Below are 57099 nucleotides of genomic sequence, written 5' to 3' on the forward strand. Positions count from 1 at the left end.
ATGAGGAGCCGACGACAGCCTCGAGTTTCCTCGATCTCGACAATATCTCCTTGCTGCCGCACGTGGCCTCGGCTTCCGTGCCCACCCGCAACGCCATGGCCGATCTGGTGGTCGACAATCTGATTGGCTGGTTCAGGAACAAGACCGTGCTGACACCGGTGCCGGAAACGCCGGTCAAGAGCTAAACCGCTCAATGGGCTCTCTTCCGCCGCGCCCGAACCGCGCGGCGTTATCCCGTCGCCAGGTTTCGCGAAGGGCGGGCATGGCCTTTGCCCGCCGCATATTCCCGCACGGCATCACCAAAAGCCTCGAACAACTGCCGTGACGGCTGGTCGGTGGCGGCCCAATATTCCGGATGCCATTGTACACCCACAGCAAAATTTTTGGCGTCGATCACCGAGACGGCCTCGATCGTTCCATCCGCGGCCGTTGCCTCGATCTGCAGACCGGGAGCGGTTCTGGCGATCGCCTGACGATGCAGCGAATTCACCTGCACCTCGCCGGCCACGCCGAGATAATTGGCGATGCACGACCCTTCCTTGACGAAGACCGGCTGGCGGATGGAATAACGCACGTCGCGATCGTCATTCTCCGGTGAGCGGTGATCCCAGATGTTTTCCGCTTCCTGTATCTCGCTGGCCAGCGTGCCGCCAAGCGCGACGTTCAGTTCCTGAATGCCGCGGCAGATGGCGAGAAGCGGAATGCCGCGATCGATGGCGCGGCGGATCAGTTCCAGCGAGGTGGCGTCGCGGGCAAGGTCGAACGGGCCGTCTTTTTCAGTGGCGTCCTGGCCGTAGCGCGAAGGATGGACATTGCTGGCCGCTCCCGAGATCAGTACCCCGTCGACCCGGTCGAGCAGGGAGTCGATGTCGTTGCCGTCCTCGAAGGCGGGCACGATGATCGGCATGGCTTGCGCCACATGTAATGCAGCCTTCGCATATTGATTGGGCGTGGCATGCCAGAAAGCGCCTTCGATTTCCTTGATATCGGCGGGAATGGCGACGATCGGCTTGGGCATGCAAAAGCTCCGAAAGGCTGGTCTGATGAAGCCTTTTGGCGCTGCTCATAAGGGGAAGTCAAGCGGGCGTATGCGCATGGCTCGCTTGCGTCCCCGAGAGCGTACTGAACCATTGTGTGCGAGCAACACGGAGTCACGTGGCGCGGCTTAAGACGAAAGTCTGATGGCCTGCGGTCTCTTGCTGCTTCGAAAATGGAGATCACGTGCTTGCCAGTGTCTGAGCGTCATGGTTGTTTTGATGGTGGCTGCGGAATTGGGAGAGTTTTGCACCAGGGTTCGGTTTCAACGGGAGGTGAGCATGGATCGTCGTACATTTTTCAAAAAGGCGGCTGTGACGGGAACGGGGGCGGCAGCAGCAGGTGTTCTTGCAGCACCGGCCATTGCGCAGGAAAATCCGAGGATCAGCTGGCGCCTGACCTCGTCGTTTCCTAAATCGCTGGATACCATCTATGGTGGTGCCGATGATGTCGTGAAACACGTGGCCGAGGCCACCGATGGCAAGTTCACCATCCAGCCGTTTGCAGCGGGCGAAATCGTGCCGGGCCTGCAGGCACTCGATGCCGTGACCAATGGCACGGTGGAAATGGCGCATACATGCTCATACTATTTCGTCGGCAAGGACCCGACGTTTGCGATCGGCAGTGCCATTCCCTTCGGCCTCAACGCGCGTCTGACCAATGCCTGGTTCTATCAGGGCAACGGCAATACGCTGATGAACGAGTTTTTTGCCAAGCATAATGTTTATGGTCTTCTGGCGGGCAATACCGGTGCCCAGATGGGCGGCTGGTTCCGCAAGGAAATCAACACCGTTGATGATTTCAAGGGCGTGAAGATGCGCATTGCCGGCCTGGCCGGCCGGGTGCTTGAAAAGCTCGGCGCGGTACCGCAGCAGATTGCCGGCGGCGATATCTATCCAGCGCTGGAAAAGGGCACGATCGATGCCGCCGAATGGATCGGTCCCTATGACGATCACAAGCTCGGTTTCTTCAAGGTCGCAAAATATTATTATTACCCCGCCTTCTGGGAGGGCGGTCTGGCGATCCATTCGCTGGTCAATCTGGAAAAGTGGAACAGTCTGCCGAAGGCATATCAGGCGGCGCTGACTGATGCCTGCGCTTTCGCCAACACCAACATGATGGCGAAATACGATCTAAAAAACCCGACCGCGATCAAGCAGATCGCCGCACAGGGAACGGTCTTGCGGCCGTTCAGCCAGGATATTCTGGAAGCGTGTTTTAACGCGTCGCTGGAGGTCTATAAAGAAATCTCAGCGACCAATGCCGACTTCAAGAAGATCTACGAGGATCAGGTCGCTTACAAGAAAGAGGCCTATCTGTGGCTGCAATTGTCGGAATACACGTTTGATACGTTCATGATGATCCAACAGCGCAACGGCAAGCTCTGAGGCCAAAACATTAGTACCCCGAGCCGCGAGGTTCGGGGTATTTTTGTGAGTGAAATTGCGCGCATTGCGTGTATTTGATTGTGCTTGCCGCACTGCCGGCTAAACTCTCTCCGTTGCAGAGCAGAAGCAGAACGCTCCGAGGCCAGCCGGAGTATCGGTGAAGACGGGCTTCACCGACTTAGGCATAAGCCTTGCTCTCGAACCAGAGGTGATGCGATGTGGAAACCACTGAGCATTACGCTTACAGTCAGAAAAAGCCGGACAAGCTGGTCAATAGCTGTCCGGCTCATGTTCTTGGCTAGATAGTAAAGGGAAAGCAGAGCCACCAGCTCTGCTTTCCACTCCGTTAATATACCCCTCACGCCCTTTATCGACAAGAGCAGCCTTTACGGGTTGATCTTCGGTGGTTCGCCCAGGTTCGGCATTCCCGGCAGGCCGCCCGGCTGTGCCGGTGCGCCATCCATCGGTGGCGGGCCGAAATTGGGCATCTGGTTGCTGTCGCTCGGCCCAAGACCGGGGATTTCGATCTTGATCGAGTCGAGATCCACGTCCGGCGTCTTGTCCAGCCAGTAGGTGACGGATTCGGGCCAGAAAATGACGATGGCAACGAGGATCAGCTGCATGCACAGCCATGGTATGGCGCCGAGATAGATATCCTTCGTCTTCACCGAACGTGGCGCGATCGAGCGAAGATAGAACAGCGCAAAACCGAAGGGTGGGTGCATGAAGCTCGTCTGCATGTTGATGCAGATGAGCACGCCGAACCAGATGAGGTCGATGCCGAGCGCATTTGCCACCGGCACGAGCATCGGGATGACGATGAAGGCGATCTCGAAGAAATCGAGGAAAAAGGCCAGGAAGAAGATGAAGATGTTGACGAAAATCAGAAAGCCGATCGCGCCGCCGGGGACGTGAGACAGCAGATGCTCGATCCACAATCCGCCATCCATGCCCTGGAAAACGAGACTGAAACACGTGGCGCCAACGAGGATGAATACCACCATGGACGTGATCTGCATCGTGGTGTGCATGCCCTGTCGTGTCAGGTCCCAGGTCAGGCGACCATGCAGGGCTGCAATGCCCATGGCGCCGACGACGCCGAGCGCTCCGGCTTCTGTCGGGGTGGCAAGGCCCATGAAAATGGTGCCGAGCACGAGAAAGATCAGCACGACCGAGGGGATCATGCCCCACAGCACGCGCATGACCAGCGCCGCATTCATCTCGCCGCGCGCTTCGGGAGGCAAGGCCGGCACATCCTTCGGGCGGAAGATGGAGAGCGCCAGAATGAACAGAAGGAAGATCGTCACCTGCAGGATCGAAGGCCCGATCGCGCCGAGATACATGTCACCGACCGAACGGCCGAGCTGGTCGGCAAGCACGATGAGGACGAGTGACGGCGGAATGACCTGGGTGATTGTGCCTGAGGCAGCAATGACGCCGGTGGCAAGCCGCGGATTGTAGCCGTATTTCAGCATGATCGGCAGAGAGATCACGCCCATGGTGATGACCGAAGCGGCCACCGTGCCGGTGATGGCGCCGAGAATGGCGCCGACGATGATGACCGCATAGGCAAGACCACCCGGGATGGCGCCGAACAGTTTTCCCGTGCCTTCAAGCAGATCTTCCGCGAGGCCACATCGCTCGAGGATGGCGCCCATGAAGGTGAAGAAGGGGATCGCCAGCAGCAGGTCGTTCGAGACGATGCCGAAGATACGGAAGGGCAGGGCCTGCAGGAATACCTGCTCGAAATGGCCGGTGAAGACGCCCAGCACACCGAAGAAAAGCCCGACCGCCGCCAGCGAAAAGGCGACGGGAAAACCGTAGAGCATGAAAATGATCATGCCGAGGAACATCAAAGGCGGCATCACACCGTAAGCGAACATGGTTTGGCTCCCCGGCGATTACTGCAGCGGTTTTTCGTAGGTCGTATCGACGGCGGCAAGGCCCATCAGCGCGGCGATGCGCTTGATCAGCTCCGACAGGCCCTGAAGCACAAGCAGCGCAAAACCGGCGAAGATCACGAGCTTGACCGGCCAGCGGATGAGGCCGCCGGCATTGGAGGAGCCTTCCCCCTGTACCCAGGAGAGCCAGAAGAATGGCCAGCAGATCCAGGCGAGATAGGCGCAGGCGGGCAGAAGAAAGACGAGAAGGCCGATGATGTCGATCCATAACCGCTTGTGTTCCGACACGGCGCCGTAGACGAGATCGACGCGCACATGTTCGTTCAGCCGCAGCGTATGTGCCGCCCCCATCAGCACGATGAAAGCGAACATGTACCACTGGATTTCCAGCCAGCCATTCGAGCTGATGTTGAATGTATAACGGATGAGAGCATTGCCGGCGCTGACAAGGCAGCACAACAGGACGAGATATCCGGAAAATTTTCCTATAATCTCGCTCAGCCCGTCAACCAGGCTGCTGAAACGAAGCAGAAGCGCCATTTATCCCCCCGGATGGTTCCTCTCCCATCCTTTTCCTCTCAGGCGATGTAACAAAACAGTCGTCAAATTGAAAGACTGAGCATATGCAACTTTGGTTGCTGCTGCTGCTAAGACACAGTGGTCTTGACAGGTGTCCGCTTGGCGTTGGACACTTTCATCCGATCAATGACGGATGCAGGCATTCCTGTCATCCGGTGCTTATCTGGGAGGAGCGGGCATGGAGCATCATCACAGCGGGCCGGTCGAGACCGGCGCCGAGATGGATTACCGAGAACACGAAAAAACCTATGACGGTTTTCTGGCCGGCGCCAAATGGGGCACGATGGTCACCGTCGTACTGCTGATCGCCATGGCTGCCGGGTTTTTCTCGGGCGCCGGTTTTCTGGGTGGTCTGATCGTCTTCATCATCCTGAATGTCGCCGGCGTTTTCCTGCTGCGCTGATTTTTACCGCACCGACACAACATCCCTGAAACGACAGCGGCCCCGTATCAACGGGGCCGGGAATGATCTCGTCTGAGATTCAGTGTGAGGCCGATCAGGCGCCGCCGCGGGTGCGGGCGAGACCGTCCTTGGCCGGCCTGTAGTTCGGGTCGAGACGTGCCGCATGCGAATAGGACTTTGCAGCGCGCGCCTTGTCGCCGCGGCGCTCGTAGACCAGCGCCTGGTTGGCCCAGGATTCCGCGATCTTGTCATCCAGTTCGATGGCGTGGTTGAAATCGGCAAATGCGTTTTCGTCGTCGTTCAGCGCGACATAGGAAACGCCGCGGCCGTTATAGGGCTCGGGCGAGGTCGAGGACAACGAGATCGCCTTGGAGAAATCGTCGATCGCCTGCGCATGCTGACCGCGACTCTGCAGGATCAGGCCACGGCCGTGATAGGCACGTCCATCCGTGGTTTCCAGCTGGATGGCACGGGAAAAGTCGTTAAAGGCCTCATTCGTGCGGCCGGCCTGGCGGTAGATATTGCCGCGACCGATATAGGCGGCATCATAGCTCGAGTTGATCTGGATGGCCGCATTGTAATCGTTTGCGGCCTCCACCGGCTTGCCCATGTTGCGATAGACCAGCGCGCGGTTGGCATAGGCCTGATAGAATTGCGGGTTCAGCTGGAGCGCACGGTTGAAATCGTCCAGAGCGCGGCGGAAATCGCCGGCGCGGCCGTAAGCGGAACCGCGAACGTTGTAGCCTTCAGGATCCTGCGGATTGGCGTTGATCACCGAGGTCAGCGAGGAAATGTTCTGCTCGGAGCCCTGGGCACGATCGAGACGGATCGTGTCCATCGAGGTCACGGTCGACTGGCAGGCGGTCAGCGTGCTTGTCGCGAGCAGGATGAGGGCAATGGGCGCGATGCCGCGGCGGCGACGGGCTGTGGAATGCGAAACACCATTCGAAATGGAATCAGCAGCAGTCATGGCAGCCATCAGGCGCTTGTCCTCATATGAGCAGGGACATCACCCAACAAAACGCATGGGGATATCCAGACAGAAATCAAAAAGCGGCGGCGTCCGTCAGGTCGCCGCCGCTCTTAAGCATGAGAAAACGTCGAAAAAACGACAGATTAGCGAGCCGGACGTGCCGGACGCGGGGTCTGCGGCAGCAGGCCTTCGCGCTGCATGCGCTTGCGGGCCAGCTTGCGAACGCGACGAACAGCTTCAGCCTTTTCGCGAGCGCGCTTTTCCGAAGGCTTTTCGTAGCTTTCGCGCATCTTCATTTCGCGGAAAACACCTTCGCGCTGCAGCTTCTTCTTGAGAGCGCGGAGAGCCTGATCAACGTTGTTGTCGCGGACTAGTACCTGCACGTGAAATCCCGTTCCTTTGGTTTGTTTTCGCCCGGTCCTCAGCAGGATTTTCGGCGATAGAGTTTCGTGCGCGCGGCGTTAACCGTGCGATTTTGCAGGCCTCATAACAGGAGATTGGCGGCAAGTCCAGATGGTGTCGGGGCAATTGTGGAAAATGGCGTGTATCGCCGCCCTCTCAACTTCATGGTGTTGCAGGTTTGCCGGGCCTATCCGACCACGGGCATGCCATTCGCGCGTGGCGGCCGGTATGCTGCGGGTTTCCGGGCGAACAGGTGTAGCATGGGTTTTTCGACAAGCCGATGGACAAGGATTGCGGCAAGGCAGGAGACGATGATGCAGCCGATCGTGGTCAGGATCAGCGTGAGATCGCTCTCCGCGCCGATCGTTCGTCTGGCTATCTGTGTAACGGCGCCGATGGCAAACATATGGGACAGATAGAGTGCATAGGATGAGTCGCCGAGTTGCTCGAGGATCGGGACGCGCTTGAGCTTCGGCTCGTATGACAGGGCCACGACCAGCAGGCAGATGGCCCAGGCCACCTGTCCGGCAAAACCCAATTGCGTGATCCATCTGCTGCCGTCGTCCAGCAGCGCCAGCAGAACGCCTGCTGCCGCGACAGCTGCGAAAATGCCGGCGTGACGGGCTTCGAGTGCAATGCCGCCCTTCAGTTTTTTCCAGCCGATCCATGCACCGGCGGCAAAGGCGAGCGGCGAGGCGTTCATGTAAAATTGCAGAACCGGATCCACAGGCGCCATGATGAGGCCAAACAGCCACATGGCCACGAACAGCAGCGTCAGCAGGCGAATACGTGAGGTGGCGCTCAATGCCGCCAGTGCTGCGAAGACGACATAAAAATAAGCCTCGTAATTCAGCGTCCAGCCAAGTGAAAGCATGGGGCTGGTGCCGCCGCGGCCCGGCGCCTCATGAGCGATGAACAACAGCGACTGGACGAAATGCGGCCAGGTGAAAACCGTGGTCTGCAGGAGGGTAGGGGCGGCGACGGCGATCAGCGCGGTAAATCCGGTGAAAAGCCAGTAGAGCGGGACGATGCGAATGATGCGGCGTTTCAGGAATGTCTTTGGCGAAAATGGACCCGCGCCGGAAATATAGACCATGATGAAGCCGCTGATGGCGAAGAAGAGAACGACGCCAAGGCGGCCGGCAAGCACGACAAGCGGATTATCGACGCCGATCTGGTGGGAAAAGGAATGCGCGACGACGACCAGAAGCGCTGCCAGAGCGCGCAGATACTGAATGGAATAGAGCTTTTCCATGATGCGCTTCCCCCTGTTGCCGATCGGCACTCAGCCGCATTTGCGCCGGCCTTGCAAGGTGATCATTCTTGGTTGGTTAATGGGCTCGGTGTGCAATCATCGCGCGTGGCGATATCTGCCGTGTCGAAACAAACCCTTCAAGCGTCGCAAAACAGCCATTGCGGTGCATAATGATTTGCCATGGCTATGACTCTACGCAAGTCGTGAGGTCGAGAGGCCACACGTGGCTGAACATAAAAAGAGGGGCGCGATGCGCAGATATTCGGTTTTCGCCATCGCACGCGAGGCAATGCGTGCCCACAAGGGTTGGGACCAGCAATGGACATCGCCCGAGCCGCGCTCCAGTTACGACGTCATCATCGTCGGCGCCGGTGGCCATGGTCTGGGTGCTGCCTATTACCTCGCCAAGGAGCATGGCATCACCAATATCGCGGTGATCGAGAAGGGCTGGCTCGGCGGCGGCAATACCGGCCGCAACACCACCATCATCCGCTCCAACTATCTCTATGAAGAGAGCATGGATATCTACGAGCATTCCCTCAAACTGTGGGAAGGCCTGAGCCAGGATCTCAACTATAACACCATGTATTCGCCGCGCGGCGTGATGATGTTGTCGCACAACATTCACGACCAGCAGTCGTTCAAGCGCCATATCAATGCCAACCGGCTTTACGGTATCGACAACGAATGGCTGTCGCCGGAGCAGGCCAAGGATTTTGTGCCGGTCCTCGATATCTCGAAAACGGCGCGTTACCCGATCAATGGTGCCGCCCTGCAACGTCGCGGCGGCACGGCCCGTCACGACGCCGTCGCCTGGGGGTACGCCCGCGCTGCCGCCGACCGTGGCGTGCACATCATCCAGAATTGCGAAGTCACCGGTATCCGTCGCGGACCGGCTGGTGAGGTTCAGGGCGTCGAAACGTCGAAGGGCTTTATCGGTGCAAAGAAGATCGGCGTTTCCGCTGCCGGTCACTCGTCCGTGGTGATGGAAATGGCGGGCGTGCGCGTGCCGCTGCATTCCAACCCGCTGCAGGCGCTGGTGTCGGAACCTCTGAAGCCCATCTTCCCTTGCGTGGTCATGTCCAACACCGTGCATGCCTATATCTCGCAGTCCGACAAGGGCGAACTGGTGATCGGCGCCGGTACCGACCAGTACAATTCCTATAGCCAGACCGGTGGTCTGCAGATCATCACCCACACGCTCGATGCCATCTGCGAACTCTTCCCGATCTTCCGCCGTGTAAAGATGATGCGCCAGTGGGGCGGCATTACCGACAACACGCCGGATCGTTCGCCGATCCAGGGTGTGACGCCGGTGCCGGGCCTGTTCGTCAACTGTGGCTGGGGCACGGGCGGTTTCAAGGCGACGCCGGGCTCGGCCAACCTGTTTGCGCATCTGATCGCCAAGGGCGAGCCGCATCGTCTGGCCGCCGGACTTAACCTCGACCGTTTCCGCACGGGCCGCCTGATCGACGAAGCGGCCGCTGCCGCCGTTGCGCATTGATGACGATCGCAACGATAGGCCTTGCGGCGGCACTCGGGGCTCCGGCGATCGGTGAAAAGCCGGTTGCCGCGAGTGACATCTTTCCAGGTGTCGATGATTTTCGCATGCAGGCGATAACCCGGACCAGAAGCGAGGCGGATTGGCCGTTCGTGGCAGACAAGGGGATGCTGCTCTGCGCCAAGATTTTAAACAAGCCGGCGGTCTATTTCGTCGGGGAGGATCGAGATGGTGAGCAGATGCGTCCCTTCGCGATCAGTACCGACATGATGGAAGTTGCCATGGTGAATATCGGCACGAGTGGTGTGCTGCGCCCTTATGACGATTTCGAACAATTGCTGAAACGGCTGGTGCCCTATGTCTCCATGGGGCGGCGCCTGTGTGATCAACCTCCCGGAACGAACCTTCCGGATAGTGCTCTTTAGGTGGACGAACGATGCTCCTGATCCATTGCCCCTACTGCGAGGAAGAGCGTTCCGAGCTGGAATTCCGCTGGGCCGGCGAGGCGCATATCGCCCGGCCGGAAAATATCGCGGCGATTTCGGACGAGGAATTCGCCGAATATTTTTTCCTGCGCAACAACGAAAAGGGCCTCACCTACGAACGGTGGCGGCATATCCATGGCTGCGGCCGCTTCTTCAATGCGGCGCGCGATACGGTGAGCGACAAGTTCCTGATGACATACAAGGCAGGCCTTCCGAAACAGCCTATCCCCGCTGCGACAAAAGCCGAGGCGATTGCCGAGGAGAAGACCGTCGAGACGTGGGAACAGACGGAAGGAGACGCCCGATGAGCGCATCCTCCAATTCCGGCGCATTCCGCATCAAGGGTGCTGGTCGCCTGACACCGGCGCGCACCGCCCGTTTCACCTTCGACGGCAAGACCTATACGGCACTCGAGGGCGATACAGTCGCCTCCGCGCTTCTGGCGCATGGCGTGCATCTGCTGGGCCGTTCGTTCAAATATCACCGTCCGCGCGGCATTCTGTCGGCCGGGCCGGAAGAGCCGAATGCGTTGCTCGACGTGTCGCGTGATGCCTCGCGCCGCCAGCCGAACGTGCGCGCCACCGTGCAGGAGGTTTTTGACGGCGCTAAGATCGCCTCGCAGAACCGCTGGCCGTCGCTGAAACACGATATCGGCGCTTTCAACGATCTGCTGTCGCCCTTTTTTGCTGCCGGCTTCTACTACAAGACTTTCATGTGGCCGAAGGAAGCCTGGCACAAGCTCTACGAGCCGATCATCCGCCGCGCCGCCGGTCTCGGCGAAGCGCCGAAGGAAGGTGATAGCGACCATTACGCCAGCCGTTACGAACATTGTGACGTGCTGATCGCCGGTGCCGGTGTGGCTGGTCTGACGGCGGCGCTCTCCGCTGCCGCGACCGGTGCCAAGGTCATCCTTGTCGATGAACAGCCGGAAGTGGGCGGTGCGCTGCATTTCGACTCATCGACCGAGATCGACGGCAAGAACGGTTTCGACTGGGCGCAAGGCGTCGCTGCAAAACTGAAGGCGATGCCGAATGTGACGGTGCTCAACCGCACCACCGTGTTCGGTTATTACAATCACGGCTTTCTCGGGCTCGTGGAGCGTGTCACGGATCATCTGCCGCTGCCGGGGAAAGATCTGCCGCGCGAACGGCTGTGGCAGGTGCGGGCGAAAAAGGTGGTTCTCGCCACCGGTTCGATCGAGCGCCACATGGTGTTCGCCAACAATGACCGTCCCGGCATCATGCTGGCGTCTGCGGCGCGCACGTTCCTCAACCATCACGGTGTTGCGGTTGGTCGCGCGGTTGCCGTCTATACGGCGCATGACAGTGCTTATGAGGCGGCGTTCGACCTGAAACGTGCCGGCATTGATGTGGTCGCCATCGTCGACAACCGCAAATTGCCCGGTGAGGCCGTGCTGGCGGAAGCGCGGACGCTGGGCATCGAGGTGCTTCTCGGCCATTCCGTGCTCGATACGAGCGGTCGTCACCGTGTCTCGTCCGTCACCGTTGCGCGCAACGGCGAAAAGGCCGGCCGCAAGCTCAAGGTGGATGCGCTACTGGTCTCGGCCGGCTGGACGCCTTCGGTGCATCTGTTCTCGCAGTCACGCGGAAAACTGCGGTTTGAAGCCGAAAATGACCGGTTCCTGCCGGATATCTATGCGCAGGACTGCATCTCCATCGGCGCCTGCAACGGCACCGACGATCTTTCGACGCTGATCGGTGAGGCGCTTGCCGCCGGTGCCGAAATGGCCGGAAGCAAAGGGGCGGCCAGCATTGATGCAATCGCCTTTGCCGGTTCGAACCTTTACGAATGGACCGGCGGCATGATCGGTGCGGCGGAAGGCGCGGGTCGCGATACGACGGTAAAAGCTTTTGTCGATTTCCAGCATGACGTGACCGCCAAGGATATCCGCCTTGCCGTGCGCGAAGGCATGCATTCGATCGAGCATATCAAGCGCTTCACCACCAACGGCATGGCGTCCGATCAGGGCAAGCTGTCCAACATGCATGGTCTGGCCATTGCATCGGAAATGCTTGGTCGGCCGATCCCACAGGTGGGCCTCACGACGTTTCGCGCGCCCTATACGCCGGTCACCTACGGCACTCTCGTCGGCCATTCACGCGGACCGCTGTTCGATCCGGCCCGCAAGACGCCGATGCATGATCTTGAAGCGGCGGAAGGAGCCGAGTTCGAGGATGTCGGAAACTGGAAGCGCGCCTGGTATTTCCCAAGGCGCGGCGAGGATATGCATGCCGCCGTCAACCGCGAATGCAAGACGGTGCGTGATGTCGGCGGCGTGTTCGATGCCTCGACACTCGGAAAAATCGAGGTGGTTGGCCCGGATGCGGCGCAATTCCTCAACCTGCTCTACACCAATGCCTGGGACACGCTGAAACCGGGCAAGAGCCGTTACGGCATCATGACCCGCGAAGACGGTTTTATCTATGACGACGGTGTCGTCGGGCGTCTGGCCGAGGATCGTTTCCATGTAACCACGACGACCGGCGGTGCGCCGCGCGTGCTGCAGCATATGGAAGACTATCTGCAGACCGAATTCCCGCATCTGAAGGTCTGGCTGACCTCGACCACCGAACAATGGGCGGTGATTGCCATTCAGGGTCCGAAGGCGCGCGATATCATCGCTCCGTTCGTCGAAGGGCTCGACATTTCCAACGAAGCCTTCCCGCATATGAGCGTGGCCGAGTGCACGGTCATGGGCGTGCCCGCACGTCTGTTCCGTGTGTCGTTTACCGGTGAAGTCGGTTTCGAAGTCAACGTTCCGGCCGATTTCGGTCCGGCCGTGTGGAGCGCGATCTGGGAGCGGGCGCAATCACTTGATGCCTGCCTTTACGGCACCGAGACCATGCACGTTCTGCGCGCCGAAAAGGGTTATCTCATCGTCGGTCAGGATACCGATGGCACGGTCACGCCGGACGATGCCGGTTACGGCTGGGCTGTTTCCAAGAAGAAGACCGATTTTGTCGGTATCCGTGGTTTGAAACGCCCGGATCTCGTGCGCACCGGACGCAAGCAGCTGGTCGGGCTGCTGACGAGGGATCCGAACGAGGTGCTGGAGGAGGGCGGCCAGATCGTCGCCGATCCGAGCCAGCCGAAACCGATGACCATGCTGGGGCATGTCACCTCGTCCTACTGGTCGGAGAACCTCGGACGTTCGATTGCGATCGCTCTGGTGGCCGGTGGCCGCGAAAAAATGGGGCAGACGCTTTACGTGCCGATGAAGGACAAGGTGATTGAGGTCGAAGTGACCGACATGGTGTTTGTCGACAAGGAAGGAGGCCGCATCAATGGTTGAGGTCGCAGCAAGAACCCTTCCGCTTTCCGGTTTGCACGGCGGTTCCGCCACCGTGCGGCTGGAGCCGGCGGTACCGGCCGAACGCATCAACCTGCGCGTCCGTGCCGAAGATGTGGCGGCGCTGTCGGCGGCACTCGGTGTCTATTTGCCGTTGAAGCCGAAAACCTCGGCGTCGGCCAATGGCCGCACCGCGCTCTGGATCGGGCCGGATGAATGGCTGGTGATTGCCGAGAGCGGTGGTGAGGTTGGCAGCGCGCTGGTCGAAGCTGCCGCAAGGTCCGGTGCGCTGCATTCGGCCACCGACGTATCCCACCGCAACACGGCGATCCTCGTGTCCGGCCCCGGTGCGGCTGGCGCGATCAATGTCGGCTGCCCTCAGGATCTGTCGCTGAAAGCGTTTCCGGTCGGCGCCTGCTCGCGCACCATCTTTGGCAAGGTGGAAATCGTGTTGCTGCGCACGGCGGGGGATGCGTTTCGCGTCGAAGTCTGGCGATCGTTTTCGGATTATGCGTTTGGCCTGTTGGCCGAAGGCGCGAGGGATGCGGCGCTCTGAGGGCGCCGCTGGCCGTTATTCGCCGGGATGGCGGTGCTTGCGTCTTTGCCTGCGATCCAGATCCCACTCGTGCAGTTGGGCTGCAACAAACGCCAATACGACAATTCCCGCAGGTAGAACGATCGAATAGAAAAACCAGAAGTCCATCATGCAAGTCTCCTGAGTATTCGCCTCGCACGATAATGTAATGCTATCGCTCCCAAAAACCAAGCTGCGAGGGTTATCGTCGTTCGCGATGTTGATAGCGTGCTGAAGACTGCCAGACTGTAAGCGTAGCCCGCAAGTGGTGTCGCTATTCCCACCGTAAAACATGCTGTCGAGGCGCGATCCAGGGCATTCGCCAGCAGCTTTGTCCGCTCGATTTCCGCCGCATCAAGTCTGCACATGATTACCATCCCGACAGCTCAGGATGCAATCATAGAGTGTGTTGAAGCGCTGTCAAATCTTGCCTCGCATATGGATAGCGCCGCCTATCCCCACCCTTTCCATTTCACCCAGCGGCCGTGAAAATCTACGCGTCCCAGTTCGCGTTTTTCTCCACCCGGCCAGATCTGCAGGCTGATCGTCGCACCATCCGGCTTGTCGTCGGCTTCCATCTGCAGGCGGGCGAGCGGTGTGCTTTTTGTGGCGCGGTTGCCGGCTTCGGTAATCGTCGCTTCGCCGCGAGCGCGCAGGACTGCCGGCAGATATTGCCAGGCGATGGAATGATAGACGACGCGCACCGCTCCGGTCGGCGGTTTTACCAGTTCGCGGGGCAGCCACTCCAACGCATCGGCACGCTCCACCGGCGGCGGATCGTTGACGGCAAGGTCAAGCGCGGCGGAGAGGCGTTGCAAGCGGTCCGGCTGGTCTGCCCAGACATAGGACATGAGGCGCAGCCGGTCTTCTGCGGATGTCACGTCGAGCGGGTTGAGATCACAGCCGAGGCGGCTGGCGATGGTGATCTCCGCATTCGGTGGCGGCGGCCCCTGCCAGTCGGGTTGCAGCAGGACAGGCGAGGCGGGATCGCCCAATTCAAAACCGCCGAGATCGTAGCGATACCGGTCCCATTGCAGGTTAAGCCCGGCGCTTGCGCCGACTTCCAGAAGGTCCAGCGGCTTTTCGAAAATCTCGGCAATGGTGAGGAAACCCGGCAGAAGCGCATTGCAGCGGCGGATTTCGTTGGTTTGTGGCGGTGATTGCAGTCGCGCGATGATGAAGTCGCCATGGGTTTCGAAGGCATGTTCGATGGCCTGCCAGAGCGTTTCGTCATCGGTGTCCTGCGGCGGATAGAGGGCTTTCAGCGCCGGATCCTGACCCGACAGAACAAATGCGTGCAGTGAACCCGCAAACCGTGCCGGCACGAGGTCGTTGTTGATGGAGGCATCGCCGGCCCAATCCAGCAGCGCGCGGCCGACCGCCGTATCACGGGTCAGCCGTTCGGCGGCAAGGCGGGAGAGGCGGGCGACGAAGGGCGAACCAAGCTCGGTCGCCGCCTTGATCTGGTTGCGAAAGGCATCGCGCACGGCATCTTCCCGGTTCATTTCAAGGTTTGCCTCAAGCACCATGTGTTCCTCCTGCATATTTTTAAATGGATAGGTCGAGCCGTTTTTCCCGCTCGATATAGTCGCGCTGTTTATCCGTAATGTAGTCGCGCACGATTGGGGCGGCATCGCGTTTTCTGGACAATTGCATGTGAAAGACCATCTGGCTGCCGGTGCGAAACATCATCTCGGCGCTGATCAGATAAAATTCCCACATGCGGGCAAACCGCTCGTCATAAAGCGCGATCACCTTGTCGCGGTTGGCCTGAAAGCGGTTGTTCCAGTGGGCGAGCGTGGTGGCGTAATGCACCCGCAAAAATTCCAGATCGGTGACCCAGAGGCTGTTTTGCTCGACGACCTCGAGCACTTCAGACAAGGCCGGGGAATAGGCGCCGGGAAAGATGTATTTTCGAAGCCACGGGCTTGCCATGCCGGGCGGGCTCATATGGCCGATCGAATGCAGAACCATGACGCCGTCATCCGGCATCAGCGCGTTGATTTTCTGGAAAAACTCGTCGTAGTGATGCACGCCGACATGTTCGAACATGCCGACAGAGACGATGCGATCGAATTTTTCGGTGACGTCGCGATAGTCGCGCAGTTCGAATTTGACGCGGTCGGCCAAACCGGCTTTTTGCGCACGTTCAGTCGCAAGCGCCTGCTGTTCCTTCGACAGCGTCACGCCCAGAACCTGCACGTCTTCGAGGGTGGCGAGATAGAGCGCCAGATCACCCCAGCCGCAGCCGATATCGAGTACTTTCATGCCCGGTTTCAGGCCGAGTTTTGCCGCCAGAAGCCGTAGCTTGTTGCGCTGTGCCTGTTCCAGCGTTTCGCCTTCCTCGCGAAAATAGGCGCAGGAATAAAGCATGTTGTCGTCGAGGAAAAGTTTGTAGAATTCGTTGCCGAGATCGTAGTGGTGGGCAACGTTCTGTTGCGCCTGGCCCTTGCGGTTGGATTGCTGGCGCTTGCGAAACCGCATTTTTATCGCCCGCAACGCCTTTTGCAGCGGGTAGGAGCCGAGCGACAGGCGATTCACTGAAAACAGCGTCAGGAAATCCTGCAGCGTCGAGCCTTCCTCGAACCGCATCGTGCCGTCCATATAGGCTTCACCGGCGGCCAGTTCCGGATTGAAGACGAGGCTTTTGTACAGTTTCGGGTCGGTCAGCCGCATGGTCACTTCGAGACCCGGCGTGCCGGAAAATAAGTGGCGCTTGCCGTCGGCATCGATGACCGTGAGGCGACCCTTGCGGATAAAGGATTTCATCATATGCGAGAGAGGAAACATGCAACCTCCAGGCGGGTGGGATGAATATCCCGAGCCTAGCATTGCAAATGCTCAGCACGCATCAGAAAATTGCAGGTTTCACGCTCATACGTCCTCGGGGCGATCCTTTGGATCGAACTGGACAATCGTCGTCCAGCTGCCGGTGAGCGCCGGCTTTTTTTCGTTTTCGATCTCGATCGAGATGTCATAGGTGGTCATCAGCATGGCGCCACCGCGAAAACGGGCTTCCTTCAGCACGAAATGACCACGAATACGGCTTCCGGTCTTGACCGGCGAGCCGAAACGGATGTGGTCGAAACCGTAATTGAGACCCATCGTCTGTTCGCGGATGACCGGCAGGCTTTCGTAATTCATGGCGGAGAGCAGCGAGAGCGTCAGAAAGCCATGGGCGATGGTGCCGCCGAACGGGCTCTCGGTCGCGGCGCGCTCGGGGTCCACATGGATGAACTGGTGGTCGTTGGTGGCATCCGCAAAGGTGTCGATCATCGTCTGGTCGACGGTCATCCAGCTGGAAACACCGATCTCCGTGCCGACGAGATCCTTCACGTCCTTCAATGAAATTTCATGACGCATGTTCTGTCCTCGGCTGAATGGCACGATGATATTCGGCCAGTATTCTAGAGCTTTGTAAAAATTGCATTATTCAAGAATGATTGCGTGTGGGCGACGTCAGGTCTCGATGCAGAAGCTGACCGAGCGCGGCGGCAGCATCATTCTATCGATTGCGCCGCCACATGCCAGCGCCTGCCAGTTGTTGCCAGGCAATCGTGCCTCGATGTTGTCATGGCCCCGATTGAAGAGGACAGCGATGCGCACATGGTGTCTGGTTGTTCGATCGGGCGTGGACAGCACCATGGTCAGCGTGGAGGCATCGCCGCGTTCCCAGTCTTCCACCGTCATGATCTCGCCGCTGGCGGAAAACCATTCGACATCGCCCCTGCCGGTCAAGAACGCGGTATCGGCAAGTGCCGGGAAACGTTTTCGCAGGCCAGAGAGAAACGCGGTGTGGGCGATTATCGCGGGATCGAGTTTTGCCCAGTCGACCCAGGTGATGGCATTGTCCTGGCAATAGGCATTGTTGTTGCCGCCCTGCGAACGCCCGCCTTCGTCGCCGGCCGTCAACATCACCGTGCCACGAGAGACGAACAGCGTAGAGAGCAGGGCGATGACATCCCGGCGGCGATTTTCGAGGATGGTTTCGTTGTCGGTTGCGCCCTCGAAACCGTTGTTCCAGGAAAAGTTTTCGCCATGGCCGTCGCGGTTGTTCTCGCCATTTGCTTCGTTGTGCTTGTGCTGGTTGGACACGAGATCCATCAGCGTGAAACCGTCATGGGCGGCGAGGAAATTGACGCTGCGGGTGGCGGTCAGGCCGTGGCGGGAAAAGATTTCCGATGAGCCGGCAAGGGCGCTGGCAAGCGTTCCGGTCAGGCTCTGGTCACCGCGCCAGTAACGGCGAAGATCGTCGCGGGCGCGGTCGTTCCATTCGAGGAAGGGTGGCGGAAAATTGCCGAGCTGGTAACCGCCGGGACCGATATCCCAGGGTTCGGCGATCATGATGCGGTCGGCCAGAACGTCGTCGGCGAGAATGGCCGAAAGTGTGCCACCATCGCGGACAAACCCGTTGGCCGTGCGGCCGAGCACTGGCGCGAGGTCGAAGCGGAAACCGTCGATGCCGGCTTCAGACACAAAATGGCGCAGCGTGTCGATGATCAGGCGCTGTACCACCGGGTGGTCGCAGGCGACTGTGTTGCCGGTGCCGGTATCGTTGACCAGCACGTCGGGCGCATCCGGCATGTGTCGGTAATAGGAAAGATTGTCGAGGCCGCGCATGGAGAGTGTCGCGCCGTAACGGTCGCTTTCGCCCGTGTGGTTGAAGACGAGATCGAGGACGGTGCCGATACCTTCGGCGTGGAGTTTTGCGACGGTATCGCGCAGTTCGTTCATGCCGCCGGGGCAGAGGCTCGGATCGAGTGCCATGAAGGCGACCGGATTGTAACCCCAGCCATTGGTGAGGCCGAGCGGCGGCAGGTGGCGTTCGTCGATCCATGCGGTGATCGGCATCAGCTCGATGGCATTGACGCCGATGGTTTTGAGATGCGCGATGATGGCCGGGTGGGCGAGTGCTGCGATGGTGCCGCGCTGATGTTCCGGCACATCCGGGTGCAGCATGGTGAAGGGGCGTACGGCCACTTCGTAGACAAAACCGCCGGGTTGGAATTTTGGTGACGTAACCTTGGTTTTTGTCTGAGCTGTAACGATGGCTTTTGGCACGATATCGGCCGTGTCCTCGCCAAAGCGCATCAGCCGAACATCGTGGCGAAAGGGGCGGTCGAGTTCGCGGGCGTAAGGATCGACCAGAAGTTTGGCAGCATCGAACCAGAGGCCGTGATCCGGATCGTAAGGCCCGTGGGCGCGAAAACCGTAACGCTGTCCGGCGGTGATGCCGGGGAGGGGGATGTGGTGGATGCCGTTTTCGCCGCGCGCGAGTGTGTGGCGGGCGGTTTCACCGGTGTCGTCGAAAAGGCAGAGCTCGATCTTTTCGGCGGTCGAGGACCAGATGGCGAAATCCGCGCCATTGGCGGTGAGCGTTGCGCCGAGGGGTGAGAGAGATGAATTCGCCATCGTCGAGGCTCCTTCTGCCCCTCATCCGCCTGCCGGCACCTTCTCCCCGCCACAACGGGGAGAAGGGATATGCCGCGACGTCCTGCCCCGATCAAGGGCTTTGGTGTGCCACGTCCCCTCTCCCCGTATTACGGGGAGAGGGCTAGGGTGAGGGGCAGTTTCCAGCTTTATGGCTGGATGAGGATGAGCCAGAGATTTTCTATAAGATCAGGTGATCACCGTCGGGGCATCCCGACCCGAACGCTTTTTCAGCTCGGAAATCTCGTCCGCCACGGCGATCAGGTCGGCCAGAGCCTCCTGCGTTTCGATGGCGTGACGCGATGCGTCCGGCTCATAACGTTCGACATAAAGGCGAATTGTGGCGCCCGAAGTGCCGGTGCCGGAGAGGCGGAAAACCACGCGGCTGCCGCCTTCGAACAGAACGCGTACGCCCTGGTTTTTCGAGACCGAGCCATCGACCGGGTCGTTATAGGCAAAGTCGTCTGCTGCCTCGACCTTGAGTGCGCCAAATGTCTGGCCCGGCATGGTCGAGAGTTTTTCGCGCAGCGCCGTCACCATGCCGTTGGCGGCGTCGCTGTCGACCTCTTCATAGTCGTGGCGCGAATAGTAGTTGCGGCCATATTCGGCCCAATGCTTGGTGACGATGTCGTAGGCGCTTTCCTTGCGCACGGCCAGAATGTTCAGCCAGAACAGCACGGCCCACAAACCATCCTTTTCGCGGACGTGATCCGATCCGGTGCCAAAGCTCTCCTCACCGCAGATCGTTGCCTTGCCGGCGTCCAGCAGGTTGCCGAAAAATTTCCAGCCGGTCGGGGTCTCGTACATGCCGATGCCGAGTTTTTCCGCCACGCGGTCGGCGGCAGCGCTTGTCGGCATGGAGCGGGCGATGCCGGCGATGCCCTTGGCGTAACCGGGCGCCAGCGTCGCGTTGGCGGCGATGATGGCAAGGCTGTCGGAAGGGGTGACGAACATGTTCTTGCCGACCACCATGTTGCGGTCGCCATCGCCATCGGAAGCGGCACCGAAATCCGGGCCGGTCGGGCTCATGACGTCGTCATAAAGCTCCTTGGCGTGAACGAGGTTCGGGTCCGGGTGATGGCCGCCAAAGTCCGGCAGCGGCGTGGAATTGCGCACGGAACCGGCAGGCGCGCCAAGGCGCTTTTCGAGGATTTCCACGGCGTAGGGGCCGGTGACGGCACCCATCGAGTCGATGACCACCTTGAATCCGCCAGAGATCAGCGCCTTGATGGCAGGGAAGTCGAACAGTTCTTCCATCAGCGTGACATAGTCGGTGACCGGATCGACCACTTCGACAGTCATGCCGGCGAGATCGAAGGAGCCTACCGCGTCGAGATCGATATCGGCGACATCGGCGATCTTGTAGGTGTCGATGACCTGGGTGCGGGCAAAGATGGCGTCGGTGATCTTTTCAGGCGCCGGGCCGCCATTGCCGATATTGTACTTGATGCCAAAATCTTCGGTCGGGCCGCCGGGATTATGGCTGGCCGAAAGCACGATACCGCCAAAAGCCTTGTATTTGCGGATGAGGTTGGAAGCGGCGGGCGTCGAGAGAATGCCGCCCTGGCCGACCATGACCTTACCGAAGCCGCTCGCGGCCGCCATTTTCAGTGCCTTCTGGATGACTTCGCGGTTGTAATACCGGCCGTCACCGCCGATCACCAGCGTCTTGCCTTCAAAGCCCTCGAGGCTGTCAAAAATCGCCTGAATGAAGTTTTCGGCGTAGTTTTCCTGCTGGAAAACCGGAACCTTTTTACGCAGGCCGGAGGTGCCTGGCTTCTGGTCCTTGTAGGGCGTGGTGGAGACGGTCTTGAACATGATCATCCTTTATTTGCAATAAGGCGGGCGTAGAGGTCGGCGTAAAGGCCGGCGCTCTTGTCCCAGGAGACATCCGATTTCATGCCCTGCTTCTGCATGGCCGACCAGATCTTGGGGCTCTGGTAGAGGCCGACAGCGCGCCTGATGGCGCGGCGCAGGTTATCGGTGGTGACGGCGTTGAAGGAAACGCCGGTGGCTGCTCCGGCCGATATTGCGGCCGGGTTGGCATCGATGACGGTATCGTTGAGACCGCCGGTGCGGCTGACCACCGGCACGCAGCCGTAGCGCAGGCCGTAAAGCTGGGTCAGTCCGCAGGGTTCGAAACGGGACGGAATAAGAATGGCGTCGGAACCGGCCTGCATCAGGTGCGACAGCGGCTCGTCATAACCACGGTTGATGCCGATGCGGCCCGGATGGCGGATGGCGGCGGAGAGCAGTTCGGATTCGAGCCACGCATCGCCGGAGCCGAGGATGGCGAGGCGTGCGCCCATGGCGACGATATCGTCGGCCAGTTCCGCCAGCACGTCCATGCCCTTCTGCATGGTCAGCCGCGAGACGACGCAGAACAGCGGGCCGTCATCCTCGTCGAGATCGAAACGGGCTTCGACGCCGCGTTTGTTGACGCTGCGGGTTTTTAATGTTGCGGCGCTGTAATGGGTGGCGAGCGCCGCATCGACACGCGGATCCCAGACATCGGTATCGATGCCGTTGACGATGCCCGACAGGTGTTCGGCGCGGGTGGCGAGCAGGCCTTCAAGGCCCATGCCGAATTCCGGTGTGAGGATTTCCTCTGCGTAAGTCGGGCTGACGGTGTTGATCGCCCAGCTCGTCTGCAGCCCGGCTTTCAGGTAACCGACGCCACCGTAAAACTCGACGCCATCGATATCATAGGCATGCGCCGGCAGGCCGATCTGCGGCAGCACGCTGGCATCGAAACGGCCCTGAAAGGCGATGTTGTGGATGGTGATCAGGCTCGGCAGTTCGGGCTGCTCGCCGTATCGCATATAGGCGGGCACCAGACCGGCCTGCCAGTCATGCACATGCACCAGATCCGGCTGCCAGCCGTCCATCTCGCCTGCCGCGATCCGTGCTGCGGCCAATGAAAGGGCGGCAAACCGGCGCCAGTTGTCGGCATGGTCGGCACCCGTCGCATCGGCGTAAGGGCCGCCGGGGCGGTTGAACAGTTCCGGCGCGTCGAGGATCAGAAGGTCGAGGCCGTCGATATGGGTTTCGATGATATCGGCGGAGACGCCCAGCAGGTTTTCGAAATGCAGTCGCTGCGTGGTATCGCCGCGCAGTTTTGCCATCACCGCCGGATAACCGGGGATCAGCGTCTTTGTGGCGACGCGGTAATGTTTCAACGCAAGCGGCAGCGCACCGGCGACATCGGCAAGCCCGCCGGTTTTCACCAGCGGGTAGAGTTCGGATGCGACGGCCAGAACCTGCATTTTCGTCTTCAAAACCCCGTTTCGTCTCAGATGTCGAGCTTGTCGATCATCTTCTGGGTGATCAGGCAGATCCCGCCTTCGCTGCGCCGGAAACGCTTTGCGTCGATTTCGGGATCCTCACCGACCACCAGTCCTTCCGGAATGGTTACACCGGCATCGATGACGACATTGCGAAGCTGAGCATGTCTTCCGATACGCACATTCGGCAGGATTACGGCACCGTCGAGGCGCGAATAGGAATTGGCGCGCACGCCTGTGAACAACAGGCTGCGGTTCAGCGACGAGCCGGAAATGATGCAATCGCCCGATACGACGGAGGAAATCGCCGAGCCGCGGCGGTCCTCGTCGTCATGCACGAATTTCGCCGGCGGCGTGACTTCCTGGTAGGTCCAGATCGGCCAGGACTTGTCGTAGATGTCGAGTGTCGGCACGATGGCCGTCAGGTCGACATTCGCCTGCCAATAGGCATCGATCGTGCCGACATCGCGCCAATAGGGCTCGCGCTCGAAATCGGACCGCACGCAGCTATCGGCAAAACGGTGGGCGACGGCTTTGCCGTTGGCGACGATGTGAGGAATGATGTCCTTGCCGAAATCGCGGCTGGAATTCGGATCGGCGGCGTCGCGTTTCAGCGCCTCGATCAGGAATTTCGTGTGGAAGACATAGATGCCCATCGAGGCCAGCGCATGCTCCGGGTCACCGGGAATGCTCGGCGGATCGGCGGGTTTTTCGACGAAATCGATGATCTCGTCCTTGGCATTGACATGCATGACCCCGAAAGCCACGGCTTCCATGCGCGGCACTTCCAGGCAGCCGACGGTCACGTCAGCGCCGGAATCGACGTGCTGCTGCAGCATCAGCTCGTAGTCCATCTTGTAGACATGGTCGCCGGCAAGGATGACCATGTATTCGACGCCATGGTCCTGGATGATGTCGATATTCTGGTAAACGGCGTCGGCCGTGCCTTCGTACCACTGCGTTTCCGAAACGCGCTGCGAGGCCGGCAGGATGTCGAAGCTTTCGTTACGCTCGGGGCGGAAAAAGTCCCAGCCGCGCTGCATGTGGCGGATCAGCGAATGCGCCTTGTACTGGGTGGCGACGCCGATGCGGCGGATGCCGGAATTGAGCGCATTCGACAGCGCGAAATCGATGATACGGGTCTTGCCACCAAAATAGACAGCGGGTTTTGCGCGCCGGTCGGTCAGTTCCTTCAGGCGGCTTCCCCGGCCGCCGGCCAGAACATAGGCCATGGCATCACGTGCGAGTGGTTGAACGCGTTTCGTGGTCATTTCATCCTCCCCAAATTCGACTTCTTGTCCGCTCAACGTCTTTGTTCCGTCGCTGTCGCAAAACCGCTCCACACGGCCGCGCGACAGGCGCCGTTATTCCAGTTCCAGCATGATCGTCGCCAAGGGCGGCAGCGTCAGTTCGGCAGAGATCGTGCCTCCCGCATCGACCGCCTGCACGCGTCCGCCATTGCCCTTGCCGCTGCCGCCATAGATCTCGGCATCGGTATTGAGTATTTCGCGCCAGCGACCGGCATTCGGCAAGGGAATTCGGTAGTTTTCGCGGTAGGCGGGCGTAAAATTGCAGATCACCGCCACCGGCTTTTCCCCCGGCGACATTCTGAGCCACGCATAAACGGAATTGTCGTCGTCATCGACGATCAGCCAGCGGAACCCTTCGCCCTCGCAATCGCGCGCATGCAGCGCCGGTTTCGAACGGTAGCAGAAGTTCAGATCGCGGATCAGGCGGCGCATGCCCTCGTGCATGTGATATTGCAAGAGGTTCCAGTCGAGCGCGCGCTCCTCGCTCCATTCGCTCCACTGGGCAAATTCCTGGCCCATGAACAGTAGCTTCTTGCCGGGATACCCCCACATCAGGCCGTAATAAGCTCTGAGGTTGGCGAACTTCTGCCAGTCGTCGCCGGCCATCTTGGCGATCATCGAGCCCTTGCCGTGCACCACTTCGTCATGGCTGATCGGCAGAACGAAATTTTCGGAAAAGGCGTAGACGAGGCCAAATGTCAGTTCGCTGTGGTGGAACTTTCGATGCACCGGATCGCGGCTCATATAGGAGAGCGTGTCGTGCATGAAACCCATGTTCCATTTGAAGCCGAAGCCCAAACCGCCCTCATGCACCGGCGCGGACACCTTCGGCCACGACGTGGATTCCTCGGCGATCGTCATGACGCCGGGATGCGCGCCGTAAGAGAGCGAATTCATCTTCTGCAGGAAACGTACGGATTCGAGGTTTTCGCGGCCGCCATATTCGTTCGGCACCCATTCGCCGTGGCGGCGCGAATAATCGAGATAAAGCATCGAGGCGACCGCATCGACGCGCAGTCCGTCGAGATGGAATTTCTCCGACCAGTAGAGCGCGTTATTGATGAGATAGGACAGAACCTCGACGCGGCCAAAATTGTAGATCGCGGTGTTCCAGTCGGGATGGTAGCCCTGACGCGGATCCGCATGTTCGTAAAGGGCGGTGCCGTCGAAATGGCGAAGGCCATGGGCATCGGTCGGGAAATGCGCCGGTACCCAGTCGAGAATGACGCCGATGCCGACCTTGTGGCAGCCGTTGACGAAACGGGCAAACCCTTCCGGCTCGCCGAAACGGGCGGAGGGGGCATAAAGCCCGGTCGTCTGGTAACCCCACGACGGATCATAGGGATGTTCCGTGATCGGCAGGAATTCGATATGGGTAAAGCCCATGTCGGTGACGTAAGGGATCAGCTGCGAGGCCAGCTCGTCCCAGGAGAGGAAGGAGCCATCGTCGCGGCGCTGCCATGAACCGGCATGCACTTCGTAGATGGAAACCGGCTGGCGGCGATGATCGGCCTTTTCCCAATGCTCGCGGTGGGCCGCATCGTCCCATTCCTGTTCGAGTTCCGGCGTGGTCACGGAAGCCGTTTTCGGACGCATCTCGGCGCGGCGGGCATAGGGATCGGCCTTCAGCGGCAAAAGCGTGCCGTCGGCACCGACGATCTCATATTTGTAGGCGGTACCGGCGCGCACGTCCGGTGCAAATATTTCCCAGATGCCGGTATCCTGCCGCAACCGCATCACATGGCGGCGACCATCCCAGTTGTTGAACTCGCCGACGACAGACACACGCTGCGCATTCGGCGCCCAGACGGCGAAGTGAAACCCCTCGACGCCCTCGTGTTTCAGCGGATGCGCGCCCATGCGATCGAACAGGCGCAGATGCGAGCCTTCGCGCAAAAGATAATCGTCCATCGGGCCGAGAACCGGGCCGAAGGAATAGGGGTCGGTGACCGCCCATTCGACATCGCCGCGGGCGGCGCGGTAGCGCAGCGGCTGCTGGCTGGTGAGCGGTACCATGCCTTCGAAATAACCGGCTTCGTGGCGCAGTTTCAGTTCGCCCAGATCCTTGCCGTCGAGGGTGAGCACGATGGCTTCCTCGGCGCCGGGGATGAAGCAGCGGGCCATGAAACCTCCGCCGATCTGGTGGACACCCAGAACGGCGAAGGGATTCGTATGCTTGCCATTGATGATCGCCTCGATCTCGGAGAGGGGTATTTCACCGGGCGCGCGCGTCTCGTTGCGAGCGCCGGTTTCTCCGAGATCTTTGGGCGATTTGGTCATATGGCTCTCCAGATTTCCGTCGCATATTGACGGATGGTGCGATCGGACGAGAACCAACCCATCCGGGCAGTGTTGCGGATCGTCCTGGAGTACCAGGACGAGGTGTCGGTCCAGATCTGGTCGACATCGCGCTGCGCTTTCGCATAGGCGTCGAAATCGGCGGCGACCATGAACCAGTCGTGATTGTAGATGCCGTCCATCAGGTCGGTGAAGCGGTTGCGATCATCCGGCGAAAAGACGCCCGATGCAATCGCATGCAGCGCCTGCGACAGTTCGCGCGAACCCTCGATGACTTCACGCGGATTGTATTCGCTGGCGCGTTTTGCCGCGACTTCTTCCGCCGTCATGCCGAAGATGACGATGTTTTCCGCACCGACATGTTCCTGCATTTCGACGTTTGCGCCGTCGAGCGTGCCGATGGTGAGCGCGCCGTTGAGTGCGAATTTCATGTTGCCGGTGCCCGACGCTTCCATGCCGGCCGTCGAGATCTGCTCGGACAGGTCGGCGGCCGGGACCATGGTCTCGGCCAGCGTGACGTTATAGTTGGGCACGAACACCACTTTCAGAAGACCGCGCACCGCCGGGTCGTTGTTGATGACCCGCGCCACGTCGTTGGCGAGTTTGATGATCAGTTTCGCATTGTGGTAGCTGGGGGCTGCCTTGCCTGCGAAGAGCTTAACGCGCGGAACCCAATCCAGTTCCGGATGCGAGCGAATTTGATCATACAAAGCAACGGCTTCGACGATGTTCAAAAGCTGGCGCTTGTATTCGTGGATACGCTTGATCTGGATATCGAACATCGATGACGGATCAAGCCTTATGCCCATGCGACTGCCGACGAGATTGGCGAGCGCCACCTTGTTGGCACGCTTCACGGCGGCAAATTTTTCCTGGAAGGCCTTGTCGTCCGCGAACTTGTCGAGATCCGTCAGCGCCTCGGTGTCATCCAGGAACTTGTCGCCGATGGCTTCCTTGATGAGGTTGGTCAGACCCGGATTGCACTGCATCAGCCAGCGACGCGGGGTAATGCCGTTGGTCTTGTTGTTGATGCGGGTCGGATAAAGCGTGTGCAGGTCGGCAAACACCGTTTCCTTCATCAGGTCTGTATGCAGGGCAGACACGCCGTTGATGGAATGCGAACCGATAAAGGCGAGATTGCCCATGCGCACGCGGCGGTCGCCGCTTTCGTCAATCAGCGAGATCGAACGGATCTGTTGCTCGCCGAAATTCTTTTCCTTGCGCGCTTCCAGGAGGATTTTTGCGTTGATCGCATAAACCAGCTGCATGTGGCGTGGCAGCAGGCGCTCGAACAGCGGCACAGGCCAGCTTTCCAGCGCTTCGGGCAGCAGCGTGTGGTTGGTATAGGAGAAGGTATGGCGGGTGATCTCCCACGCTTCCTCGAATTCCATGCCATGCACATCGCAGAGCAGGCGCATCAACTCGCCGATGGAGATCGCCGGATGGGTGTCGTTGAGCTGGATCGACACTTTTTCATGCAGGTTGGTGAAGTCGGGATATTGTTGCAGGTGGCGGCGCAGAATGTCCTGCAGCGACGCGGACGAGAAGAAATATTCCTGACGCAGGCGCAATTCCTGACCGGCCGGGTTGGCATCGGCCGGGTAGAGGACGCGGGTCAGCGCTTCCGCCTTGTTGCTCTCGCGCAGCGCGCCGATATGGTCGCCGGCGTTGAAGGCGTCGAGCAGGATCGGATCGATCGGCTGTGCCGACCACAGGCGCAGCGTGTTGACGCGCTTGCCGCGCCAGCCGACGACCGGCGTGTCATAGGCCATGGCGATGACACGTTCGGCCGGCTTCCAGACATAACGCGGCGCGTCGTCATAACCACCGACGGTTTCGACGGAGCCGCCGAAGCCGATTTCGTAGGAGCTTTCGCGGCGCTCGAATTCCCACGGATTGCCGTGGGCAAGCCAGGTTTCCGGCAGTTCCACCTGCCAGCCATCGGCCATCTGCTGCCGGAACAGGCCGTGGATATAGCGGATGCCGTAGCCATAGGCCGGGATATCGACGGTCGCCATACTCTCCATGAAGCAGGCGGCGAGACGGCCGAGGCCGCCATTACCCAACGCCGCATCCGGCTCGAGGCCTGCGATGACATTGAGATCGACACCGAGCGAGGAAAGCGCGTCGCGGATTTCGGTCATCAGGTTGAGATTGGAAACGGCATCGCGCATCAGGCGGCCGATCAGGAATTCCAGCGATAGATAATAGACGCGCTTCTGGCCGGTCTTGTAGGCCTGTCGGGTACTTTCCATCCAGCGGTCGATGATGCGGTCACGGACCACGAGAATGGTGGCGGTCAGCCAGTCATGCGGTTTAGCGACCGCGACATCCTTGCCGATGCGGTAGGTGAGACGTTCGATGATCTCCGCGGCCATGATTTCCGGGCGCGAGGAACGCGGAGCGGGATGAGGAAGGTCGGAGGGAGAAAAGGTAGTGCTCATGTAATCGCCAACTTTGCTGGAGGAGCGGATGGGAGGGTCGTCCGATTCAGTCGTCTGGCATGCAGTAAACCACAGTTTATGCATTCTTATGATGGACTGGCAATATCGGGACGCAGCTCTATTCGGCAAGGTCGAAAAACGAAATTCGTCAGAAATAACAAAGCCCCCGCTGCGGCAGCGGGGGCTTTGTCGTCGTCATGACGGGATAGCGGATGATCAGTTCGTCAGGCGGGTCGTCGCCTTGGCGGCCTTTTCGGCGATTTCGCCGAAGGCGATGACCAGATCTTCCATGTCGTCCGGCTCATAATAATAGCTTGGGTCGCTGGCGCAGTAGGTCAGCAGCGATTTGCCTGTGGCGGGAGCCATGAACGCGACGGTAAAGATCTGGATGCCGTCCTTCTTGGCAGTGTCGCACTTGGTGCGAACAGCCTGATCGAGCCCCTTGTCGAAGTCGGCGCTGTTGCCAGTCATTTCGCCATCGGTCATCAGGACGATGTAGCGGCTGAAGCTGTCGTTGCCCTTCTTGGCATGCGCATTGGCTTCCGCCGAGTTGCCGCTGTTCAACGCATTGATCGCCGCCGTCATGGAACTGTTGGCGTCGGTTCCGCCTTCCGGAATGCTGGGTATGTCTGCCACATATGTTGCAGCGTCAGCCGTTCCCCAATTTATCGGTGAGGCCTTAAAGGTCTGGTGTGTATAGGCCGATGCACCTACACGCACGAGCGTCGATTTCGCATCCGCCTTGTTCAGCGCGCTGAACATGCTGTTGGCGGCAGTCTTCAACGCATCGATCTTGCGCACGTAGCATGGTTTTTCAGGCCAGATATAGTTCTTGTCACGTGTGTTTGTGACGTTTTTGTATCGCCAGTTCGTTGCTGTGTAATTGATGCAGGTGGCGTTCTTAATGACCGTCGAAGTCTTGAACGACATCGAGCCGGACCGGTCGAGCGCCAGATACATCGAGATGCCATTGGTTGATTCCGTCGCACTGGAGGCCGTGCTGGAAGCGCCAAGATCCATGGTCTTGCCTGCAAGAAGCCCGGTCATGGCATTGAGCGGCATCTTGTAGGTCGATGACACGGTGATCGAAAAGGTCTTGCCTCGGCTGCCATTGGGCGTTTCGGTGATGGTCACCTTCATCGCTGCGCGTTGAGCGGCGATCATGGCGTCGATCTCACCTTCGGTTTCCTTGCCGGTCTTCAGATAATTGACCATCTGCCCGGCGTAGATCTGCTCGGCACGTTCCTTGGCCTGTGCAGGCTTCAGGTCTTCTTCCGACATCGCCCGAGCGGCCGCGAGAGACGCTGAATCCGCGACAGCCTGCAGCTCGCCCTTGACCTGCATGGCTTGCGTAAGGTCGATCGCAATACCCGCGGCACCCAATGCCAGCGGGGTCAGAACTGCCGTCATAATACCGAAATTACCGCCGCGATCATTCAGAAACCGCGAAACAGGAAGCGAGATTTTCATTGCCCCAGCCCAATCTTTTGGAACCCACGCAAGCCGGTTTATCGGCTATGCGTAGACAGGGGCCTAAATTATTCCATCGAATTTTAGACATGGCAAAAATCCCGGCAAAACCGCCCTCATTTAGGACAGTTTGTCGTCTTGCCTTTGGCCTAACTTCAATTCTGTGCCGCATGACACGCTTCATTGTGAAAAGCGCAATGCGGCAATCCCTCACTGGGTGAGGCGTGTCATCCCTTTCGCTGCTGCCTCGCCAATGGACTTGAAGGCCGCCGCGAGTTCGGCGGAATTTTCCGCATTGAAGTAATGGGCGGGCGTCGATGCACAATATTTCAGAAGTGCCCGGCCGGAGGTCGGCGCCATGAATGCCACCGTATAGACGGTGATCTTGTTGCTGCCACCGTTTCTGGCGCGATCGCATGCCGCTTTGGTCACGCCATCGGCGTTGCCCACATTGTTTTCGCCATCCGTCATCAGGATGATGAATTTGCTTGGCGTCTGGCCATTCTTCTTCTTATGGATTTCGTTTTCCGAGCTGTCGCCCATTGTAGGGGCAAGACTGTCATAGGCCAGTTCCGTGGCCTCTCCGGAATTGGTCGAGCCGTCTGCCTTCAGGGCGGCGGCATAATTGCCGACGGCCGTCGTGCCCCAGGCCATGGGCGTGGGTGCCTGCCTCTTTTCGTTATAGGAGACAGCACCAAGCCGAGCATATTTATTGTCAGGGTCGGCCTTGTTTATGACGGTCAGAAGACCCGTTACTGCGGATTTGAGGGCATCGATCTTTTTGATGTAGCCGTAAGAGATGCACGTCTCCTTGTAAGACTTGATACATTCCTGCGTGTCGGTGCTTTCTTTCATCGATCCGGAGCGATCGAGGACGAGATACATCGAGAAGGCGTTCTGGCTTTCGGTCGCGCTGGAGGCCGCCGCTTTGGTCGCAAGTGCCATGGAGGGGCCGGCAACAACTGCGGTCATCGCGTTGACCGGCATCGTATAGCCCGATGTGATGGTGACATCGTAGATCTTGCCATTCGTGCCGTTTTTCTTGCTGACGATCGTGACCGTGGTGGCGTTCTTGATGTCCGTCATCAGAGCGGCAATTTCTGCGTCGGTTTCCGATCCGGTCTTGATCCTCTGGACGAGTTGGGTGGCATAGAAGGTGTTGGCAAGGTCTCTGGCTTGCGCTTCGGTATAGTCTTTTTTGTTCGACAGGGATGTTGCCGCCGCCAGACTTGCCGAGTCTGCGATCGCCTGCATGTCGGCCTTGATCTGCATGGCGCGCGTCATATCAATGGAAATGCCGGCAGCGCCTACGATGACGGGTATCGCCACGGCGGTCATGATCCCGAAGTTGCCGCCGCGGTCACGGATAAACTGCGCAAGATATCGTGAAATACGCATTGTGATCCCCACTCACGTTTTTACCCCTATAGCGTGCATATCGCTGGAGACGTTGAGAGAGACCTAAGGAATTATCCGGGATTTTACATATTCTGCAGAATCCGAGACATAATCGCTTATTTTAACGGGACGACGTCCACGGACTGCACCGTCTGGTGGCTGCCATAGGTTTTGAGGACGCCGATAACGGGAGCAATGTCGGCATAGTCACGGCCGTAACCCACGACGATATGGTCGCCGCCGGCCGGGATGTCGTTGGTGGGATCAAGCTCGACATAACCGGTCGTCTCGCCACACCAGACGCGCACCCAGGCGTGCATGGCATCCGCGCCTTCGAGCCGCTCCTTGCCCGGCGGCGGAATGGTGCGCAGGAAACCGGAGACGTAGCCTGCCGGAATGCCGAGGCTGCGCAGGGCGACGATCATCACATGGGCAAAATCCTGGCAGACACCGCGTTTCATGTCGAAGGCCTCGCCCGGTGTGGTATCCACCGAGGTTGCCTCTGGATCATATTTGAAGTCGCGGTGGATGCGGCGGCAGAGCATGGTGGCAATCTCGCGTACCGTCTGGCCGGATTTCAAGTGTGCCCGGGCATAAGCAGATATCAGCGGATTTTCGCGCAGACGCGGGCTTTCACCCGTCAGATGGTGCGGCGAGGCGGCATCGATCGACCGCAGATCCGCCAGTTCGCCGCGCAAAGCATCTAATGTCGGTGAAAGATCGGCAGTGATCGTTGGGGTCTCCACCGAGACACGGGCCTGCATGCGGATATCCAGCCGTTCATGCGGCGCGCGCAGAAAGATCGAGGTGGCCTGCTGGCCGAAAAAATCGATGAAGGTCGTCTTTTCCTCGGCCTTGGGCGTGACCGTGACCGAGCCGGCGATCAGCCGCTGACGCTCGGGCAGGGACAAGGGCAACACGCGAATGACATGGCGTGCGCCGGATGCCGGAACATCGTAGACGTATCCCATGTGCAGGGAGAGATCGTAGAGCATCGAGGTTCTCCCTTATGGAAATCAGTGCAGGTAGGTCTGGCCCAAAATGTCGGACAGTTTTTCGAGGTCCTGTTCCAGCCGTTCATAGACCTTGCCGTCCATCGCTTCCGGCGTCATCACGGCAAGGCCGGAATAGAGACGGGTTGCCTCGCGCAGAAAGGGTGACATCTGGCTGTTCAGCTTGGCATTGGGCAGCTGTTCCACCTCGTTGCGAATCTCGTGCAACTGGAAGAGGATCGAGCGCGGATTGAGCTGGTCGAGGCCGAGAAGATCGTTGATGGTGAGGCGCGCGGTCGCCACGTTGTAACGGCGGCGGTGGGTCATGACGCTGTCGCCGATTTCCAAGAGCATGTCGAGAGCGCCGTCCGGGGCGTCTGCGCCGGACATGTGGCCGAGCAGGCCGGACATGTGCAGGCCACGTTCCAGATGACGGCCGATCGACAGGAAACGCCAGCCTGTAAACCGATACATGTTTTCATGCACGAGACCGGCAAAGCCCGCGAGTTTTCGAAGAAGAATGGTGGTGGCGTGCGCCGCATCATCGCCGGGTTTGACGACTTCGTGGAAGCGGCGTGCGGTCTTCGCAAGGTCGGTGAGGGCCAGCCATCCATCCGGCGAAAAGCGATCGCGGATATTGCTGGCGGAATAGATGGCGCTGTCGAGATTGCGGATCAGCGTCGCCGGAATGGCTTCCTTCGGCATGTCGATGTCGAGACCCTTCATGTAGCGGGTGACATCGGCCAGCAGCGGTGCATTCGGATCGGCGGATTCGGCGTAACGCACGTTCCAGGCGCGCAGGATGCGCAACGCCCCTTCGGCGCGTTCGATGTAACGGCCGAGCCAATAGAGATTGTCGGCGGCGCGGCTCGGCAGCGAACCCGGCATGGTGCGGGTAAAGCTCTCTTCCGGCGGCAAAAGTGTCGGTTTCGGCACCGACTTGTCGGAGACGATCCAGACATCGGCGGCCGAACCGCCGGACTGCATGGCAATCGCCGCCACATCGTCACCCGAGCCGATACGCGCAAAACCGCCCGGCATGATCTGCCAGCCCTTTTCGGTGCGCGCGGCAAAGATGCGCAGTGACATCGGCCGCGGCGTTAGCTTGCCATCGACATAGACCGGTGTGGTCGAGAGCGTCACGACTTCCTGCCCGACGAGTTTGGCCCCGTCGTTCGTCAGCCAGTCGCGGAGCGAATCCTCCTTGGTCTTGCGCAGGTCTGAGCCGCGCACCGACTGGCCGTTGTCCTCGAAGAATGGTGCGCGCGAATAGGCCGGGCCGATGACCATACGGTCGATGTTTTTTGCGACATGTTCACGCTCGGGCTTCTGGCCGCACCACCATGTCGCCACCGAGGGCATCAACGGGTCTTCACCGAGCAGGCGGCGACAGACGGTGGGCATGAAAGCCATCAGCGCGCGGGTTTCCAGAATGCCGGAACCGAGCGCGTTGACCAGCGTCATCGAGCCGGAACGCAGCGCCTGCACCATGCCGGGGGTGCCGATATGCGAGTTCTGGTCGAGTTCCAGCGGATCGGCGTAAGAAGCGTCGAGGCGGCGCCAGAGCACGCCGATCGGTTTCAGGCCGGCGACTGTGCGCACCATGACGCGGTTGTTGACCACCGTCAGGTCTTCGCCCTCCAGCAGCATGAAGCCGAGATAACGGGCAATATAGGCGTGTTCGAAATAGGTTTCGTTGGCGGGGCCGGGGGAAAGGACGGCAATGCGTTCATCCGGGTTCTGCCGATGCCCCTGCAAGGCGTCACGGAAGGCGCCGAAAAAGGAGGCTAGGCGATGCACATGGCTTTCGGCATAAAGATCGGAAAAGGCGCGGGTGGTGGCGACGCGGTTCTCCAGCGCAAAACCCGCGCCTGAAGGCGCCTGTGTGCGGTCGGCCAGAACCCACCAGTTGCCGTCCGGCCCACGTCCGATCTCGAAGGAACAGAAATGCAGGTAATGGCCGCCGACCGGATTGACGCCGACCAGCGGGCGCAGAAATTCCGGGTTGTTGGCGATCAGTGGCGGCGGCAGGATGCCGTCCTTAACCAGCCTGTTATCGCCGTAAATATCGGCCATCAGCGCTTCGAGCAGATCGGCGCGCTGCACGAGGCCGCGTGAAATGCTCTCCCATTCGCGCTCGTCGATCATCACGGGAACATGGCTGATCGGCCAGTTGCGCTCGCCATTGTCCTTGCCGTCATAGGTCCGGTAGAACACGCCGGCATCGCGCAGGTAGCGGTCGGCGCGGGCGAAACGTTCGTGCAGTTCGCGCACCGGCATGCGCTCGAGATGGGCAATCAGCTTGCGCCAGACCGGTCGGATTTCGCCCCGTCCGTCCAGCATCTCATCGGCCACGCCGGACAGCGCCGTATAGGCGAGGGCCGGTTGGTTTTCGCGCGCATCGTCAGTCAAACGTTCGGCTGCCGGTCCGGTGGACATTAGGGTCAAAACTCAATCAGGATAGTGGTTATGCAAGCTGTATTTTGTGTCTGAGTAGGAGGAGAGGTGCAGTAAATGCTCGTCATTTGCAAACCTTTCCGACGCCCGCAGGCACAAAATACAGCTTGTCCAAAGGATTGGCGATGATGGGCCGCCTGATCGCAAGCAATGCTCGACAAGACCAGTCGGTCTTGCCTTGCGCTTGCTTGCTTCCATTCAATCCCAGCATCGCCAACAGAACCACTATCCTGATTGAGTTTTGACCCTAAAGTGTCGTTATGCTCCAAGAGGCCGGCGCAGATCGAGCGTCAGCGGAAATTCGGGCGAGGGCGTTTCGGCCATCAGCGTATATTGCCCGGCCGTATGCCCCCAAGGTTCGAACCGCGCGAGCCGGCGTGCCTCCGCCTCGTTGCCGTTGACCGGGAAGGTTTCATAATTGCGCCCGCCCGGATGGGCAACATGATATCTGCAGCCGCCGATCGATCGGCCAGACCATGTATCATAGATGTCGAATGTAAGCGGCGTGTTAACCGGCAGCATCGGATGCAGACCGGACCTCGGCTGCCAAGCCTTGAAACGCACGCCCGCGACAGAGGTGCCGGAGGTGTCGGTTGCCTTCAGCGGCACGGCGCGGCCGTTGCAGGCAACGGTGTAACGCTCCGGGTTGCCGGTTTCGAGCCGCACCTGCAGGCGTTCGACCGAACTATCGACAAACCGCACCGTGCCGCCGATCGCGCCCTGTTCGCCCATCACATGCCATGGTTCCAGCGCCTGGCGCAGTTCCAGCTTGGCGCCCTGCTGCTCCACCTCGCCAAAGAAGGGGAAGCGGAATTCCAGTTGGGCGGCGAACCATTCGGGGCGCAGATCGAAACCGTTTTCGCGCAGGTCCTGCAAAACGTCCATGAAATCGGCCCAGACGTAATGGGACAGCATGAAACGATCGGCGAGTGCCGTGCCCCAGCGCACGAATTTTCCCTGCACCGGGTTTTTCCAGAAGCGGGCGATCAGCGCCCGCACCAGCAATTGCTGGGCGAGCGACATGCGCGCATTCGGCGGCATTTCGAAACCGCGGAATTCGACAAGGCCGAGACGACCGGTCGGGCCATCCGGCGAAAACAGCTTGTCGATGCAGATTTCCGAACGGTGGGTATTGCCGGTGACGTCGGTCAGAAGGTTGCGGAAAAGGCGGTCGACCAGCCATGGCAATGGCGGCTGGCCCTGGCCGGGGACGGGCACCTGCGCCAGCGCGATTTCCAGTTCGTACATGGAATCGTGTCGTGCCTCGTCGATGCGCGGGGCCTGTGAGGTCGGGCCGATGAACAGGCCGGAAAACAGATAGGACAGCGACGGGTGGCGCTGCCAGTGCAGCACGATGCTTTTCAGAAGGTCCGGGCGGCGCAGGAACGGGCTGTCGGCCGGATTGGCGCCGCCGACCACGACATGGTTGCCGCCGCCGGTGCCGGTGTGGCGGCCATCGATCATGAACTTGTCGGCACCCAGCCGCGTCTGGCGGGCCTCCTCGTAGATGGCCGTGGTGATGTCGACGGTTTCCTTCCAGCTGGCGGCCGGATGGATGTTGACCTCGATGACGCCCGGATCGGGCGCGACGCGGATGAGATTGATGCGCTCGTCATGCGGCGGCGCATACCCTTCGATATGGACCGGCAGGCCGAGTTCTGCGGCAGCGTTTTCGGCAGCAGCGATCAGTTCGAGATAATCCTCGATCTTTTCCACCGGCGGCATGAACACGCAGAGCCTGCCATCGCGCGGCTCGACGGAAATGGCAGTGCGCACCGCACCGTGGATCTCGCTCAGCGTTTGTTCGACGCGTCCGAGATTGGCCGGATCACTGGCGGTGAAAGAGGATTCCGGCATGGCCCGGCCCTGACCGCCCGCATGGCCGATCGGTACGATGGCTTCAGGCAGGGGCGCGCGGGGAATGGAGGGATCGGCCTCGTGGATATAGGGAAATTGCGAGGCCGGAATGAAGGGCAGTGTGCCAAGCGGCAGGCGATAACCGACGGGGCTGTCGCCGGGCACAAGAAAAATCTTGCCGCGTCGTGTGCTCCATTTTTCGCTGATCCAGCGCCGGGTTTGCGGTGCGCCGCTGGCATGGGCATTCCATGCCTGCACCGGCAGAACATGGCCGGTCGGTTTGGTGAGACCTCGTTCGAACACGCGGGCGATGCGGTTGCGCTCCTCCGGGTTCTTCAGTTGTGAATTAGAGGGATCGACATTTTCGGGCAGCGAGCTTTCCTTGATGATCCATTCGGCGGGATCCTCATAGGCCGGGACGACCATGTCGGGCTCGATGCCGAGCTCGGAGGCAAGGGCGGTGAGAAAGTTTTGCGAATCACTTTCGCTGACGCCGTAATCGCCGCCTTCCTGCGCCACCAGATCGGGGTTCTGCCAGATCGGCTTGCCGTCCTTGCGCCAGTAGAGCGAAAACGTCCAGCGTGGCAGGCTTTCGCCGGGATACCATTTGCCCTGGCCGTAATGCAGGAAACCGCCGGGCGCGAATTTTTCGCGCAGGCGACGGATCAGCACATCGGCCTTTTCGCGCTTGGTGGGGCCGACCGCGCCTGTGTTCCATTCGTCCGATTCGAAATCGTCGATGGATACGAAGGTCGGCTCGCCACCCATGGTGAGGCGCACGTCCTGCGCCTCCAGCACGCGGTCCACCTGTTCGCCAAGCGCATTGAGCGCTTCCCAGCTTTCATCGGAAAACGGTTTGGTGATGCGCGGATGTTCGGCGACGCGGGTGACGTTCATGGCGAAATCGAACGCGGTGTTCGCTTCGCCGAAATAACCGCCGGAGATCGGCGCGGCATTGCTGTAATGCGGGGTGGCCGCGAGCGGAATATGGCTTTCGCCGGTCAGAAGGCCCGAGGTCGGGTCAAGGCCAACCCAGCCGGCGCCGGGAAGATAGACTTCGCACCAGGCATGCAGATCGGTGAAATCCACCTCGGTGCCGGAGGGGCCATCAAGTGCCTTCAAGTCCGGTGTCAGCTGGATCAGATACCCCGAGACGAAGCGGGTAGCGAAACCAAGGTTTCGCAGAATCTGCACCAGGAGCCACGACGTATCGCGGCACGACCCCATGGCGGAGACGAGCGTCTCTTCCGGCGTCTGCACGCCCGGTTCCATGCGGATCACGTAACCGATAGCCTGCTGCAGGCGTGCATTGATGCCGACCACCATATCGACGGTCGGCTGGTTGGGCGAGAGGTCGAAATTTTTCAGGTAATCGATCAGCGCCGGGCCGGGCGGTTCCGGGATCATGTAGATCGACAGGTCTTCGGCCAATTCGTCAGGATAGCGGAATGGCCATTTGGTGGCCTCTTCCTCAACGAAGAAGTCGAAGGGATTATACACCGTCATGTCGGCGATCAGATCGACCTCGATCTTGAATTCGCTGACCGGTTCGGGAAACACGAAACGGGCGAGATAATTGCCATACGGATCCTGCTGCAGGTTCACGAAGTGGTTTTCCGGCGTCACCTTCAGCGAATGCGACAGCACTTTCGTGCGCGAATGGGCGGCCGGTTTGAGCCTTATGATCTGTGGCCCGAGCCGCACCGGCTTGTCATAGATATAATGGGTGAGATGGTAGACGCTTGCCTTGATCGACATCGTTCCCCTTAAAGCCCTTCGCGGGCGCCCCTTGCCCAGCCTCGTTCACATGGGCTGGTCACATCTTCGTTGATGCGAGTTTGTGCAATGCGGGGAGAGAATGCAAGGCGGTTTCGACGCGCTGCGGAGCGTCGATGGGCAAGAGATGCGCGCAGGGCGGCAAGGCCACCCTGCATGCGGCTTCATCACAGGTCGGTTATGCCGGGAAGGCTCGGGCCAACCGGCACGATGCCGTTCGGATTGAGCGCCTTGATCGAATAATAACCCTGCTTGATATGGTCGATATCGACCGTTTCGCGCACGCCGGGCAGGGCCAGAACGCGGATCATATAGGCCTGCAGGAACGGGTAATCGACAATGCGGCGCAGGTTGCATTTGAAGATGCCGTGATAGGCGGCGTCGAACCGGATCAAGGTCACGAAAAGACGCACATCGGCCGCCGTCACACGGTCGCCGAACAGGAAGTTTCTGCCGTCGGAAAGCCGTGCTTCCAGCGTGTCGAGCATGGAAAACACGTCGGCGAAGGCTTCCTCATAAGCGCCCTGCGTGGTGGCAAAACCGGCGCGGTAAACGCCATTGTTGAGCTTTGGATAAAAAGCCTCGGCCAGCGCGTCGATGTCGTCGGCGATATCAACCGGGTAAAGGTCGATCGAGTCATCCGCCAGCGTGCCGAAACCGCTGTTGAGCATTCTCAAAATGTCGGCGGATTCGTTGTTGACGATCGTCTTGTTTTTCTTGTCCCAGAGAACGGGCACGGTTGCGCGGCCGGTATAATGCGGATCGGCCATCGTGTAGATTTCGTGCATGTAGGTGGCGCCGTTGAGCCTGTCCTCGCTCGCGCCCGGATAGGTGCCGAACCGCCAGCCTTCGTCCGACAGTTTTGGCTCGACGACGGAGACGGAAATGACGTCTTCCAGCTTCTTCAGCTTACGGCCGATCAGCGTGCGCGAGGCCCAGGGGCAGATCAGTGCGACATAAAGATGGTAACGGTCCTTTTCCGCCTTGAATCCGGCCTCGCCGGTCGGGCCGGCGGAACCATCCGGCGTCACCCAGTTGCGGAAACCGGAGACCTGCCGCACGAAACCGCCCTTGGCGTCTGTTGCCTGAACCGGATGCCACTCGGCCGTCCATTTTCCATCCACGAGCATTTTTTATAGTCCTGCTGCTGTCTGCGGGTGACGGCAGGGTATCACGCGAAACCCTGCCGTCTTGTCTTTTAACGCTTGCCGGTTGGGGTGGGGCGGAGCGCGTAAGGACCATCACCGATCAGGGCGAGCGCCAGAAGGCCGACGATCCAGAAAGCGAGGAATTCCCAGCCGCCATTCGGGTTGTTGAAGAAGAAACCGGCCGGACCATGCACGGTGACGATGGCGCCGAGCAGAACCGGGATCATGGCGATGGCGGCGAGACGCGGCAAGACGCCGAGGATGAGCGCGACGGCGCCGATCAGTTCCCAAGCGATGGTGACATAGGCAAGCCAGCCGGGAAGGCCGAGCGAGGAGAAGAAGCTGGCCGTGCCGGCCGGGGTAAAGACAAAAATCTTCAGGCCGGCATGGGCGAGAAACAGGATGCCGAGGCTGAGACGGAGAATGAGGGCGGCGTATGGGGCCGTGCGGGTGTCAGTCATGAGCGGATGCCTTGCTTGGAAACAATGATGCCGTGTTTATGCATCGTTTCCGCATGGCTGATTATCCGGTTAAGATGAGAATAATTGTTTCCGATTTGGAAGGAATTGGAGCATCCGAAATGCAAGTAGCTTCGTATCGCTGAAAGCGCCAATTGCGATTATTAGGGTAGGTCGATGATGCGTGAGAAATTCTGATCGCTCTGGTCGATCCATTTTTCGTGAATTTCGTAGATTGCACGGCCTTCAGAAAGCGCGGCGTCAATCAGAGCGAATAGAGAAATTACCTGCTCTACGGTAAGGATCGCGTTGAACTCTGCCATGACCACCTTTTCGGAGTGCTCCAAACCACCAAGGTTCTTGACAATTTCAGCCATTCCGGACCGGATTTCAGCGACATCTTCATCACGGATGCACGCGTTGATCTTGGTCAGGTGATAGATGATATTGAAGGGAGAAAAACTGAATGCGCGGATGCCGCAGCATTCCTTCTCACAAATGGTTTCGCAGCTTTTGCAGAGCGCCTCTATGTATGGCGGGAAAGTAATTTCAATCATAATTTGTACATTGCACGCGCTGCTGAAAGTCCGCAATGGGCCGCAAACCATCATCCTTCATGGCATATCCAATTCGCCCGCTGCAGAGCAGGGCTCCTCACCTACCACCCCTTGTCCCAATCCGGCCGCCCCCTGAATGCGGCGGTCAGAAAATCCACAAGCACCCGCACCTTTAGCGCCAGATGCCGGCCCGGTGGATAAAGCGCATAGATGCCAAAGTCGTCGTAACCGCGCTCGGAGAGAAGCAGCGTCAGCCGTCCGTCGCGCAGGCAGGGGCCGGCGATAAAGCTCGGAAGACGGGCAATGCCGAAACCGGCAAGCGTGGCGGCAAGGCAGGCCTCGGCATTGGAAAATTGCAGTCGGCCCTTCATCATCACCGTGTCCGTGCCGCCATCGGCGCGAGCAAACTGCCAGCGATAGGGTTCTCGAAAATTGGTGTCGATGATGCAGTCATGGCCTTCCAGTTCGGCCGGCGTTTTGGGTGTGCCGCGGGCGGCCAGATATCCGGGGGAGGCGGCCACGACGACGCGGCTGTCGCAGAGTTTTCGCGCGATCAGGCTGCTGTCCATTGGCTTGCCGACGCGGATGGCCGCGTCAAAACCTTCATCCACCAGATTAACGTTTCGATCAGAAAAATTAACATCCAGCTGTATGTCGCTGTATTGTTTGGAAAAGTCTATTAAGATTGGTGTCAGCTGAGCGGTGCCGAAGGTGATCGGCGCGCTGATCCTCAGGCGTCCAGAGGGCGCGCCGGAGGCATGCCGCGTGACGGTATCGAGCGCATCGTAATCATCGAGAAGCGGCTTGATGCCTTCCAGATAACCACGCCCGGCTTCGGTGAGTGACAGGGCGCGGGTGGTGCGGGAAAGAAGCTGCACGCCAAGCTCCGCCTCCAGCCGCGAGACCAGTTTTGAGGCCTGTCCGGTACTGGTGCCAAGACGACTGGCTGCGGCGGCAAAACTACCGTTTTCCGCTACTGCCACGAACATCCTGTCGCAATCGAGCCTGTGCATTGGGGTGCTCTCTTATGACCTGTTTTCTCGAGTATCTTAGTACCCAAGCCCAAAGTGCTTTCAAGATTTTGGCGTGTTTTTTGCCGGACCTGAGCGAGCGAGATGAATCAGTGTGTGAAGTGATATTTGGCTGAGGTCAGCTGCAAATCAAAAAGGCCTCGGCGATCTTATTCGCCAAGGCCTTTTGAAACTGGATGGTGGGCGTGACAGGGATTGAACCTGTGACCCCTACGATGTCAACGTAGTGCTCTCCCGCTGAGCTACACGCCCTTCCGTGAGGCGGCATAAACCACATGGCCTTGCCGCCGTCAATTGGTTTTGTGTCGATTTTTTGAAGTTTTTTCAAACCCCTTGTGACACAAGCTTTTCGCCTCAGGCGGCATCCAGCATCTTGTTCACTTCTTCCACAAGGTCACGCAGATGGAAGGGTTTGGACAGGACTTTTGCGTCCTTCGGAGCCTTCGAATCCGCGTTCAGCGCAACGGCAGCAAAGCCGGTGATGAACATCACTTTCAGATCCGGGTCGAGTTCGGTGGCGCGGCGGGCAAGTTCGATGCCATCCATTTCCGGCATCACGATGTCGGTCAGAAGCAGCGAGAAGGGTTCTTCGCGCAGGCGGTCGTAGGCGCTGGCACCGTTGTCGAAGGACGACACTTTATAGCCGGCCTTTTCAAGCGCCTTCACGAGGAAGCGGCGCATGTCGTTATCGTCTTCAGCGAGAAGGATTTTTTGCATCGTCTTGAAAAACCGTCAGTGGGTCGTGTTTAAAACTTGGCTGTTTGTCCTACATTAGCCGTTTCGCGGTAAAGAACCGGTGAAGGCATGTAGAGTGCCAATGGTGGGTCATTACATAGTATGGACTTCACCGCTGGCAACTGGCAACATGACGTTACGAACAAGTTACCAATATGGTAAAGGCGGCTTCGGATAAGGCGGATGGGCGGAGTGACGGGCGAGATCGACCTATTCGAGGTGAGGGAGCCCACGTCGCAGACCATCCCATTCGTCTTCAATTCGCCCCATAGCGGCCGACATTATCCGGCCCAGTTCCTGAGTGAGTCGCGCCTCGACGAGATGGGGATCAGGCGCTCCGAAGACCATTATGTCGATGAACTTTTTGCGCATGCGCCCAATCTCGGTGCGCCGCTGCTTCTTGCGCATTTTCCGCGCGCCTATCTCGATGTGAACCGCGAGCCTTACGAGCTCGATCCGCGCATGTTCGATGGTGCGCTGCCGCCATACGTCAATATCGGCTCCATGCGGGTGGCCGGCGGGCTCGGCACCATTCCGCGCATCGTGGCCGAAAACATGGAGATTTATCGTCGCCGCCTCAGTGTCGAGGAGGGGCTTTCGCGCATCGAGACGATCTACAAGCCCTATCATGCCTGCCTGCGCCGGCTGATTGCCCGCACGCATGCGACGTTCGGAATGTCGGTGCTGATCGACTGCCATTCCATGCCCGGCAATATCCGCCTGTCGGGTTCCGATATCCGCCCGGATTTCATCATTGGCGATCGTTATGGCACCAGCGCCGCCGCCGAACTGTCTCGCGCGGCGATGTATTTTCTGGAAGGTCTCGGTTTTACGGCGGTGCGCAACAAACCTTATGCCGGCGGCTTCATCACTGAACATTACGGCCGGCCGGTGCGCGGCCTGCATGCGCTGCAGATCGAGATCAATCGCGCGCTTTATATCGACGAGGTGACGCTGCGGAAGCGGCCCGATTTCGATGATCTGGCGCGCGCTCTGACTGAGTTCATGGGGTCTATGGCGGAATATGCCGCCGAGTTTGGTCCTGATTCGGCTTTGGCTGCAGAATAATCCTTCTCAATTCCTGGAATTTTAAAACGCTTCCCGGTGAGGCGACGGCTCTCTGCGACCAAAAAAAACCGCGCTCGAGGCGCGGTCAAGTCTAGGGAGGAAACACCCAAGGAGGGTATTACAGTCCGAAGACTGCAAGGAGAAAGTTACCCCCGCACTGCACAATCGTCAAGCATGATTTTAACATGCGTAAAATATGTGCATTTGCCTATTGGGTCTGCCCCGATTGGCCTGCGCAGAAAACTGTGGTCTATGGGCGGCACAAGAAATTTCGGGGTGACCATGCTTCCAGATCGTTCGTTCTTCGACAGGCTGGCCGATGCGGCCAAGGCAGAAACGCTGCCACGCTTTCGCACCGGCACGCCCATTACCAACAAGCTTGCCGGCGGGTTCGATCCGGTGACGGAAGGTGACCGTGCCGCCGAAACCGCCATCCGGGCGTTGATCACCCAAACATTTCCGGAGCACGGCATTCTGGGCGAGGAGCACGAAAACATCGGGCTGGATCGCGAACATGTCTGGGTGATCGATCCGATTGATGGCACGCGTGCCTTCATTTCCGGCTTGCCCACCTGGGGCACGCTGATCGGCTTGCGCTCGAACGGTCGCGCCACGATGGGCATGATGGATCAGCCGTTTACTGGGGAGCGATATTTCGCCGATGGTCAAAAATCGTGGTATCGCGGCCCGGATGGCGAACATCAGGTTCGCACCCGCGATTGCGGTTCGCTGTCGAATGCGATCCTGTTCACCACCTCGCCGCATATTTTTGAGGGGGCCGATCTTTCTGCCTATCAATCGGTTGAGGAAAAGGTGCGGCTGTTCCGCTACGGCACCGATTGTTATGCCTATACGCTGCTGGCCGGCGGCCATATCGATCTCGTCGTCGAAAACAGCCTGAAACCTTATGATGTCGGCGCGTTGATCCCGATCATCGAACAGGCGGGCGGCATCATCACCACATGGGACGGCGGACGGCCGGAAGAGGGCGGCAATATCATCGCCGCCGGCAGCCGTGCCGTTTATGAAGAGGCGCTGGCGCTGCTCACCCCCTGAGCTTTCCAATCAGGCGGCTGCGTCGTCAGAGGTGATCGGCGCGGCGTCGCTGCCGGGAATAAAGGCCTCTATCGCCGCGAGCGCCTGGGCGCGATAGACATCGTCCTCTGAAAACAGTTCGTGGCGTCCGCCGATGATGTTCACCAACTGGCCGGCGCGAAAATTGCGGGCCAATTCCTCCTGTTTTGCATAGGGCACGATGCCGTCGCGCATCGGCGCCAAAACCAGCGTCGGAATGGTGATATTGGTGAGATGCGCCTGTGACGCGATGCGGCGACCCGCCTTCAGCGTTTCCTTCAGCCAGCGCATGGTTGGCGGGCCGATTTCCAACTCGGGAAAAGTCTTGCCGATCGCGCCATTGCGGGCAAAGCGTTTGGGATCCGATGTCAGCGGATTGCCGGCAAAGGGCCGGTTGTTCTGGTCCTTGCCGGCCGATAACTGGCCAAGCCCGATATTGGTGAGCGATCCGGCGACAAGACGGATGAGCCCTTCCGACAGGGCCTGACCGGTGAGGCCGACGAAGGGGGCTGCCAGCGCCATGCGGTCGATGCGGTTGGTCAGCCGCGGGGCGGCGCCAAGCGCGATCAGTGCGCCGGTGGAATGTGCGACGAGGAAAAAGGGCAGGCGGGTATCGGGCAGAACGATCTGTTCCAGAAACAAGTCCAGATCATGCTCGTAATCTGAAAAACGGCGCAGATGGCCTTTTTTCGGCTTTTTCAGCAGGCGGTCGGATCCACCCTGTCCGCGCAGGTCATAGGTCGCCACCCACAGGCCCATGGCGTTGAAATCGCGGATCGTCTCGTAATATTTCTCGATGGATTCGCTGCGGCCGTGCAGAAGCACGATCGTGCCGCGTGCCGGCGAAATGTCGGAGCGGAATACGGCGTAGCGCAGCTTTGCGCCGCGATGGCCGGTGAAAAAACCGGCAAAATGGTTGGGCGGCACCGGATTGTCAGGCGTCGACCGCAGGATGTCGGGCGTGGTGGTTTCTGCTTCGCTCATGAAGACAAGCGATAGGCGGAATGTTTTTGTCGTCAAGGGGAAAGTGGTTTCGGGCACCAGCCGTTGCCGGTGCCCGTTGGCAAAAAATTAATCGTCGCTGTCGATCGAAACCTGCTCGCCGGTTTCCGGGTGGAATTTTACCTCGATGCTGCGGCCATCCTTGTTGCGGCCCGACACTTCGTAGCAGCCGTCATCGATATCGATGTCGCGCACCTCAATGCCCATGCCGGTGGCGCGGTCGCGCATCTGGGCTTCGCTCATCCACTTGTCGAGCTGGACATTGCCGCAGCGGCGGTCATCGCGGTCGTCTGCATGGGCGATGGAGAGCGGCGCGAAAGCGGTGAGCGTGGTGGCGGCAACAGCGGCGGCGAGAACGAGCTTTTTCATGGGTGGTCTCCTTGGCGTCTATGGCGGGCACCATTGCCCTGCCGATGAAGCCACCCTAAGTCACGGCCACTGATCGATAACTGACGGCCCGTGTCAGCCAAATTTCAGTTTGGGAACGTTAGTTTTGCCTCCATGTTGAACCATGTCCTTATAAAAGCGTCGCTCGTCTCCGCGCTGCTTCTGACCGCTCCGGCGGTCGGTGTTGCGCGCGATCTGGACAAGCTGCGCGATGCGGTGAAGCGCGGCGACGTGCTGCCGCTTTCCGTGCTGCAGGAAAAACTGCGTGCCTCCTATCCGGGCGATATCATTCGCGTCGAACTGGATGAGGACGACGATCGTTTCATTTATGAGTTCAAGGTGCTGCAGGCGAATGGCCGGCTTTACGAAATCGAGATGGATGCGAAGGATGGCCGCATTCTCGATGTCGACGATGATGACGATGATTGAGGCCCATGCGCATTCTGCTTGTTGAAGACGACCCGCTGATCGCCCGCGACATCACGCATCACCTGACGCGTGCCGGTTATCTGGTGGAACATGAAAAAGACGGCGAAAGCGGCTGGTATCGCGGTGACAGCGAGGAATTCGCTGCCGTCGTGCTCGATCTCGGCCTTCCGACCATGGACGGGCTTTCCGTGCTGAAACGCTGGCGCACCGCCGAGCGCGAACTGCCGGTGCTGATCCTGACCGCACGCGGAAACTGGGAAGAGCGGGTGGAAGGCATCGATGCGGGGGCCGATGACTATCTCGCAAAACCGTTTCAGATGCCGGAACTTTTGGCACGGCTGCGGGCCATCATCCGCCGCTCGCAGGGCACGGCAAGCCCTGTCCTTTCCGCTGGGCGCATGAAAATTGATCCGCGCAGCCGCACCGTATCGCTCGATGGAGAGCCGGCCGACCTGACGCCGCTCGAATATCGCTGCCTGCATTATCTGATGGCCAATGCCGAACGGCATGTCTCGCAGCTGGAACTGACCGAGCAGCTTTACGCGCAGGATTTTGAGCGCGAGAGCAATTCCGTCGAGGTGCTGATCGGGCGGCTGCGCAAGAAATTCGGCAAGGACCTGATCACCACCCGCCGTGGTTACGGCTACCGGATCGGTGCCGCATGAAGCGGCCGCTGTCGATCCGCGTCCGCTTTCTTCTCGTCTCGCTGATTGCCGTGCCCTTGGCGCTGGCGCTGGCCGCGCTGTTCATGACCTCGATGTTTTCCGCCAGTCTGGAACGGCGGCTGGAAGAGGAGTTGAAGGGGCATATCAACACAATTGCCGGCTCGATCCGCCTTGGTGCCGATGGCCGCATCGAACATCCGTTCAGCCTGATGGACAGGCGGTTTACTGAAGCCTATGGCGGGCTTTACTGGCAGATCGGTGATGCGGCGACGCCGGCCATGTTTCGCTCGGAGTCGCTGTGGGACACCAGCCTTTCCAGCCCGGAAGACGTGCCGGACGATGGCGCCGTGCATCGTTATGAAGCGGCAGGGCCGAACGACACAAGGCTGATCGTGCTGGAACGGCAGATCATGGTGAGCGCTCCCGCCGGTTTGAAGCCGGTGCAGATTTCGGTAGCGTCCGATACGCGCGCGCTGGACGAGGCAAGCCGTGGTTTTGCGCTGGATATCCTGCCTTATCTTGCGGGACTTGCGGCATTTCTGGTCGGCGCGTCTCTGGTGCAGGTTTTTTATGGCCTGAAACCGCTGGCAGACCTGACCAAAGGGCTCGACCGTATTCGCGAGCGCCACAGCGGCAGATTGGAAGGCGCTCTGCCCGTGGAATTCGTGCCGGTCGAGGCGGCGGTCAATCGCCTTCTGGAATCGCAGGCGCAGTCGCTGGCCAAGGCGCGGGCGCGGGCCGGTGATCTGGCGCATGGGCTGAAAACGCCGCTCACCGTGCTGTCCAACGATGCGCTGACCCTGCGCGAGCGCGGCGAGGGCGAGATCGCCGACGAGATCGAGCAGCTGGTGCGTCTGATGCGTGGCCATGTGGAGCACGAACTGGCGCGCAGCCGCATCGTGGCCAATGCCGACATGCGCCAGACCGATGCGGATATCGAAAAGATCGTCGGGCAGGTGGTGAAAACGCTGCAGCGCACGCCCAAGGGCGAGGGGCTGACATGGACGGTGGAGATCGGCGCGCCACCCAATGTGCCGCTCGATGCGCATGATCTGCGCGAACTGATCGGAAACCTCACCGAAAACGCCGTCAAATGGGCGACAGGCGAAGTGTGTATCGGCTGGAAGGACGGCCGACTGGTCGTCGCCGATGACGGGCCGGGCGTGGACCCGGACAAGATCCGTAGCATGACGGAGCGCGGCGTGCGGCTGGACAGCCAGACGCCCGGCACCGGTTTTGGTCTGTCGATCGTCAAGGAAATCTGCGAGGTTTACGGGCTGGCCCTGTCGATCGAGAACCGGCAGGGCAGTGGTTTGATGGTGTCGGTGGGGTTCGGGGATGCCGCTTGAGGGGCGGGGCAAGGCTTGGCCTCTCCCCGCGATGAATGTGCAGGCTGTTGGAGCCGCGCTTGCTGACGCCTTATCCGAACGCCAGCGCCAGTTGGATACGGAAGGCTGGATGCCGCAGCACGACGATCAATATTGCGACAACGCAATTGGTGGAAACCGACCGGTCGCCGTCGCGACCTGATCAAGGCATCAGACCTCATCATCGCCGAGATCAATCGACTTGATCGAGCCGCCACGGAGGGATCGGAGATTGGTTGAGCTATGCCAAAACCTGCGCTTCGATCGCCGCTGCGATAAAGGCTTCCTTTGCCGCTTCCGCAGAGGCGCGTCTTTCGACGGCATTGGATACAGCGATACCGGCCAAATCGTACTTCGTTCCGCGATCGAGCGGCCAGCGTTGCATCAAATAATGAAGTGCCTCATCTGGTCCCTTGACGGTTTCCGAGGAGCCGTAACCAATACGCACATAAATCGGCGCTACCGATTCCGCCCTGTAGCGTCGCTCCTCCTTGTCCATTGTTGCTTCCTTGCGATCTTCCGTCGCTATGAGGCAATTCTACAAAAAATCGGAGGCTGAAAAGACACAAATTCGACTCAATGCTTGGTCCGTCCGATGGACCAGAAGCCCTCGCACCATGCACGAAAACGCTCTGGGAAGGTGTCGGTGAAATAGGGGCACGCGAAAGGTGTGAGGCCGTCGATAGCGGCCTGTCGGCCCTCTTCAACGATCTCAGTTCGGCGCGCGTCGCTGAGCATTCGGGAGTTGCCTTCCATAATGGGCTCCGCACAGAGGCGAGAGCGCAGGCATCTCCCAGCCGCCGAGAAATCGACGATGAGGCTGATATGGAGCAGCTGTCAGAGAAAGGAACCCCAGCAGCACCCGAAAAGACGGCGGGGCGTTAGCCGCACCACCTCAATGCTTATGTTCTGCGCCATCATCACCCTGCGTCGCTACCGGTGTCGCATCCGCAGCCTCCGTCGGATGCGGATGATCCGGGTCGGGACTATGCGTGGTGCGGTGGATGGCTGCCACATCGCCTTCCTGGCCATAAAGCGCGATATGCAGGCCCCAATAGGATGAGGCAAAGATCACCAGTGCGGCGGCAATACCGATCGGCGCGCCCGCCATCAGCTTCTTGAAACCCGGCACGAAAAACACGTCGCGGGTATGGTCTGCGGCGATCGCCACGATGACGGCCATGATCAGCGCGTGGCCGATGAGATCGATCCGGCCGAACGGATAAACGGCGGCGTTGAAGATGACGAACAGCGCCACGGCCGAGAGGCGGCGCACGAGCGGTGTCCACAACAGGCCAAAACCCATGGTGAATTCCGATACGCCAGCCATCGGGATAAACACGTCGCGCGGCATGCCGAAGGTGAGAAACGGCTTTTCCTCCACCAGCGGATAGAACCAGTCGGGATAGGCGAATTTTTCGAGGCTAGACCACATCAGCGCAATCGCCACACCCCAGCGCAGCGCCTGAAACCGGTGTTTTCTCAAGTCCTCGTTGGAAGAAGCTTCCATTACCAGATAGGCGGCGACACCGACGCCAAGTGCCAGATAATCGAGTAGGTGAAAAATGTCGTAATCGCGCAGCGCCAGCAGCCAGAGCAGAATGATGCCGGCGGCTGCGAGCGGCTGGGTTCGGCGGAAGAAGATCAGCATGGCGATCAGCAACTGGCCCCATGACACGATTTCCGAGGGCGTTTTCAGGTCGGGCGTCAGATAGACGCCGCCGACCGCAAAGATGGCAATAAAGAAGGCGCCGACCACGCAGCGCACGAAATCGTCGAGCCGGGTCCAGAGCGGATCGGTCAGGCGGTCCATGCCGAGCAGAATGCGTTCGCCAGCGCTGGATTTTTCGACGGCGCGGGTGGCGAGGAAAAACACCAGAACCAGCGCGATGCCGACCCAGAACCAGGTATCGGTAAGCGTCGCGCTGATCGGCTGCGGCGGGGCACCGACGATATAGGGCGCGAACCATTTGACGTGGGCGGCGGCCGGTTCGACAGCGAGGAGAAGCAAAGCGAGGGCGAGCCATCCGGCTCGATGAGCGGAGTGCATGGTGGTGTTCCTATCGATATCGCAGAGACGGCCGGAGCGGAGGCACCCGGACAACCCGTCATTTGCAATTTTGACGATAGTTTATTTTCTGACGGGTTATTTGCTTTTTGGCAATCAAGGAATGGATTGACGGCGGTCAGGCTGCGACAAACTGGCCATGTGCAGATAGTTTCCTGCGCGTGAGGCTCTCGGGTGGTGCCTTAGGACTGTCTAAAATTCGCGCAAAAGTCGCATATGCAGGAAACGCAAATAAGGGTCTTGAAGCCGGAAAATGCAATTCCCATCTTGGTTCTGCGGGCGCCGATGACGGGTCCGTAACGAGAGGTCAGGCATCGCCAGAACGGGATGCCGGCTTAAAAAACCGCAACACGTCGCTTCATGAGAGGACATCATGCGTCACGTCGATTTTTCCCCCCTTTATCGTTCCACCGTCGGTTTCGACCGCCTTTTCACCATGCTGGACAGCCTTGGTCAGCCTGATCAGGCACAGACCTATCCGCCCTACAATATCGAGCGGACCGGTGAGAACACCTATCGCATCACCATGGCTGTTGCCGGTTTCGACGAAAAGGAACTGAGCATCGAGGCCCGTGCGCATGTGCTGCACGTCAAGGGTGAAAAGAGCGAGGATGAAGCCGCTTCCAAGAGCGAGTTTCTCCATCGCGGCATCGCCAAGCGTGCCTTCGAGCGCCGTTTCCAGCTGGCCGATCATGTCGAGGTACAGACCGCGCAGCTGAAGAACGGCCTGCTCCACATCGATCTTCTGCGCACCATCCCGGAAGCGATGAAACCGCGCCGCATTGCGATTGCCGCCGAGCCGGTCGATACCCCGAAGACCATCGAGGCGCAGATCAGCCAGCCGCAGGTCAACTAAACTTCTAAGGCCAAAAATCCTCCCAAGACGACCTCCACGTCACATGGCCAACAGACGCCCCCTTGCAACTGCAAGGGGGCGTTTTGCTTGGTTTGACGGGATTTGATGTGCAGCCTACTATGCAATGACATGCTTCAGTCGCGAGGTTGTCATGCGTGTGACCGTGAAAAAAGTAGGCGGCAGCGCTTCCATTCCTATCCCGGACGAGATCATGGATGCGGCCAATCTTGCGGTTGACGCAGAGGTTGATGTCAGTGCGCAAAACGGGCGCGTGATTGTGGAAGCGCTCCACAAAGACGATCAAAGTCTTGACGAGATGATCGCCCTTATCACGCCGGATAATGTTCACGAGGAAATCGATTTTGGTGCGCCTGTCGGCAGAGAGCTGCTCTGATGCCGGTGGCCGGTTATGTCCCCGACGCGGGTGACATTGTCTGGCTGGATTTTTCGCCGCAGACAGGACACGAGCAAGCCCGGCGTCGCCCCGCACTGGTTTTGACGCCCGCCAGTTACAATCGTTTCGGCCTTATGCTGTGCTGTCCGATGACAACCAGGCGCAAGGGCTACCCTTTCGAAGTCATTCTTGAAGAGGGCAGCGTTGCGTTGGCAGACCAGATCAAAAGCCTGGACTGGAAAGGCCGAAACGCCCAGCCAAAGGGCCGGGCGTCAGATGTAGCGTTGAAGCAGGTCCGGGCCATGGCGACCAAACTGATCGGTTGACCCGGCAGGCCTCGATCTTCCTCACGCCGCAGCCGTTGCGCTCTTGTCTTCCACCTTCACCTTGCGCTGTGCGTATTTCTGCGCCAGCACGGCGCAGACCATCAGCTGGATCTGGTGGAACAGCATGATCGGCAAAACGATGGCGCCGATCGCTGAGGACTGGCCGGCGAAGATGGCATTGGCCATCGGCACGCCCGAAGCCAGCGATTTTTTCGAACCGCAGAAGGTGATGGCGATCTCGTCTTCTTTGGAGAAGCCGAGCAGGCGGCTACCATACATGGTGATGACGATGACGACCGCCAGCAGCACCATGTCCGTCACGATGACGGCGGCGATGTCGGTGAGCGAGAACGTGCGCCAGATGCCTTCGATGACAGCGGTCGAGAAGGCCAGATAAACCACCATCAGGATGCCGCCGCGATCGACCGGCGCCAGCAGTTTTTTGCGCGCACGGATCCAGTTGCCGATGAAGGGCTGCAGAAGCTGGCCGATGACGAAGGGGGCGAGCAGCTGCAGCGCGATCTTTTCGATGGCATCGGCCGACACGCCGCCGCCTTCGCCCGTCGTCGACATCACGAGGCCGGCGAGGATCGGCGTCAGGAACATGCCAAACAGGTTAGAGCCGGAAGCCGACACGATCGCCGCAGGCACGTTGCCGTTGGCCATGGAGGTGAACGCGATCGACGACTGCACGGTGGATGGCAGAACGCAGAGGAACAGGATGCCGGCGTAAAGCGGGGCGGGCAAAATGCTTTCCGGCAGAAATCCGATGGCCAGACCAAGCAGCGGGAAGATCACGAAGGTGGTGGCGAGAATGGTGAGATGCAGGCGCCAGTGCAGCAGGCCGCCGACCACGACTTCGCGCGACAGGCGGGCGCCATGCAGGAAAAACAGCAGGCCGATGGCGATGTCGGTGGCGATGCCGAACCAGTAGGCGGGCTCACCTGAAATCGGCAGGAAGGAGGCGAGGATGACCGCGCAGACCAGCATGATCGTGAAACGGTCCGGCATGAAGCGGCTCATGGATATTCCCTAACACTGATTTTTCTTCGATTGTAGAGCGTCTTCCCTTATCATGATGCGCGATGCAAGAATTAACAGTTATCACGAAGCAGGATAGGCGTGCTCAATCTCCATCATCTCGAAAGCTTTGTGATGTTGCAACAGGCCGGCAGCTTTACCGCTGCGGCTGAGCGTCTGGGTATCGGGCAATCGACGATCAGCCAGCATATCCAGCGGCTGGAAAAATCGCTCGGTCGGCAACTGGTGCAGCGCGACACACATCAGGTGCGGCTGACGGTGGATGGCGAAGCGCTGCTCGGTTATGCGCGCGGCATGCTGGATTTGAATGGCAAGGTGGCGTCGCTGTTTGGTGAAAGCCGTCTGCGCGGGCGTTTGCGGCTGGGTGTTTCCGAGGATGTGGTCGCCAATCGGTTGACTGCCATTCTGGAGGATTTCAGCCGTTTGCATCCGTGGGTGGATCTTGAGTTGACAGTCGCATTGAGCGGCGTGTTGTTCCAGATGCAGGAGGTGGGTGAACTCGATCTGGTTCTGGCCAAACGGCATATCGGTGAAACGCACGGGCGGCTGCTTTATCGCGAGCCGCTGGTCTGGCTGGCGCGGGATGCCGATGTCCTGTCGCGGGTCGATGTCGTGCCACTGATCGCCTTTCCGCCGCCGAGCATTACCCGAAAAGTGGCACAGCAGGCGCTGGATCAGAACAATATTGCGTGGCGGATCGTCTGCACCTGCGGCAGTCTTTCCGGCCTGACGGCTGCGGCGCGAGCCGGCATGGGTGTGCTGGTGCAGCCGCGCAGCATGGCGCCGGCAGGTTTGCGGGAGATCGCGCCGGGGCGTCTGCCGGATCTGGAGGATATCGAATTCGTGCTGGTGCCGCGGCGTGGGGCCGATGCGGCGCTGGTGGAGGCGGTATCGAGTTTGATCACGGCGCGCATTGTGCCGTGAGTGGGGGGAGGCGAAGGTCGAGGCGGGTGTCCTTCTCCCCGTCATGACGGGGAGAAGAGGCAAGCCGCATCCTCTGACATCATTGTTCAAGCCGAAGCGCAGATCGACAGGAACTGGTCGACGTCTTCTTCCGTCGTCGCGAAGCTCGTCACCATGCGGATCAGCACTTCATCACCGGCCACCTTTTCCGGCATGTCGCGCGGTTCCAGCCAGTCATAAAACTTCGCGCCCTTTTCCTGTGCCGCCTTGGCGGAGGATTTCGGCAGGATGGCAAAAACTTCGTTAGCCTGTGTCGGCCAGGCGAGGCGGGCGCTGTTGAGCGAGCCGAAGCCGGCGCGCAGTCGGTTGGCCATCTCGTTGGCGTGGCCGGCAAGGCCCAGCCACAGGTCGTCCTTCAGATAGGCATCGAACTGGGCGGCGATGAAGCGCGATTTGGAGAAAAGCTGCGCGGTGCGCTTGCGCAGGAAGGCAAAGTCCTTGGCAAGTTGCGGATCGAAAAAGACGATCGCCTCGGCGCACCAGCAGCCGTTCTTGGTGCCGCCGAAGGACAGGACGTCGACGCCGCGCTTCCATGTCATCTCAGCCGACGTGCAGCCGAGCGCCATAAGGGCGTTGGCAAAACGGGCGCCATCCATATGCAGCGGCAGGCCGTTATCCTTGGCGATTTTTGCAATCGCGTCGATTTCGTCGAGCGTATAGACGGTGCCGGCCTCGGTGGCCTGCGTCATCGAGATGGCGGCGGCGCGGCCGTGGTGAATGGCGTCCTGCGGATAACGGGCAATGCGGCTCACAAGGTTCTCCGGCAGCATCTTGCCGTCCGGGCCTTCGACGGCGACCATGCGCATGCCGGAAAAGAAGTCCGGGGCGCCGCATTCGTCCTCAATGATATGCGCTTCCGAATGACAGAAGGTCAGGCCGCCGGCACGGGCAATGCTCGCAAGCGACAGCGAATTGGCAGCGGTGCCGGTCGCGACGAAAAACACAGCGACTTCCCGCTCGAAGATCTCGTTGAAACGGACCTCGATCGACTTGTCGAGGTCACTGGAACCGTAGGCGGAGGCGAAGCGCGTGGATTCCTTGGAGAGGCGTTCGTTGATGGCGGGGTGGGCGCCGGCCCAGTTGTCGGATGCGAAAAACATGGAAAATCCTGTTACAAAATGCGCAGCGGTTCGGGAGATTTTTTCGAGCTTAAGGTTTTTGCGGCGCCAATCAACGGAAAAGCAGAGCTTTGGCGGCGGCCCTAACATCTCCGCAATCTAAAAGATGTCATCTGGTCTTTTGGGTAATTTTATTGCGCTGCGCCATAGTGTTTCGGCATTCTTGTGTCGTTTTGTCCGGTTTGAATCGTATTTCAGCCACTTGTGGAGCATTCACTTCTGTGGCATATAAATTGAGAATTAGGTCAGAAAGACTGTCCTATTTTCGGGAAATCGGGTCGGCGATAGGCCGGTTTCACCGCTGACGTTGGCGCCGATCCGGGTTATGCTGCCTCTTGAAGAGGTCGCGGTTCGCCCGGGCGGCGCCGTCGCATGACGCCAGGAATGACGTCAGAACTGTCGCATGAATTTTGGGATGATGTGCGACACCCGTGCCTCGTTCTGCAGAAATAACAAATGCCACCTTGCCGCCTGTGCGGCCAACAGGAGGAATGACCATGACGAAGACGATTGCCGACATCTCCGGTTTGCAGGCGGTCACGCCCGTGAAAAACGAGGAGAGTGTTCCTTTTGTCGCCTCGGGCATTCCGGGCCGCCAAGGTCTTTATGATCCGAAGAACGAACATGATGCCTGCGGCGTTGGCTTCATCGCGCATATGAAGGGTCAGAAGTCGCACCAGATCGTCAAAGACGGCCTGTTCATCCTCGAAAACCTGACGCATCGCGGCGCTGTTGGTGCCGATCCGCTGATGGGCGATGGTGCCGGCATTCTGGTGCAGATCCCCGACCGTTTTTTCCGCGAGGAAATGGCAAAGCAGGGCGTGACCCTGCCGAAGGCCGGCGAATATGCGGTCGGCCACCTGTTCATGCCGCGCAAGTCGGAAGAGATCGAACATTACAAGCAGGTGGTGAAGGACGTCATCGCCGAAGAGGGCCAGCAGTTCCTCGGCTTCCGCGATGTGCCGGTCGACAATTCCTCGCTTTCCAAGGCGCCGGAAATCGCTGCCACCGAACCCTATCACTGTCAGGTCTTCATCGGCGCCGGTCGCGATGCCGCGACCAACCCGGATTTCGAGCGCAAGCTGTTCCTGATCCGAAAGGTCATTTCGAACCGCATCTATGATGCCTTTGGCGGCGTCGACCAGGGTTTCTATCCGGTCTCGCTGTCCTCCACCACCATTGTCTACAAGGGCATGTTCCTGGCCTATCAGGTCGGCGCCTATTACACGGACCTGGCCGACCCGCGTTTCGAAAGCGCCGTCGCCCTCGTACATCAGCGTTTCTCCACCAACACGTTCCCGTCGTGGAAGCTGGCGCACCCCTACCGCATGGTTGCCCATAACGGCGAAATCAACACCCTGCGCGGCAACGTCAACTGGATGGCGGCGCGTCAGGCGTCCGTCTCCTCGCCGTTGTTCGGTGATGATATTTCCAAGCTGTGGCCGATCTCCTACGAAGGCCAGTCGGATACGGCCTGTTTCGACAACGCGCTGGAATTCCTGCTGCGCGGCGGGTATTCGCTGGCGCATGCGATGATGATGCTGATCCCGGAAGCATGGGCGGGCAACCAGTCCATGTCGAAGGAGCGCAAGGCGTTCTACGAATACCACGCCGCGCTGATGGAGCCGTGGGATGGCCCGGCCGCCGTCTGCTTCACCGATGGTCGCCAGATCGGCGCGACGCTCGACCGTAACGGCCTGCGCCCGGCGCGGTATCTTGTCACCGATGACGACCGCATCGTTCTCGCGTCAGAAGCCGGCACGCTACCGGTGCCGGAAGAAAGCATCGTCAAGAAATGGCGCCTGCAGCCGGGCAAGATGCTGCTGATCGACATGGAAAAGGGCCAGATCATCTCCGACGAGGAGCTGAAGACGGAACTTGCCACCAAGC

The 57099-nt window shown here is 59.6% G+C and carries 51 protein-coding genes and 1 tRNA gene (2 of these 52 running past the window's edge); 18 read left to right on the forward strand and 34 right to left on the reverse strand.

Annotation, left to right across the window (positions count from 1 at the left end):
- Positions 1–185, forward strand: the final stretch of a protein-coding gene (locus tag ACRQ1B_RS01615; RefSeq protein WP_432291929.1) for a 2-hydroxyacid dehydrogenase. Its footprint begins 781 nt before the window's first position; 185 of the gene's 966 nt are visible here — the last part of the coding sequence; the start codon falls outside the window, past its left edge; it ends in the stop codon at positions 183–185.
- A 44-nt stretch (positions 186–229) separates the two neighbouring features.
- On the opposite strand, the gene ACRQ1B_RS01620 is transcribed toward ACRQ1B_RS01615, so the two are convergent.
- Entirely contained in the window at positions 230–1018 is a 789-nt protein-coding gene (locus ACRQ1B_RS01620) for a gamma-glutamyl-gamma-aminobutyrate hydrolase family protein (RefSeq protein WP_432291930.1), read from the reverse strand.
- Positions 1019–1316: 298 nt separating this feature from the next.
- On the opposite strand from ACRQ1B_RS01620, the gene ACRQ1B_RS01625 reads away from it, so the two are divergent.
- A complete protein-coding gene (locus ACRQ1B_RS01625) occupies positions 1317–2423 on the forward strand; it encodes a TRAP transporter substrate-binding protein (RefSeq protein ID WP_432291931.1) in 1107 nt (368 codons plus the stop codon).
- Between the two features lie 386 nt (positions 2424–2809).
- On the opposite strand, the gene ACRQ1B_RS01630 is transcribed toward ACRQ1B_RS01625, so the two are convergent.
- Positions 2810–4306 (reverse strand): TRAP transporter large permease, encoded by a 1497-nt coding sequence (locus tag ACRQ1B_RS01630; protein ID WP_432291932.1) that lies wholly within the window; start codon positions 4304–4306, stop codon positions 2810–2812.
- Positions 4307–4324: 18 nt separating this feature from the next.
- On the reverse strand, positions 4325–4864 hold the full coding sequence (locus ACRQ1B_RS01635; protein WP_432291933.1) for a TRAP transporter small permease subunit: 540 nt from the start codon (positions 4862–4864) through the stop codon (positions 4325–4327).
- A 217-nt stretch (positions 4865–5081) separates the two neighbouring features.
- On the opposite strand from ACRQ1B_RS01635, the gene ACRQ1B_RS01640 reads away from it, so the two are divergent.
- Entirely contained in the window at positions 5082–5306 is a 225-nt protein-coding gene (locus ACRQ1B_RS01640; RefSeq protein ID WP_432291934.1) for an aa3-type cytochrome c oxidase subunit IV, read from the forward strand.
- Positions 5307–5400: 94 nt separating this feature from the next.
- Here ACRQ1B_RS01640 and ACRQ1B_RS01645 read toward each other — a convergent pair whose 3' ends face one another.
- The 3 genes from ACRQ1B_RS01645 to ACRQ1B_RS01655 all read right to left on the reverse strand — a co-directional run bounded on the left by ACRQ1B_RS01645 (position 5401) and on the right by ACRQ1B_RS01655 (position 7936).
- A complete protein-coding gene (locus ACRQ1B_RS01645) occupies positions 5401–6276 on the reverse strand; it encodes a tetratricopeptide repeat protein (protein WP_432293787.1) in 876 nt (291 codons plus the stop codon).
- A 146-nt stretch (positions 6277–6422) separates the two neighbouring features.
- On the reverse strand, positions 6423–6662 hold the full coding sequence (gene rpsU, locus ACRQ1B_RS01650; protein WP_112728665.1) for a 30S ribosomal protein S21: 240 nt from the start codon (positions 6660–6662) through the stop codon (positions 6423–6425).
- A gap of 206 nt (positions 6663–6868) precedes the next feature.
- Complete coding sequence (locus ACRQ1B_RS01655; RefSeq protein ID WP_432291935.1) at positions 6869–7936, reverse strand: acyltransferase family protein; 1068 nt, start codon at positions 7934–7936, stop codon at positions 6869–6871.
- 250 nt (positions 7937–8186) lie between these two features.
- Here ACRQ1B_RS01655 and ACRQ1B_RS01660 point away from each other — a divergent pair, with 250 nt between their 5' ends.
- From ACRQ1B_RS01660 to ACRQ1B_RS01680, 5 genes are read left to right on the forward strand one after another with little or no spacing between them, the layout of a single operon-like run.
- The gene (locus ACRQ1B_RS01660) at positions 8187–9440 is read left to right on the forward strand and encodes a sarcosine oxidase subunit beta family protein (protein WP_432291936.1); all 1254 of its coding nucleotides are present in this window, start codon (positions 8187–8189) and stop codon (positions 9438–9440) included.
- Positions 9440–9862 (forward strand): hypothetical protein, encoded by a 423-nt coding sequence (locus tag ACRQ1B_RS01665; protein WP_432291937.1) that lies wholly within the window; start codon positions 9440–9442, stop codon positions 9860–9862. Before ACRQ1B_RS01660 ends, ACRQ1B_RS01665 begins: the two co-directional genes overlap by 1 nt.
- Positions 9863–9873: 11 nt before the next feature.
- On the forward strand, positions 9874–10230 hold the full coding sequence (locus ACRQ1B_RS01670) for a sarcosine oxidase subunit delta (protein WP_432291938.1): 357 nt from the start codon (positions 9874–9876) through the stop codon (positions 10228–10230).
- Positions 10227–13235, forward strand: a complete 3009-nt coding sequence (locus ACRQ1B_RS01675; protein WP_432291939.1) for a sarcosine oxidase subunit alpha — start codon at positions 10227–10229, stop codon at positions 13233–13235. Before ACRQ1B_RS01670 ends, ACRQ1B_RS01675 begins: the two co-directional genes overlap by 4 nt.
- Positions 13228–13788, forward strand: a complete 561-nt coding sequence (locus ACRQ1B_RS01680) for a sarcosine oxidase subunit gamma (RefSeq protein ID WP_432291940.1) — start codon at positions 13228–13230, stop codon at positions 13786–13788. The genes ACRQ1B_RS01675 and ACRQ1B_RS01680 overlap by 8 nt, the downstream gene beginning before the upstream one ends.
- A 15-nt stretch (positions 13789–13803) precedes the next feature.
- On the opposite strand, the gene ACRQ1B_RS01685 is transcribed toward ACRQ1B_RS01680, so the two are convergent.
- The 22 genes from ACRQ1B_RS01685 to cpdR1 form a co-directional block, all read right to left on the reverse strand.
- On the reverse strand, positions 13804–13938 hold the full coding sequence (locus ACRQ1B_RS01685; RefSeq protein WP_432291941.1) for a hypothetical protein: 135 nt from the start codon (positions 13936–13938) through the stop codon (positions 13804–13806).
- 320 nt (positions 13939–14258) lie between these two features.
- The gene (locus tag ACRQ1B_RS01690; RefSeq protein ID WP_432291942.1) at positions 14259–15335 is read right to left on the reverse strand and encodes a DUF2332 domain-containing protein; all 1077 of its coding nucleotides are present in this window, start codon (positions 15333–15335) and stop codon (positions 14259–14261) included.
- A 19-nt stretch (positions 15336–15354) separates the two neighbouring features.
- Positions 15355–16596 carry a class I SAM-dependent methyltransferase gene (locus ACRQ1B_RS01695; protein ID WP_432291943.1) on the reverse strand — a complete coding sequence of 414 codons (1242 nt, stop codon included), beginning with the start codon at positions 16594–16596 and terminating at the stop codon, positions 15355–15357.
- Between the two features lie 84 nt (positions 16597–16680).
- Positions 16681–17169, reverse strand: a complete 489-nt coding sequence (locus ACRQ1B_RS01700) for a MaoC family dehydratase (protein WP_432291944.1) — start codon at positions 17167–17169, stop codon at positions 16681–16683.
- Between the two features lie 96 nt (positions 17170–17265).
- Complete coding sequence (gene glgX / locus ACRQ1B_RS01705) at positions 17266–19218, reverse strand: glycogen debranching protein GlgX (protein ID WP_432291945.1); 1953 nt, start codon at positions 19216–19218, stop codon at positions 17266–17268.
- Positions 19219–19425: 207 nt separating this feature from the next.
- Positions 19426–21054 carry an alpha-D-glucose phosphate-specific phosphoglucomutase gene (locus ACRQ1B_RS01710; RefSeq protein WP_432291946.1) on the reverse strand — a complete coding sequence of 543 codons (1629 nt, stop codon included), beginning with the start codon at positions 21052–21054 and terminating at the stop codon, positions 19426–19428.
- Between the two features lie 2 nt (positions 21055–21056).
- Entirely contained in the window at positions 21057–22502 is a 1446-nt protein-coding gene (glgA, locus tag ACRQ1B_RS01715) for a glycogen synthase GlgA (RefSeq protein ID WP_432293788.1), read from the reverse strand.
- Positions 22503–22528: 26 nt separating this feature from the next.
- Positions 22529–23791, reverse strand: a complete 1263-nt coding sequence (gene glgC, locus ACRQ1B_RS01720; RefSeq protein ID WP_432291947.1) for a glucose-1-phosphate adenylyltransferase — start codon at positions 23789–23791, stop codon at positions 22529–22531.
- Positions 23792–23884: 93 nt separating this feature from the next.
- Entirely contained in the window at positions 23885–26110 is a 2226-nt protein-coding gene (gene glgB / locus ACRQ1B_RS01725; RefSeq protein WP_432291948.1) for a 1,4-alpha-glucan branching protein GlgB, read from the reverse strand.
- Positions 26107–28572, reverse strand: coding sequence for a glycogen/starch/alpha-glucan phosphorylase (locus tag ACRQ1B_RS01730; RefSeq protein ID WP_432291949.1), 2466 nt, complete (start codon positions 28570–28572; stop codon positions 26107–26109). The genes glgB and ACRQ1B_RS01730 overlap by 4 nt, the downstream gene beginning before the upstream one ends.
- A gap of 216 nt (positions 28573–28788) precedes the next feature.
- The gene (locus tag ACRQ1B_RS01735; RefSeq protein ID WP_432291950.1) at positions 28789–30042 is read right to left on the reverse strand and encodes a vWA domain-containing protein; all 1254 of its coding nucleotides are present in this window, start codon (positions 30040–30042) and stop codon (positions 28789–28791) included.
- 210 nt (positions 30043–30252) lie between these two features.
- On the reverse strand, positions 30253–31440 hold the full coding sequence (locus ACRQ1B_RS01740; RefSeq protein WP_432291951.1) for a vWA domain-containing protein: 1188 nt from the start codon (positions 31438–31440) through the stop codon (positions 30253–30255).
- A gap of 116 nt (positions 31441–31556) precedes the next feature.
- Positions 31557–32435: a transglutaminase family protein gene (locus tag ACRQ1B_RS01745; protein WP_432291952.1), complete on the reverse strand. Its 879-nt coding sequence runs from the start codon at positions 32433–32435 to the stop codon at positions 31557–31559.
- 21 nt (positions 32436–32456) lie between these two features.
- The gene (locus tag ACRQ1B_RS01750) at positions 32457–34871 is read right to left on the reverse strand and encodes a circularly permuted type 2 ATP-grasp protein (protein ID WP_432291953.1); all 2415 of its coding nucleotides are present in this window, start codon (positions 34869–34871) and stop codon (positions 32457–32459) included.
- An 82-nt stretch (positions 34872–34953) separates the two neighbouring features.
- Positions 34954–35106: a hypothetical protein gene (locus ACRQ1B_RS01755; RefSeq protein ID WP_432291954.1), complete on the reverse strand. Its 153-nt coding sequence runs from the start codon at positions 35104–35106 to the stop codon at positions 34954–34956.
- Between the two features lie 41 nt (positions 35107–35147).
- On the reverse strand, positions 35148–38504 hold the full coding sequence (locus ACRQ1B_RS01760; protein ID WP_432291955.1) for a transglutaminase family protein: 3357 nt from the start codon (positions 38502–38504) through the stop codon (positions 35148–35150).
- Positions 38505–38689: 185 nt separating this feature from the next.
- Complete coding sequence (locus tag ACRQ1B_RS01765; protein ID WP_432291956.1) at positions 38690–39652, reverse strand: glutathione S-transferase family protein; 963 nt, start codon at positions 39650–39652, stop codon at positions 38690–38692.
- 68 nt (positions 39653–39720) lie between these two features.
- A complete protein-coding gene (locus ACRQ1B_RS01770; protein WP_432291957.1) occupies positions 39721–40131 on the reverse strand; it encodes a DoxX family protein in 411 nt (136 codons plus the stop codon).
- A gap of 161 nt (positions 40132–40292) precedes the next feature.
- Positions 40293–40685, reverse strand: a complete 393-nt coding sequence (locus ACRQ1B_RS01775; RefSeq protein ID WP_432291958.1) for a DUF6331 family protein — start codon at positions 40683–40685, stop codon at positions 40293–40295.
- 101 nt (positions 40686–40786) lie between these two features.
- Positions 40787–41698: a LysR family transcriptional regulator gene (locus tag ACRQ1B_RS01780; protein ID WP_432291959.1), complete on the reverse strand. Its 912-nt coding sequence runs from the start codon at positions 41696–41698 to the stop codon at positions 40787–40789.
- A gap of 195 nt (positions 41699–41893) precedes the next feature.
- Positions 41894–41968: transfer RNA gene (locus tag ACRQ1B_RS01785), tRNA-Val, on the reverse strand.
- Between the two features lie 102 nt (positions 41969–42070).
- Positions 42071–42433 carry a response regulator CpdR1 gene (cpdR1, locus tag ACRQ1B_RS01790; protein WP_112728645.1) on the reverse strand — a complete coding sequence of 121 codons (363 nt, stop codon included), beginning with the start codon at positions 42431–42433 and terminating at the stop codon, positions 42071–42073.
- 201 nt (positions 42434–42634) lie between these two features.
- Between cpdR1 and ACRQ1B_RS01795 the strand changes: the two genes are divergently transcribed.
- Positions 42635–43519, forward strand: coding sequence for an N-formylglutamate amidohydrolase (locus ACRQ1B_RS01795; protein ID WP_432291960.1), 885 nt, complete (start codon positions 42635–42637; stop codon positions 43517–43519).
- 282 nt (positions 43520–43801) lie between these two features.
- The gene (gene hisN / locus ACRQ1B_RS01800) at positions 43802–44575 is read left to right on the forward strand and encodes a histidinol-phosphatase (RefSeq protein ID WP_432293789.1); all 774 of its coding nucleotides are present in this window, start codon (positions 43802–43804) and stop codon (positions 44573–44575) included.
- A 9-nt stretch (positions 44576–44584) separates the two neighbouring features.
- Here hisN and ACRQ1B_RS01805 read toward each other — a convergent pair whose 3' ends face one another.
- Entirely contained in the window at positions 44585–45577 is a 993-nt protein-coding gene (locus ACRQ1B_RS01805) for an alpha/beta fold hydrolase (protein ID WP_432291961.1), read from the reverse strand.
- An 87-nt stretch (positions 45578–45664) separates the two neighbouring features.
- Positions 45665–45964, reverse strand: coding sequence for a PepSY domain-containing protein (locus ACRQ1B_RS01810; protein WP_432291962.1), 300 nt, complete (start codon positions 45962–45964; stop codon positions 45665–45667).
- A gap of 132 nt (positions 45965–46096) precedes the next feature.
- Here ACRQ1B_RS01810 and ACRQ1B_RS01815 point away from each other — a divergent pair, with 132 nt between their 5' ends.
- Genes ACRQ1B_RS01815 through ACRQ1B_RS01825 form a run of 3 tightly spaced genes read left to right on the forward strand, consistent with a single transcriptional unit; the run spans position 46097 to position 48425 of the window.
- Complete coding sequence (locus ACRQ1B_RS01815) at positions 46097–46411, forward strand: PepSY domain-containing protein (RefSeq protein ID WP_432291963.1); 315 nt, start codon at positions 46097–46099, stop codon at positions 46409–46411.
- A gap of 5 nt (positions 46412–46416) precedes the next feature.
- Positions 46417–47076: a response regulator transcription factor gene (locus ACRQ1B_RS01820; RefSeq protein WP_432291964.1), complete on the forward strand. Its 660-nt coding sequence runs from the start codon at positions 46417–46419 to the stop codon at positions 47074–47076.
- Entirely contained in the window at positions 47073–48425 is a 1353-nt protein-coding gene (locus tag ACRQ1B_RS01825) for a sensor histidine kinase (RefSeq protein ID WP_432291965.1), read from the forward strand. Before ACRQ1B_RS01820 ends, ACRQ1B_RS01825 begins: the two co-directional genes overlap by 4 nt.
- A 259-nt stretch (positions 48426–48684) precedes the next feature.
- Here ACRQ1B_RS01825 and ACRQ1B_RS01830 read toward each other — a convergent pair whose 3' ends face one another.
- Both ACRQ1B_RS01830 and ACRQ1B_RS01835 read right to left on the reverse strand, forming a co-directional pair.
- Positions 48685–48942: a DUF982 domain-containing protein gene (locus tag ACRQ1B_RS01830; protein WP_432291966.1), complete on the reverse strand. Its 258-nt coding sequence runs from the start codon at positions 48940–48942 to the stop codon at positions 48685–48687.
- 396 nt (positions 48943–49338) lie between these two features.
- Positions 49339–50493, reverse strand: a complete 1155-nt coding sequence (locus ACRQ1B_RS01835; protein WP_432291967.1) for a hypothetical protein — start codon at positions 50491–50493, stop codon at positions 49339–49341.
- 391 nt (positions 50494–50884) lie between these two features.
- Here ACRQ1B_RS01835 and ACRQ1B_RS01840 point away from each other — a divergent pair, with 391 nt between their 5' ends.
- The 3 genes from ACRQ1B_RS01840 to mazF all read left to right on the forward strand — a co-directional run bounded on the left by ACRQ1B_RS01840 (position 50885) and on the right by mazF (position 52087).
- Positions 50885–51367, forward strand: a complete 483-nt coding sequence (locus tag ACRQ1B_RS01840) for an Hsp20 family protein (RefSeq protein WP_432291968.1) — start codon at positions 50885–50887, stop codon at positions 51365–51367.
- Positions 51368–51518: 151 nt separating this feature from the next.
- Positions 51519–51761, forward strand: a complete 243-nt coding sequence (locus ACRQ1B_RS01845; RefSeq protein WP_432291969.1) for an AbrB/MazE/SpoVT family DNA-binding domain-containing protein — start codon at positions 51519–51521, stop codon at positions 51759–51761.
- Positions 51761–52087: an endoribonuclease MazF gene (gene mazF / locus ACRQ1B_RS01850; RefSeq protein WP_432291970.1), complete on the forward strand. Its 327-nt coding sequence runs from the start codon at positions 51761–51763 to the stop codon at positions 52085–52087. The genes ACRQ1B_RS01845 and mazF overlap by 1 nt, the downstream gene beginning before the upstream one ends.
- 21 nt (positions 52088–52108) lie before the next feature.
- On the opposite strand, the gene ACRQ1B_RS01855 is transcribed toward mazF, so the two are convergent.
- On the reverse strand, positions 52109–53110 hold the full coding sequence (locus ACRQ1B_RS01855) for a bile acid:sodium symporter family protein (protein WP_432291971.1): 1002 nt from the start codon (positions 53108–53110) through the stop codon (positions 52109–52111).
- Between the two features lie 99 nt (positions 53111–53209).
- Here ACRQ1B_RS01855 and ACRQ1B_RS01860 point away from each other — a divergent pair, with 99 nt between their 5' ends.
- Positions 53210–54052: a LysR family transcriptional regulator gene (locus ACRQ1B_RS01860; protein ID WP_432291972.1), complete on the forward strand. Its 843-nt coding sequence runs from the start codon at positions 53210–53212 to the stop codon at positions 54050–54052.
- Between the two features lie 86 nt (positions 54053–54138).
- Here the strand turns inward: ACRQ1B_RS01860 and ACRQ1B_RS01865 are convergent, their stop codons facing one another.
- Positions 54139–55191, reverse strand: a complete 1053-nt coding sequence (locus tag ACRQ1B_RS01865; RefSeq protein WP_432291973.1) for a threonine aldolase family protein — start codon at positions 55189–55191, stop codon at positions 54139–54141.
- 509 nt (positions 55192–55700) lie between these two features.
- Here ACRQ1B_RS01865 and gltB point away from each other — a divergent pair.
- A protein-coding gene (gene gltB, locus ACRQ1B_RS01870) for a glutamate synthase large subunit (protein WP_432291974.1) crosses the window boundary here: on the forward strand, positions 55701–57099 show its start. Its footprint extends 3329 nt past the window's final position; only the first 1399 of its 4728 coding nucleotides appear in the window; the start codon lies at positions 55701–55703; the stop codon falls past the right edge of the window.

It is taken from the genome of Endobacterium panacihumi (assembly GCF_050847465.1).
Classification (GTDB): Bacteria; Pseudomonadota; Alphaproteobacteria; order Rhizobiales; family Rhizobiaceae; genus Neorhizobium; species Neorhizobium panacihumi.

Excerpts from the sequence above, each read along its gene's own strand:
- ACRQ1B_RS01620 (WP_432291930.1), bottom strand. The coding sequence starts at position 1,018 with ATGCCCAAGCCGATCGTCGCCATTCCCGCCGATATCAAGGAAATCGAA.
- ACRQ1B_RS01625 (WP_432291931.1), top strand. The coding sequence starts at position 1,317 with ATGGATCGTCGTACATTTTTCAAAAAGGCGGCTGTGACGGGAACGGGG.
- ACRQ1B_RS01630 (WP_432291932.1), bottom strand. The coding sequence starts at position 4,306 with ATGTTCGCTTACGGTGTGATGCCGCCTTTGATGTTCCTCGGCATGATC.
- ACRQ1B_RS01635 (WP_432291933.1), bottom strand. The coding sequence starts at position 4,864 with ATGGCGCTTCTGCTTCGTTTCAGCAGCCTGGTTGACGGGCTGAGCGAG.
- ACRQ1B_RS01640 (WP_432291934.1), top strand. The coding sequence starts at position 5,082 with ATGGAGCATCATCACAGCGGGCCGGTCGAGACCGGCGCCGAGATGGAT.
- ACRQ1B_RS01645 (WP_432293787.1), bottom strand. The coding sequence starts at position 6,276 with ATGACTGCTGCTGATTCCATTTCGAATGGTGTTTCGCATTCCACAGCC.
- ACRQ1B_RS01655 (WP_432291935.1), bottom strand. The coding sequence starts at position 7,936 with ATGGAAAAGCTCTATTCCATTCAGTATCTGCGCGCTCTGGCAGCGCTT.
- ACRQ1B_RS01660 (WP_432291936.1), top strand. The coding sequence starts at position 8,187 with ATGCGCAGATATTCGGTTTTCGCCATCGCACGCGAGGCAATGCGTGCC.
- ACRQ1B_RS01665 (WP_432291937.1), top strand. The coding sequence starts at position 9,440 with ATGACGATCGCAACGATAGGCCTTGCGGCGGCACTCGGGGCTCCGGCG.
- ACRQ1B_RS01670 (WP_432291938.1), top strand. The coding sequence starts at position 9,874 with ATGCTCCTGATCCATTGCCCCTACTGCGAGGAAGAGCGTTCCGAGCTG.
- ACRQ1B_RS01675 (WP_432291939.1), top strand. The coding sequence starts at position 10,227 with ATGAGCGCATCCTCCAATTCCGGCGCATTCCGCATCAAGGGTGCTGGT.
- ACRQ1B_RS01680 (WP_432291940.1), top strand. The coding sequence starts at position 13,228 with ATGGTTGAGGTCGCAGCAAGAACCCTTCCGCTTTCCGGTTTGCACGGC.
- ACRQ1B_RS01685 (WP_432291941.1), bottom strand. The coding sequence starts at position 13,938 with ATGATGGACTTCTGGTTTTTCTATTCGATCGTTCTACCTGCGGGAATT.
- ACRQ1B_RS01690 (WP_432291942.1), bottom strand. The coding sequence starts at position 15,335 with ATGGTGCTTGAGGCAAACCTTGAAATGAACCGGGAAGATGCCGTGCGC.
- ACRQ1B_RS01695 (WP_432291943.1), bottom strand. The coding sequence starts at position 16,596 with ATGTTTCCTCTCTCGCATATGATGAAATCCTTTATCCGCAAGGGTCGC.
- ACRQ1B_RS01700 (WP_432291944.1), bottom strand. The coding sequence starts at position 17,169 with ATGCGTCATGAAATTTCATTGAAGGACGTGAAGGATCTCGTCGGCACG.
- glgX (WP_432291945.1), bottom strand. The coding sequence starts at position 19,218 with ATGGCGAATTCATCTCTCTCACCCCTCGGCGCAACGCTCACCGCCAAT.
- ACRQ1B_RS01710 (WP_432291946.1), bottom strand. The coding sequence starts at position 21,054 with ATGTTCAAGACCGTCTCCACCACGCCCTACAAGGACCAGAAGCCAGGC.
- glgA (WP_432293788.1), bottom strand. The coding sequence starts at position 22,502 with ATGCAGGTTCTGGCCGTCGCATCCGAACTCTACCCGCTGGTGAAAACC.
- glgC (WP_432291947.1), bottom strand. The coding sequence starts at position 23,791 with ATGACCACGAAACGCGTTCAACCACTCGCACGTGATGCCATGGCCTAT.
- glgB (WP_432291948.1), bottom strand. The coding sequence starts at position 26,110 with ATGACCAAATCGCCCAAAGATCTCGGAGAAACCGGCGCTCGCAACGAG.
- ACRQ1B_RS01730 (WP_432291949.1), bottom strand. The coding sequence starts at position 28,572 with ATGAGCACTACCTTTTCTCCCTCCGACCTTCCTCATCCCGCTCCGCGT.
- ACRQ1B_RS01735 (WP_432291950.1), bottom strand. The coding sequence starts at position 30,042 with ATGAAAATCTCGCTTCCTGTTTCGCGGTTTCTGAATGATCGCGGCGGT.
- ACRQ1B_RS01740 (WP_432291951.1), bottom strand. The coding sequence starts at position 31,440 with ATGCGTATTTCACGATATCTTGCGCAGTTTATCCGTGACCGCGGCGGC.
- ACRQ1B_RS01745 (WP_432291952.1), bottom strand. The coding sequence starts at position 32,435 with ATGCTCTACGATCTCTCCCTGCACATGGGATACGTCTACGATGTTCCG.
- ACRQ1B_RS01750 (WP_432291953.1), bottom strand. The coding sequence starts at position 34,871 with ATGTCCACCGGACCGGCAGCCGAACGTTTGACTGACGATGCGCGCGAA.
- ACRQ1B_RS01760 (WP_432291955.1), bottom strand. The coding sequence starts at position 38,504 with ATGTCGATCAAGGCAAGCGTCTACCATCTCACCCATTATATCTATGAC.
- ACRQ1B_RS01765 (WP_432291956.1), bottom strand. The coding sequence starts at position 39,652 with ATGCTCGTGGATGGAAAATGGACGGCCGAGTGGCATCCGGTTCAGGCA.
- ACRQ1B_RS01770 (WP_432291957.1), bottom strand. The coding sequence starts at position 40,131 with ATGACTGACACCCGCACGGCCCCATACGCCGCCCTCATTCTCCGTCTC.
- ACRQ1B_RS01775 (WP_432291958.1), bottom strand. The coding sequence starts at position 40,685 with ATGATTGAAATTACTTTCCCGCCATACATAGAGGCGCTCTGCAAAAGC.
- ACRQ1B_RS01780 (WP_432291959.1), bottom strand. The coding sequence starts at position 41,698 with ATGCACAGGCTCGATTGCGACAGGATGTTCGTGGCAGTAGCGGAAAAC.
- cpdR1 (WP_112728645.1), bottom strand. The coding sequence starts at position 42,433 with ATGCAAAAAATCCTTCTCGCTGAAGACGATAACGACATGCGCCGCTTC.
- ACRQ1B_RS01795 (WP_432291960.1), top strand. The coding sequence starts at position 42,635 with ATGGGCGGAGTGACGGGCGAGATCGACCTATTCGAGGTGAGGGAGCCC.
- hisN (WP_432293789.1), top strand. The coding sequence starts at position 43,802 with ATGCTTCCAGATCGTTCGTTCTTCGACAGGCTGGCCGATGCGGCCAAG.
- ACRQ1B_RS01805 (WP_432291961.1), bottom strand. The coding sequence starts at position 45,577 with ATGAGCGAAGCAGAAACCACCACGCCCGACATCCTGCGGTCGACGCCT.
- ACRQ1B_RS01810 (WP_432291962.1), bottom strand. The coding sequence starts at position 45,964 with ATGAAAAAGCTCGTTCTCGCCGCCGCTGTTGCCGCCACCACGCTCACC.
- ACRQ1B_RS01815 (WP_432291963.1), top strand. The coding sequence starts at position 46,097 with ATGTTGAACCATGTCCTTATAAAAGCGTCGCTCGTCTCCGCGCTGCTT.
- ACRQ1B_RS01820 (WP_432291964.1), top strand. The coding sequence starts at position 46,417 with ATGCGCATTCTGCTTGTTGAAGACGACCCGCTGATCGCCCGCGACATC.
- ACRQ1B_RS01825 (WP_432291965.1), top strand. The coding sequence starts at position 47,073 with ATGAAGCGGCCGCTGTCGATCCGCGTCCGCTTTCTTCTCGTCTCGCTG.
- ACRQ1B_RS01830 (WP_432291966.1), bottom strand. The coding sequence starts at position 48,942 with ATGGACAAGGAGGAGCGACGCTACAGGGCGGAATCGGTAGCGCCGATT.
- ACRQ1B_RS01835 (WP_432291967.1), bottom strand. The coding sequence starts at position 50,493 with ATGCACTCCGCTCATCGAGCCGGATGGCTCGCCCTCGCTTTGCTTCTC.
- ACRQ1B_RS01840 (WP_432291968.1), top strand. The coding sequence starts at position 50,885 with ATGCGTCACGTCGATTTTTCCCCCCTTTATCGTTCCACCGTCGGTTTC.
- ACRQ1B_RS01845 (WP_432291969.1), top strand. The coding sequence starts at position 51,519 with ATGCGTGTGACCGTGAAAAAAGTAGGCGGCAGCGCTTCCATTCCTATC.
- mazF (WP_432291970.1), top strand. The coding sequence starts at position 51,761 with ATGCCGGTGGCCGGTTATGTCCCCGACGCGGGTGACATTGTCTGGCTG.
- ACRQ1B_RS01855 (WP_432291971.1), bottom strand. The coding sequence starts at position 53,110 with ATGAGCCGCTTCATGCCGGACCGTTTCACGATCATGCTGGTCTGCGCG.
- ACRQ1B_RS01865 (WP_432291973.1), bottom strand. The coding sequence starts at position 55,191 with ATGTTTTTCGCATCCGACAACTGGGCCGGCGCCCACCCCGCCATCAAC.